Annotated in this window: 52 protein-coding genes; 14 read left to right on the forward strand and 38 right to left on the reverse strand. The window is 70.4% G+C overall.

Going from position 1 to position 57671, the window contains the following annotated elements; genetic code table 11:
* Positions 1-177: 177 nt before the first annotated feature.
* Both ACFCXS_RS22665 and ACFCXS_RS22670 read right to left on the reverse strand, forming a co-directional pair.
* Positions 178-612, reverse strand: a complete 435-nt coding sequence (locus ACFCXS_RS22665) for a hypothetical protein (protein WP_376645142.1) — start codon at positions 610-612, stop codon at positions 178-180.
* A 28-nt stretch (positions 613-640) separates the two neighbouring features.
* The gene (locus ACFCXS_RS22670; RefSeq protein ID WP_376645143.1) at positions 641-1099 is read right to left on the reverse strand and encodes a hypothetical protein; all 459 of its coding nucleotides are present in this window, start codon (positions 1097-1099) and stop codon (positions 641-643) included.
* A gap of 244 nt (positions 1100-1343) precedes the next feature.
* Here ACFCXS_RS22670 and ACFCXS_RS22675 point away from each other — a divergent pair, with 244 nt between their 5' ends.
* Both ACFCXS_RS22675 and ACFCXS_RS22680 read left to right on the forward strand, forming a co-directional pair.
* Entirely contained in the window at positions 1344-2273 is a 930-nt protein-coding gene (locus tag ACFCXS_RS22675; RefSeq protein ID WP_376645289.1) for a 5'-3' exonuclease H3TH domain-containing protein, read from the forward strand.
* A 114-nt stretch (positions 2274-2387) separates the two neighbouring features.
* Positions 2388-3230 carry a siderophore-interacting protein gene (locus ACFCXS_RS22680; RefSeq protein WP_376645144.1) on the forward strand — a complete coding sequence of 281 codons (843 nt, stop codon included), beginning with the start codon at positions 2388-2390 and terminating at the stop codon, positions 3228-3230.
* A 172-nt stretch (positions 3231-3402) separates the two neighbouring features.
* Here ACFCXS_RS22680 and ACFCXS_RS22685 read toward each other — a convergent pair whose 3' ends face one another.
* Positions 3403-3984: a GNAT family N-acetyltransferase gene (locus ACFCXS_RS22685; RefSeq protein WP_376645145.1), complete on the reverse strand. Its 582-nt coding sequence runs from the start codon at positions 3982-3984 to the stop codon at positions 3403-3405.
* Positions 3985-4064: 80 nt separating this feature from the next.
* On the opposite strand from ACFCXS_RS22685, the gene ACFCXS_RS22690 reads away from it, so the two are divergent.
* Entirely contained in the window at positions 4065-5123 is a 1059-nt protein-coding gene (locus tag ACFCXS_RS22690; RefSeq protein ID WP_376645146.1) for an RluA family pseudouridine synthase, read from the forward strand.
* Here ACFCXS_RS22690 and ACFCXS_RS22695 read toward each other — a convergent pair.
* The 17 genes from ACFCXS_RS22695 to ACFCXS_RS22775 all read right to left on the reverse strand — a co-directional run bounded on the left by ACFCXS_RS22695 (position 5117) and on the right by ACFCXS_RS22775 (position 22572).
* Positions 5117-6646: a cytochrome P450 gene (locus ACFCXS_RS22695; protein ID WP_376645147.1), complete on the reverse strand. Its 1530-nt coding sequence runs from the start codon at positions 6644-6646 to the stop codon at positions 5117-5119. The genes ACFCXS_RS22690 and ACFCXS_RS22695 overlap by 7 nt on opposite strands.
* 68 nt (positions 6647-6714) lie before the next feature.
* Positions 6715-7335 carry an ATP/GTP-binding protein gene (locus tag ACFCXS_RS22700; protein ID WP_376645148.1) on the reverse strand — a complete coding sequence of 207 codons (621 nt, stop codon included), beginning with the start codon at positions 7333-7335 and terminating at the stop codon, positions 6715-6717.
* Positions 7316-7714, reverse strand: coding sequence for a DUF742 domain-containing protein (locus tag ACFCXS_RS22705; protein WP_376645149.1), 399 nt, complete (start codon positions 7712-7714; stop codon positions 7316-7318). Before ACFCXS_RS22705 ends, ACFCXS_RS22700 begins: the two co-directional genes overlap by 20 nt.
* Positions 7711-8118: a roadblock/LC7 domain-containing protein gene (locus tag ACFCXS_RS22710; protein ID WP_351633454.1), complete on the reverse strand. Its 408-nt coding sequence runs from the start codon at positions 8116-8118 to the stop codon at positions 7711-7713. The genes ACFCXS_RS22705 and ACFCXS_RS22710 overlap by 4 nt, the downstream gene beginning before the upstream one ends.
* Entirely contained in the window at positions 8115-9758 is a 1644-nt protein-coding gene (locus ACFCXS_RS22715; protein WP_376645150.1) for a sensor histidine kinase, read from the reverse strand. Before ACFCXS_RS22715 ends, ACFCXS_RS22710 begins: the two co-directional genes overlap by 4 nt.
* A gap of 374 nt (positions 9759-10132) precedes the next feature.
* Positions 10133-12982, reverse strand: coding sequence for a DEAD/DEAH box helicase (locus tag ACFCXS_RS22720; RefSeq protein ID WP_376645151.1), 2850 nt, complete (start codon positions 12980-12982; stop codon positions 10133-10135).
* Positions 12983-13022: 40 nt separating this feature from the next.
* Complete coding sequence (locus ACFCXS_RS22725) at positions 13023-13913, reverse strand: diacylglycerol kinase (RefSeq protein ID WP_376645152.1); 891 nt, start codon at positions 13911-13913, stop codon at positions 13023-13025.
* A gap of 31 nt (positions 13914-13944) precedes the next feature.
* Positions 13945-14907 (reverse strand): twin-arginine translocase subunit TatC, encoded by a 963-nt coding sequence (tatC, locus tag ACFCXS_RS22730; RefSeq protein WP_376645153.1) that lies wholly within the window; start codon positions 14905-14907, stop codon positions 13945-13947.
* A gap of 47 nt (positions 14908-14954) precedes the next feature.
* Positions 14955-15236 (reverse strand): Sec-independent protein translocase subunit TatA, encoded by a 282-nt coding sequence (gene tatA / locus ACFCXS_RS22735; protein WP_376645154.1) that lies wholly within the window; start codon positions 15234-15236, stop codon positions 14955-14957.
* Positions 15237-15496: 260 nt separating this feature from the next.
* Entirely contained in the window at positions 15497-15691 is a 195-nt protein-coding gene (locus ACFCXS_RS22740; RefSeq protein ID WP_104778661.1) for a hypothetical protein, read from the reverse strand.
* 58 nt (positions 15692-15749) lie between these two features.
* Positions 15750-16046: a hypothetical protein gene (locus ACFCXS_RS22745; protein WP_376645155.1), complete on the reverse strand. Its 297-nt coding sequence runs from the start codon at positions 16044-16046 to the stop codon at positions 15750-15752.
* A 100-nt stretch (positions 16047-16146) separates the two neighbouring features.
* Positions 16147-17220, reverse strand: coding sequence for a helix-turn-helix transcriptional regulator (locus tag ACFCXS_RS22750; protein WP_376645156.1), 1074 nt, complete (start codon positions 17218-17220; stop codon positions 16147-16149).
* Positions 17221-17237: 17 nt separating this feature from the next.
* Positions 17238-18215 (reverse strand): helix-turn-helix transcriptional regulator, encoded by a 978-nt coding sequence (locus ACFCXS_RS22755; protein ID WP_376645157.1) that lies wholly within the window; start codon positions 18213-18215, stop codon positions 17238-17240.
* A 129-nt stretch (positions 18216-18344) separates the two neighbouring features.
* Positions 18345-18716, reverse strand: coding sequence for an FKBP-type peptidyl-prolyl cis-trans isomerase (locus ACFCXS_RS22760; RefSeq protein WP_376645158.1), 372 nt, complete (start codon positions 18714-18716; stop codon positions 18345-18347).
* 56 nt (positions 18717-18772) lie between these two features.
* A complete protein-coding gene (locus ACFCXS_RS22765; RefSeq protein WP_376645159.1) occupies positions 18773-19753 on the reverse strand; it encodes an FKBP-type peptidyl-prolyl cis-trans isomerase in 981 nt (326 codons plus the stop codon).
* Positions 19754-19941: 188 nt separating this feature from the next.
* Positions 19942-21303: a Pup--protein ligase gene (pafA, locus tag ACFCXS_RS22770; RefSeq protein ID WP_104778656.1), complete on the reverse strand. Its 1362-nt coding sequence runs from the start codon at positions 21301-21303 to the stop codon at positions 19942-19944.
* 9 nt (positions 21304-21312) lie between these two features.
* Entirely contained in the window at positions 21313-22572 is a 1260-nt protein-coding gene (locus ACFCXS_RS22775) for an MFS transporter (RefSeq protein ID WP_376645160.1), read from the reverse strand.
* Between the two features lie 88 nt (positions 22573-22660).
* Between ACFCXS_RS22775 and ACFCXS_RS22780 the strand changes: the two genes are divergently transcribed.
* On the forward strand, positions 22661-23671 hold the full coding sequence (locus ACFCXS_RS22780; protein ID WP_376645161.1) for a LacI family DNA-binding transcriptional regulator: 1011 nt from the start codon (positions 22661-22663) through the stop codon (positions 23669-23671).
* A gap of 402 nt (positions 23672-24073) precedes the next feature.
* On the opposite strand, the gene prcA is transcribed toward ACFCXS_RS22780, so the two are convergent.
* The 6 genes from prcA to arc form a co-directional block, all read right to left on the reverse strand.
* A complete protein-coding gene (gene prcA, locus ACFCXS_RS22785; protein WP_376645162.1) occupies positions 24074-24817 on the reverse strand; it encodes a proteasome subunit alpha in 744 nt (247 codons plus the stop codon).
* 70 nt (positions 24818-24887) lie between these two features.
* Complete coding sequence (prcB, locus tag ACFCXS_RS22790; protein ID WP_376645163.1) at positions 24888-25733, reverse strand: proteasome subunit beta; 846 nt, start codon at positions 25731-25733, stop codon at positions 24888-24890.
* Entirely contained in the window at positions 25685-26275 is a 591-nt protein-coding gene (locus tag ACFCXS_RS22795) for an endonuclease VII domain-containing protein (protein WP_376645164.1), read from the reverse strand. Before ACFCXS_RS22795 ends, prcB begins: the two co-directional genes overlap by 49 nt.
* A 9-nt stretch (positions 26276-26284) precedes the next feature.
* Positions 26285-26503 (reverse strand): ubiquitin-like protein Pup, encoded by a 219-nt coding sequence (locus ACFCXS_RS22800; RefSeq protein ID WP_376645165.1) that lies wholly within the window; start codon positions 26501-26503, stop codon positions 26285-26287.
* Between the two features lie 178 nt (positions 26504-26681).
* Positions 26682-28193, reverse strand: a complete 1512-nt coding sequence (dop, locus tag ACFCXS_RS22805) for a depupylase/deamidase Dop (protein WP_376645166.1) — start codon at positions 28191-28193, stop codon at positions 26682-26684.
* A gap of 234 nt (positions 28194-28427) precedes the next feature.
* Positions 28428-30194 carry a proteasome ATPase gene (gene arc / locus ACFCXS_RS22810; RefSeq protein ID WP_376645167.1) on the reverse strand — a complete coding sequence of 589 codons (1767 nt, stop codon included), beginning with the start codon at positions 30192-30194 and terminating at the stop codon, positions 28428-28430.
* Positions 30195-30439: 245 nt separating this feature from the next.
* On the opposite strand from arc, the gene ACFCXS_RS22815 reads away from it, so the two are divergent.
* Complete coding sequence (locus ACFCXS_RS22815) at positions 30440-30745, forward strand: ferredoxin (RefSeq protein WP_376645168.1); 306 nt, start codon at positions 30440-30442, stop codon at positions 30743-30745.
* A 59-nt stretch (positions 30746-30804) separates the two neighbouring features.
* Here ACFCXS_RS22815 and ACFCXS_RS22820 read toward each other — a convergent pair whose 3' ends face one another.
* From ACFCXS_RS22820 to ACFCXS_RS22830, 3 genes are all read right to left on the reverse strand, one after another.
* Positions 30805-31383, reverse strand: a complete 579-nt coding sequence (locus ACFCXS_RS22820; protein WP_376645169.1) for a hypothetical protein — start codon at positions 31381-31383, stop codon at positions 30805-30807.
* A 316-nt stretch (positions 31384-31699) separates the two neighbouring features.
* Positions 31700-32602 (reverse strand): tRNA (adenine-N1)-methyltransferase, encoded by a 903-nt coding sequence (locus ACFCXS_RS22825; protein WP_376645170.1) that lies wholly within the window; start codon positions 32600-32602, stop codon positions 31700-31702.
* 39 nt (positions 32603-32641) lie between these two features.
* Positions 32642-34501: a site-2 protease family protein gene (locus tag ACFCXS_RS22830; protein ID WP_376645171.1), complete on the reverse strand. Its 1860-nt coding sequence runs from the start codon at positions 34499-34501 to the stop codon at positions 32642-32644.
* A gap of 188 nt (positions 34502-34689) precedes the next feature.
* Here ACFCXS_RS22830 and ACFCXS_RS22835 point away from each other — a divergent pair, with 188 nt between their 5' ends.
* Both ACFCXS_RS22835 and ACFCXS_RS22840 read left to right on the forward strand, forming a co-directional pair.
* Entirely contained in the window at positions 34690-35817 is a 1128-nt protein-coding gene (locus tag ACFCXS_RS22835) for a RecB family exonuclease (protein WP_376645172.1), read from the forward strand.
* A 54-nt stretch (positions 35818-35871) separates the two neighbouring features.
* Positions 35872-36543, forward strand: coding sequence for a response regulator transcription factor (locus ACFCXS_RS22840; protein WP_097215673.1), 672 nt, complete (start codon positions 35872-35874; stop codon positions 36541-36543).
* A 70-nt stretch (positions 36544-36613) separates the two neighbouring features.
* Here ACFCXS_RS22840 and ACFCXS_RS22845 read toward each other — a convergent pair whose 3' ends face one another.
* The 4 genes from ACFCXS_RS22845 to metH all read right to left on the reverse strand — a co-directional run bounded on the left by ACFCXS_RS22845 (position 36614) and on the right by metH (position 44716).
* Positions 36614-38197, reverse strand: coding sequence for an ABC transporter substrate-binding protein (locus tag ACFCXS_RS22845; protein ID WP_376645173.1), 1584 nt, complete (start codon positions 38195-38197; stop codon positions 36614-36616).
* A 107-nt stretch (positions 38198-38304) separates the two neighbouring features.
* A complete protein-coding gene (locus ACFCXS_RS22850; RefSeq protein ID WP_376645174.1) occupies positions 38305-39909 on the reverse strand; it encodes an ABC transporter substrate-binding protein in 1605 nt (534 codons plus the stop codon).
* Positions 39910-40317: 408 nt separating this feature from the next.
* Positions 40318-41058: an HAD family hydrolase gene (locus ACFCXS_RS22855; RefSeq protein ID WP_376645175.1), complete on the reverse strand. Its 741-nt coding sequence runs from the start codon at positions 41056-41058 to the stop codon at positions 40318-40320.
* A 142-nt stretch (positions 41059-41200) separates the two neighbouring features.
* Positions 41201-44716, reverse strand: coding sequence for a methionine synthase (gene metH / locus ACFCXS_RS22860; RefSeq protein ID WP_376645176.1), 3516 nt, complete (start codon positions 44714-44716; stop codon positions 41201-41203).
* Positions 44717-45108: 392 nt separating this feature from the next.
* Here metH and ACFCXS_RS22865 point away from each other — a divergent pair, with 392 nt between their 5' ends.
* From ACFCXS_RS22865 to ACFCXS_RS22890, 6 genes are all read left to right on the forward strand, one after another.
* Positions 45109-45882, forward strand: coding sequence for an IclR family transcriptional regulator (locus ACFCXS_RS22865; protein WP_376645177.1), 774 nt, complete (start codon positions 45109-45111; stop codon positions 45880-45882).
* A gap of 262 nt (positions 45883-46144) precedes the next feature.
* The gene (locus tag ACFCXS_RS22870) at positions 46145-46939 is read left to right on the forward strand and encodes an MIP/aquaporin family protein (protein ID WP_376645178.1); all 795 of its coding nucleotides are present in this window, start codon (positions 46145-46147) and stop codon (positions 46937-46939) included.
* A gap of 85 nt (positions 46940-47024) precedes the next feature.
* Positions 47025-48563, forward strand: coding sequence for a glycerol kinase GlpK (gene glpK / locus ACFCXS_RS22875; protein WP_376645179.1), 1539 nt, complete (start codon positions 47025-47027; stop codon positions 48561-48563).
* An 8-nt stretch (positions 48564-48571) separates the two neighbouring features.
* Positions 48572-50188: an FAD-dependent oxidoreductase gene (locus ACFCXS_RS22880; protein WP_376645180.1), complete on the forward strand. Its 1617-nt coding sequence runs from the start codon at positions 48572-48574 to the stop codon at positions 50186-50188.
* A gap of 126 nt (positions 50189-50314) precedes the next feature.
* Positions 50315-50986: a FadR/GntR family transcriptional regulator gene (locus tag ACFCXS_RS22885; RefSeq protein WP_376645181.1), complete on the forward strand. Its 672-nt coding sequence runs from the start codon at positions 50315-50317 to the stop codon at positions 50984-50986.
* Positions 50987-51146: 160 nt separating this feature from the next.
* Positions 51147-52130 (forward strand): PAC2 family protein, encoded by a 984-nt coding sequence (locus ACFCXS_RS22890; protein ID WP_376645182.1) that lies wholly within the window; start codon positions 51147-51149, stop codon positions 52128-52130.
* Between the two features lie 76 nt (positions 52131-52206).
* Here ACFCXS_RS22890 and mshC read toward each other — a convergent pair whose 3' ends face one another.
* The 4 genes from mshC to ACFCXS_RS22910 form a co-directional block, all read right to left on the reverse strand.
* Entirely contained in the window at positions 52207-53436 is a 1230-nt protein-coding gene (gene mshC / locus ACFCXS_RS22895; RefSeq protein ID WP_376645183.1) for a cysteine--1-D-myo-inosityl 2-amino-2-deoxy-alpha-D-glucopyranoside ligase, read from the reverse strand.
* A gap of 95 nt (positions 53437-53531) precedes the next feature.
* A complete protein-coding gene (locus ACFCXS_RS22900) occupies positions 53532-54362 on the reverse strand; it encodes an SCO1664 family protein (RefSeq protein WP_376645184.1) in 831 nt (276 codons plus the stop codon).
* On the reverse strand, positions 54326-54913 hold the full coding sequence (locus tag ACFCXS_RS22905; RefSeq protein WP_031103749.1) for a DUF3090 domain-containing protein: 588 nt from the start codon (positions 54911-54913) through the stop codon (positions 54326-54328). The genes ACFCXS_RS22900 and ACFCXS_RS22905 overlap by 37 nt, the downstream gene beginning before the upstream one ends.
* 78 nt (positions 54914-54991) lie before the next feature.
* On the reverse strand, positions 54992-55678 hold the full coding sequence (locus tag ACFCXS_RS22910) for a histidine phosphatase family protein (RefSeq protein ID WP_376645185.1): 687 nt from the start codon (positions 55676-55678) through the stop codon (positions 54992-54994).
* Positions 55679-55739: 61 nt separating this feature from the next.
* Between ACFCXS_RS22910 and ACFCXS_RS22915 the strand changes: the two genes are divergently transcribed.
* On the forward strand, positions 55740-56735 hold the full coding sequence (locus ACFCXS_RS22915) for a magnesium and cobalt transport protein CorA (protein WP_376645186.1): 996 nt from the start codon (positions 55740-55742) through the stop codon (positions 56733-56735).
* Between the two features lie 10 nt (positions 56736-56745).
* Here ACFCXS_RS22915 and ACFCXS_RS22920 read toward each other — a convergent pair whose 3' ends face one another.
* Entirely contained in the window at positions 56746-57534 is a 789-nt protein-coding gene (locus tag ACFCXS_RS22920; RefSeq protein ID WP_376645187.1) for a ferritin-like domain-containing protein, read from the reverse strand.
* Positions 57535-57671 lie beyond the last annotated feature (137 nt).

Raw genomic sequence — 57671 nt, forward strand, 5'->3', positions numbered from 1 at the left:
CGGGGGGTGGGGCGGGGCGCCGGCCGGGGGGTCACCCCTTGTTTTTGGCGGTACACTTCTGGTGGGTACCTTTAAAGCATTTTTTTTTTCTGGGGCCCCCCCCCCGGGGGGGGGGCCCCACTTCATCATCGATGTCCCGGCACAGCGCCCGGGACGCGTCTCGTTCTCTGTCGCGCGTCAGGACGCCCTGGAGGACATGGCCGGTCCGGCGTCCCCGTTGAACAGGGGCGTGTCGCCCTCGAACTCGATCCCGCGGAACGTGATCGTGGCGCTCTCCGGGATGGTGTCGGCCCAACTGCACTTGGTCCAGCCGGCGGCCTTGCCCAGGTAGTCGTGGCACTCGTAGTCCCACACGTCGCTGTCACCGTTGCCGAAGCCCCAGCCACCGACGGCGTGGTGGCCGTCGGCCTGCTCGTCCCGAACCCAGATGACGTCACCCGACTTCTGGAAACAGGTGGTGACTCCCTTGCCCACTGAGCAGGGGATGCCGCCCGGCGGAGAAGAAGCGTCCTTGGCCGTCTGCTTGACCGACTCGGTCGCGAGCGCGGGGGTGGTCGCCAGGACGGCCGCGGTCACCACGGCGCCGACCACCGTCCCGATTTTTCGGTACATCACTTGTGCACTCCTCGGGTGGGTCGCGTCAGGACGTGGGAGAAATCGTCTGCGGGCTCGCCCCGCCCGAGACGATGCGGCTGCCTTCCATGGTCATGGGCCAGAAGGTGATGTTGGTGTGTTCCGCGATGACGTCGCTGAGGCCGTCACACACGGTCCATCCGGCCGCCTTGCCCGCATAGTCGTGACAGACATGGTCATCGCTCGCGCTCTGGCCGCTGGTCCACCAATGGACGGCGGCGTGATGTCCGTCGTCGCGAGTGTCCCGGACCCAGATTTCATCACCGTTCTTCACGTAACAGCCTTCGGCCCATCCGCCCAGCGAGCAGGCCGCCCCGGCCGGAGGTCCACCGGCCACGTTCCGGGCCGTGTAGCCGCTTGCACCGAATGCGGTGCCCGCCGTCATCGTCCTGATAACCCGGTCGAGCGGCCGGCCGAGGCGCGCGGGCGCCTTCTCGATTCCGGCACCTTCCCTTTGTGTCGCCACGCAGGGGAAACCCAACAGGGTCCGGTCATCCCGTCTTCGATCTCACCGGGGTCGACGGCGAGAACGGCCCTCGTCACCGTCGCGGTCGTACCCTCGCATCACGGCCCCCCTGATCGGCCTCGCTCCCGTGAGGCACCTCCCCCGGCCCCCCGAAAGCAAACGGAAGAGTGGGACGCCTCACAAAGGACGCGCAGGGCGCAATGCGTTGCGCTGCGCCGAGGGCCTGTCGGTGCCGTACGGCATGATGCGTGGCGTGACCGGACGACTGATGCTCCTCGACACCGCCTCCCTGTACTTCCGCGCCTACTTCGGCGTCCCTGACTCGGTCCGCGCCCCGGACGGCACGCCGGTGAACGCCGTGCGCGGACTGCTCGACTTCATCGACCGTCTGGTCAAGGACCACCGGCCGGACCTTCTGGTGGCGTGCATGGACGCCGACTGGCGGCCGCAGTGGCGGGTGGACCTGATCCCCTCCTACAAGGCCCACCGCGTCGCCGAGGAGCACGCGGTCGGCCCGGACGAGGAGGAGGTGCCCGACACCCTGTCGCCCCAGGTGCCGGTGATCGAGGCGGTGCTGGACGCGGTGGGCATCGCGCGCGTGGGCGTCGCACGCTACGAGGCGGACGACGTGATCGGTACCTTCACCGCGCGGGCGACGGGCCCGGTCGACATCGTCACGGGCGACCGCGACCTGTACCAGCTGGTGGACGACGCACGCGGGGTGCGCGTGCTGTACCCCCTGAAGGGCGTGGGCACGCTGCAGCACACCGATGAGGCGGTGCTGCGTGAGAAGTATGGGGTCGACGGCAGCGGGTACGCGGATCTGGCCCTGCTGCGCGGCGACCCGAGCGACGGCCTGCCGGGCGTGCCGGGCATCGGTGAGAAGACGGCCGCCAAGCTGCTGGCCCAGTTCGGTGACCTGGCCGGGATCATGGCGGCGATCGAGGACCGGGGGTCGAAGCTGACACCGACGCAGCGCAGGCGGCTCGACGAGGCCCGTCCGTACCTCGCGGTCGCCCCGAAGGTGGTCCGGGTCGCGGACGACGTCCCCCTGCCGGACGTCTCCACGGCACTGCCGCGCACACCGCGCGACCCCGCCGCCCTGGAGGCGCTGGCGGCCCGCTGGGGACTGGGCGGGTCCCTGGAGCGACTGCTGACGACGCTCGCGAGCTGATCCTTTCCCCAAGAGTTCGTAAGAGAACGACGGGACCTTCCCGCACGAGAGGTGTGAAGCGAGAACAAGGTGATAACTTAGGTAACCCTAACTATGCGAGACAGGGAGGTCCTCATGGCAGAGCGACCGGCACGCCAGCCGCGCAGGCCCCACTCCGCGCAGGTCGTCCGCACCGAGCGGCTGACCCCGCACATGCAGCGCGTGGTGCTCGGCGGCGAGGGCCTCGCCGACTTCGCGGCGGGTACGTGCACCGACCACTATGTGAAGCTGCTCTTCCCGCCGGTGGGCGTCACCTATCCGGAACCCTTCGACCTGGAGCGCGTGCGGGCCGAGCTGCCGCGCGATCAGTGGCCGGTGACCCGGACCTACACGGTCCGCCAGTGGGACGCCGAGCACCGCGAGCTGACGCTGGACTTCGTCATCCACGGTGACGAGGGTCTGGCCGGTCCGTGGGCGGTGCGCGTCCAGCCGGGCGAGACCGTGCACTTCATGGGACCCGGTGGGGCGTACGCACCCGATCCCACCGCCGACTGGCATCTGCTCGTGGGGGACGAGAGCGCGCTGCCCGCGATCGCCTGCGCTCTGGAGGCGCTGCCGCACGGCGCCCGGGCCTACGCCTTCGTGGAGGTCTCCGGCCCCGAGGAGGAGCAGAAGATCGATGCGGACGTGGAGGTCGTCTGGCTGCACCGCGGGGCCCGGCCCCTCGGCGAGGCGCTCGTCGACGCCGTGCGGAACCTGGAGTTCCCCGAGGGCCGAGTGCACGCCTTCGTCCACGGCGAGGCGCACTTCGTCAAGCAGTTGCGCCATCTGCTCCGCGTCGAGCGCCAGGTCCCGCGCGAGGGCCTCTCGATCTCCGGCTACTGGCGCCGCGGCCACAACGAGGACGGCTGGCAGGCGTCGAAGCGCGAGTGGAACGCCCGGATCGAGGCGGAGCAGGAGAGCGCGCCGGCGGCCTGAGGCCACCCGTCCCACAGGGCGCAAGAGCACTCAGCTCCATCAAGGCTCAGAGGCGCGGACCGGCCCACCAGGGCGCAAGGACACGGACGCCGCCTCTGCCGCCGGGTGTGCCTCTGCCCCACCGGGCGCCGCCTCGGTCCCCGGACGGGCCTCAGCCCCAGCGGGTGCCGCCTCAGTCCCCCCGCAGCCGGGCGTGCAGATGCATGTCGTGCCATCCGTCCGGCTGCATGATCGCACTGCGCTTCGTGCCCTCCAGGCCGAAGCCGGTCCTGTCGGCGACGCGGCAGGACGCCTCGTTGCGCACGGCGTGCAGGAGCTCCAGGCGGTGGAACCCGGCCTCCTCGAAGGCCCAGTGCGTGAGCGCGGTGGTGGCACGGGCGGCCACGCCCCGGCCCCGGGCCTCCGGCACGGTCCAGTACGCCACCTCGGCCGTCCCGTCCTCGAGCCGGAGTTCGCGCAGCGCGACCCGGCCCAGCAGCGCGCCGGTCTCCGCGTCGGCCACGGCCCAGTGCGCCTCCTGCTCCGCCTCCCACGCCTGACGCCACGTGCGGATCCAGTCGGCCACCTCCGCCACGGAGTCGGCGGACCGGGCGTGCCACTGGTGCATCAACGGGTCCTGGAAGACCTCGTACACCGCGGGCGCGTCCCCGTCCCGCCAGGGGCGCAGGACGAGTCCGCCGTCGGCGGGGAGAGTCGGCTGGGGGCGGCCCGCGAGGGCCCCGGCGGTCAGGACAGGGCTGATGAGAAACGGCATGCCCGCATCCTGGCAAGCGCCCGCCGGGTGGTCCCAGTGGTTTTCCGCCCCACCGCGACGGCCTCGTACGCTGGGCCTCGATGAGACGCAAGCCCCGCATCCCGCCCTCTCCCCTGCCGCAGCGCCACGGCGTGGACCCGGTGCGGGTGCGGCTGCCCGCCGCCGGGACCTGGGGGACGGTGCGCGAACACCTGGTGGAGCGGCTCTGTGGGGCCGGCGCCGGAGTCGTCGACGGCATGTTCGACGCGGGCCGGATCGTCGGGGCGGACGGACGGCCCGTCGCGGCGGACGCCCCCTTCGAGCCCGGGATGTTCGTGTGGTTCCACCGGGACCTGCCCGACGAGGTGCCGGTGCCCTTCGCGCTGGAGGTCGTGCACCGGGACGAGCACATCGTCGTGGCCGACAAGCCCCACTTCCTCGCCACCACTCCGCGCGGCGGCCATGTCGCCGAGACCGCGCTGGCCCGGCTCCGCCGCGAGCTGGACCTCCCGGCGCTCAGCGCCGCACACCGGCTGGACCGGCTCACCGCGGGGCTCGTGCTGTTCACCGTGTGCCCCGAGGAACGCGGCGCGTACCAGAAGCTGTTCCGTGACCGCCGGATCCGCAAGGAGTACGAGGCCGTCGCCCCCTTCGACGCCGGCCTCGCCCTGCCCCGGACGGTGCGCAGCCGCATCGTGAAGGAGCGCGGCGTGCTGACAGCCCGGGAGGTCCCGGGCGAGCCCAACGCCGTGAGCCGTGTCGAGCTCGTCGAGCACCGCGCCCGGCCGGGCGTGCAGGGCGGCGGCTCCGGTGGGCAGGGCGGTCCCGGCGGGCAGGGCGGTCCCGGCGGGCAGCGCGACCCCGTCGGGCCGGCCCTGTACCGGCTCGCGCCCGACACCGGCCAGACGCACCAGCTGCGCGTCCACATGACCGCGCTGGGCGTGCCCATCCTCGGCGACCCCCTCTACCCGGAAGTGACCGCCCCCGTACCGGCCGGCGACTTCCGCCGGCCGCTGCAACTGCTGGCCCGGTCACTGGAGTTCACCGACCCGGTCACAGGCGAGGAGCACCGGTTCCGCAGCGGCCGGACGCTCGCGGCCTGGGCGTCGTACGACCGTTGGGCCGCCGGGTCCTACGACGGCCCGTCAGACGGTCAGTAGCCGCGCCACCAGCTCAGGAACCGCTGCCAGACGCCCCTGCGGCGGGGCGCTTCCGCGACCGCCGGCTGCACGGGCACCGGCTGGGGCTGGGGCTGGGGCTGCACCTGGGCCGGCTGTGGCTGCGGCTGCGCGGCGACCGGCTGGGACCGCGCCACGGCCGGTGCGGCGGCCGCCGGCTGCACGATGCCGATCTCCCAGTCCGAGCGCTGCGCGGGGACCGGCTTGTGGTTCGGCACCTCCTGCACGTCCTGCGGCGGCCTGGGCGCGAACTGCACCGGCAGATCCACCAGGTGCCGGGAGGCGATGGACGCCGTCCAGCGCAGCTCCTCCTTGTCGCAGTCGAGTTCGACGTCCGGCAGCCGCATCAGCAGCGCGTCCACGCCCACGTCGGCGATGGAGCGGCCGATGTCCTGCCCGGGGCACTCGTGCGGGCCGCCGCCGAAGGCGAGGTGGGATCGGTTGCCCTGCATGCTGGCCTTCAGGTCCGGCCGCACCCGCGGGTCGACGTTGGCCGGCAGCGGAGCGAAGAGCAGCCCGTCGCCCCGGCGGATGCGCTGCCCGCCCAGCTCGGTCTCCTGCTTGGCGAAGTACGCGAAGACCGTGCTGAACGGCGGCTCGTTCCACAGGGACTGCTCCACCGCCTCCGGCACCGTCATCTGGCCGCCGTTGAGCTGGGCCCGGAAGCGCGGGTCGATCAGCACCGTGAGCAGCACGTTGGACAGCAGGTTGGTGGTGGCCTCGTAGGCCGCGAAGAGCACCAGGCGCAGGTGCTCCCGGACCTCGTCGTCGCTCAGCCGGGCCGGGTGCGTGATCAGGTAGCTGGCGAGGTCCTCCTCCGGCTGCGCGCGGCGGACGGTGGTGAGCCGGCTCAGGGCGTCCATGACGTAGGAATGGCTGGCGAGCGAGGTCTCGGTGCCCTTGAGGGCGTCTCGGGCGGCCTCGACGAGCCGGTCGCTGTACTCGTCGGGCATGCCGAGGATCTCGCACATCACCGCCATCGGCAGGTGCTCGGTGAACTGGCCGACGAGGTCCGCCTCGCCCGCCTCGCAGAACCGGTTGACGATCACCTGGGTACTGCGGTTGATGTAGCGGCGCAGGCTGCGGAAGTCGATGGTGGAGATGGCGCCCATGACCGCGCCGCGCAGCCGCTTGTGCTCGTCGCCCTCGGCGTGCGAGGCGATGGGCTGCCAGGCGATGTGCGGCATCAGCGGGTGGTCGGGCTTGACCAGGCCCTCCCTGAGCGGGGTCCAGATACGGCTGTCCCGGCAGAACTGCGAGGGCGAGCGCACCATGTGCAGGTTCTCGGCGTGGCCGAGGACGATCCACATCGGCACGTCGTCGTGGAGCAGCACGGGCGCCACGGGACCGTGCTGGTCCCGCAGTTGCTCGTACAGCGCTCCCAGGTCCTCCGCCTCGTGCAGCCGGTGCAGTCCCCCGGGCCCGAGGCCGTGGGCGGGGCAGCCGGGGGGCGGGCCGGGCGGGAGGTCGTCCGTGCTGGTCGGGGCGTGGGATTCAGGCGTCACAGTGATCGCTCCGAAACTGAGGTGGTCTCAGGTGTCTTGGGGGGGGAAGTGCGAACGCGTCGCACGGATCAGGCGCGGGAGCCCGTCATGGCGAGCGAGTGCAAAAAGCGCATGAGGGTCATCAGCACGTCGCGGCTGGAGGCCCGGCGCCGCGCGTCGCACTCCATGATCGGGATGTCCGGTGTGAGGTCGAGGGCCGTGCGCAGCTCGTCGAGGGCGTAACGGGGGGCGTCGGGGAAGGAGTTGACGGCGACCACGAACGGCACGCCGCGTTCCTCCAGGCGCCCCATGACGTCGAAGCTGACCTCCAGCCGCCGGGTGTCGACCAGCACCACCGCGCCGAGCGCGCCCTCGAACAGGCCGTTCCACAGGAACCAGAAGCGCTGCTGGCCGGGCGTGCCGAAGAGGTACAGCACGAGCTGTTCGGTGATGCTGATGCGGCCGAAGTCCATGGCGACGGTGGTGGCCGTCTTGGACGCGGAGCCGAAGTTGTCGTCGACACCGATGCCGGCCTGCGTCATGGTCTCCTCGGTGGTCAGCGGTGTGATCTCGCTGACCGAACCGACCATGGTCGTCTTGCCGACGCCGAAGCCGCCCACGATCACGATCTTGGCCGCGGCCTGTGCCGTGTGGGGCAGCTGGTCCTCGGCCCGGGGGCCCGGGATGGTGTCAGAGCCGTTGAAGTCCATTCATCACCGCTTCGAGGAGGGAACGGTCGGAGCGCGCCTTGCGGACGATCGGGGCGCGCGCCTGCACCAGGTCCGCCGTCAGCAGCTCGGTGAGCAGGACGCCCATCGCGCTGAACGGCAGGTGGAGGTAGGCCGACAGCTCGGCCACGGACAGGGGGGCGGCGCAGAGCCGGAGCAGCGCCGCCTGCTCGGGAGAGGCGGAGGGCGGCGGGTCCGTGGCACGCGCCACGATCAACGTCACCAGGTCGAGCTCGGCCCGTTCACCGTCCGGGCCGGCCACCACGTACATCCGCTCCGGGTTCCCGGGTTTGTCCTCGCCCTCCTGGGGCGTGGGCGCCTCCGGGACGGGGTCGCGCCTCTGGCGTTGCGGAGGCGTCATACGATCTGCCCGTTCCGCCGGGGCGGACTGGTGAGGTGGCCACCGATCCGGACGACCAGGTCGCGCATCATGGCGCTCATCCGGCCGGGTTCGCACCGGACGTCGGAGAGCACCGCGAGGAAGGCGTTGGCGCCCGCGTCCATCAGGTAGAAGTAACCCTGGTCGATCTCGATCATGACGAGCTTCATCTCGCCGTCGCCCACGCTGAGTTCCTGACACACGCTGCCCGCGAGGGACTGCAGTCCGGCGCAGGCCGCGGCGACCCGGTCGGCCGCGTCCGGCTCGCCGCCGTAGCGGGCGATGCGCAGACCGTCGGCCGAGAGCACCACGATCATCTCGATGCCCGGCACTCCGTCGGCGAGTTGCTTGAGCATCCAGTCGAAGTTGCCTCGCTGCTGGATCACTTGAGGTCCCCCTCGTCGTCGGCCTCGGTGGGTGCCGGGTCGTTGATCAGGTGCAGGTACTTGTGCGGGTTCCGGATGAAGTCGGTCGGGTGGGTGCCGGGTTCGATGCCCTGCTTGAGCCCCTCCCAGAAGGCCTCCAGGCCCTTGCCGGGGGCGTCGGGCGCCGACATGTCGCGCAAGGGCTTGGTCTCGGGCTCGTGCATGGCCGCCCAGGGGTTGTACTCGCCCCGCTCGGCGGCCTCCCGGTCGGCCTTCTCGTTGGCGGCCTGCTGGGCGAGGCGCTCGGCGAGGGGCATCTTCACCTTGCTGCGGCGCTGCGGCAGGCCGTTCGCGGTCCACTCGGTGACCTCGGGGACGTCGTCGTCCTCCAGGGAGACCGTGGCGGGGATCTTCGGGCTGGTGGGGCGTCGCCTCTTGGGCGCGCGCTTGGGGCCCTCGGGGATGCCGACCGTCATGGGGATGCCGGTGGCGCCGATGCCGTGGGCGAGTCCGACACCGGGCTCGTGGGTGATCATCTCGCTCGGCACGATGAGGATGGCGCGGACACCGCCGTACGCGGACGCGCGCAGCGAGACCTGCATGTTGTAGGCGGTGCACAGCCGGCCCACGACCGCGAGGCCGAGACGCGGGTGCTCGCCGATGTCCTGGAGGTCGACGCCCGCCTTGGCGGCCTCCAGCATGCCCTCGATGCGGGCGCGTGCCTCCTCGTTGAGGTTGACACCGCCGTCCTCGATCTCGATGCAGACGCCGGTCTGCACCTCGGTGGCGGTGACGTGCACCTTGGTCTGCGGCGGCGAGTAGCGCGTGGCGTTGTCGAGGAGCTCGGCGGCGGCGTGGATGACCGGCTCGACGTAGATGCCCTTGACGCTGATCTTGGCGATGGAGGACAGCTGGATGCGCCGGTACTCGAGGATGCGGGACATGGCGCCGCGCAGGGTGCTGTACAGGGACACCGGCGCGGGCCACTGCCGACCGGGGCGGCCGCCGCCGAGGACGGAGACGGAGTCGGCCAGGCGGCCGATCAGGGCGTTGCCGTGGTCGATGCGCAGCAGGTCGTCGAAGACCTCGGGGTTGCGTCCGTGGTCCTCCTCCATCTCCCGGAGTTCCTCGGCCTGCTGGTGGATGATCGCCTGGACGCGGCGGGCGACGCTGACGAAGGAGCGCGCGGCGGCGTCGCGCATCGTCACTTCGTAGTCGACGATCTTGAGCACCCTCAGCAGGGTCTCCGCCTGCGGTGCGGGCAGGTCACGGAAGGCCGGGTTGGCGAGGCCGAGCTTGCGGATCACCTCCCTGGGGGATTCTCCGGTCCGCAGCAGGTCGAGCGCGGCGGGGATGATCTCCCGCGAGAAGCGGACCAGCTCGTTCTCGTGGGCCGCGATCCGCTGTTCCAGATGTGCGCTGTACCGGGCGTGCTCGGCACTGCGGTTGCGCAGCACACGGCCGCGGCGCATCGCCTCGGCCGCGGTCGCGAGCACCAGCGCGGTGGCGATTCCGCCGCACCAGCCGACGGCACCCCTGGCCGGCTCCGTCACCAGCGCGACGGCGGCCCCGGTTGCCGCGGCCATGACTATGGCAGGGAGCAACAGCAGGCGCGCGTAGGGGAGTTCACGGCGACCGGGCGGGGATTGAACACTCACCATGTGGGCCTTCTGACAGGAGTCGACTGAGGTTCGGGGGGACTTGGTGGGGGGTATGTCATGAAGAGGTCGGGATCTTCCACACATTGGGGAACAAGCGCACGAATTCATCTCAAGCCGGTGCGCTGCGGGCGAGCTTAGTCCGACCGGATCATCGCTGTGTCATATTCAGCAACTGCCGGAAACCGGACGCGAAGGGATAGTACGCTCGGCCGTTTGCACGCTGCGACATCGTTCGAATACCGTGCGTAGCGACAAACGGACGTACGAGAGCCCATTCACCGCGAGGGGTGAATGGGCTTCAGTGCAACGCCGTTTCAGGGGCTCGGGGAACTGCGCGAGCGACCACCGACAACCGGCGCCCGCGCATCAAACGATCACCCCACCGACGAGTAGGCGACAACACCCCGCAGCAACAGATCCACGGCCTTACGGGCGTTCTTCACCACGGAAGACCCCTGCGGAGCAGCCGCCGCGATCTGCCCCAGCACGTCGATGACCTGCTTGCACCACCGCACGAAGTCCCCAGCCGGCATCTCCGCCTCACGCAGCACCTCGTCGAGGCCCTTCCCGGAGGCCCACTCGTACGCGGCCCAGGCGAAGCCCAGATCGGGCTCGCGCTGCCCGACCCCCTCGGTCTGGGTGATCCGGAACTCCTCCTCCAGCGCGTCCAGCCGCCCCCAGATCCGCACCGTCTCGCCCAGCGCGGCCTTGGCCTTGCCGGACGGCACCTTCGGTGCCATCGCGTCATCGGCGACACGTGACTCGTACACCAACGCCGATACGCAGGCGGCCAGTTCGGCCGGGCCGAGACCCTCCCAGACACCCTCGCGCAGGCACTCACTGGCGAGCAGGTCCAGTTCGCCGTACAGCCGCGCGAGCCGCCTGCCGTGCTCGGTGACCTCGTCGGCGCGCAGATAGTCCAGCTCGGTCAGCAGCGCCACGATGCGGTCGAACGTCCGGGCGATCGTGTTCGTCCGGCCCTCGATCCGCCGCTCCAGCTGCGAGGTGTCGCGCAGCAGCCGGTGGTACCGCTCGGCCCAGCGGGCGTGATCCTCACGGTCGTTGCAGCCGTGGCAGGGGTGCGCGCGCAGCGCGGTCCGCAGCCGGGAGATCTCGCGGTCGTCGGCCGCCTGGGAGCGCCGCTTGCGGTGCCGCTCGGCCGGGATGTGCCCCGCCTTGGTGCGCAGCGCGGACGCGAGGTCCCGACGGGACTGCGGGGAGCGGGGGTTGAAGGACTTCGGGATCCGCATCCGCTCCAGCGGCTCGACCGGTACCGGGAAGTCCATCGACGCCAGCCGCTTCACCTGCCGCTCGGCGGTCAGCACCAGCGGGCGCGGCCCGTCGTGGTGGTCGAAGCCACGGTGCCCGTTCGAACGGCCCGCCGGCAGGCCCGGGTCCAGCACCAGCGCCAGGCCCGCGTACTTGCCGGTGGGGACGTGGATGACGTCTCCGGGCTTGAGCTTCTCCAGCGCGACGGCGGCCTCCGCACGCCGCTGCGCCACGCCCTGCCGGGCGATCTCGTTCTCCCGGTCCTTCAGTTCGCGGCGCAGCCGCGCGTACTCCTCGAAGTCGCCGAGGTGACAGGTCATGGAGGCCTTGTAGCCCTCGAGACCCTCCTCGTTGCGCTGCACCTGCCGGGAGATGCCGACCACCGACTTGTCCGCCTGGAACTGCGCGAACGACGTCTCCAGTAGCTCGCGCGAGCGGTGCCGCCCGAACTGCTCGACCAGGTTGACCGCCATGTTGTACGACGGCTTGAAGCTGGAGCGCAGCGGATACGTGCGCGTGCCGGCCAGACCCGCGAGGTGTTCGGGGCTCATGCCACGCTGCCAGAGCACCACCGCGTGGCCCTCGACGTCGATGCCACGCCGTCCGGCCCGGCCCGTCAGCTGGGTGAACTCGCCCGCGGTGATGTCCGCGTGCTGCTCGCCGTTCCACTTGACGAGCTTCTCCAGCACCACCGAGCGCGCGGGCATGTTGATGCCGAGGGCGAGGGTCTCGGTGGCGAACACGGCCTTGACCAGGCCCCGCACGAACAGTTCCTCGACGACCTCCTTGAAGGTCGGCAGCATGCCCGCGTGGTGGGCCGCGATGCCGCGCTCCAGGCCCTCCAGCCACTCGTAGTAGCCGAGGACGTGCAGGTCCTCCGTCGGGATGGACGCCGTGCGCTCCTCGACCAGGGCGCGGACCCGCTCGCGCGCCTCGTCGTCGTTGAGCCTGAGCCCCGCGTACAGGCACTGCTGGACGGCGGCCTCGCACGCGGCGCGGCTGAAGATGAAGGTGATGGCGGGCAGCAGCCCCTCGGCGTCGAGCCGCTCGATGACCTCGGGCCGGCTCGGTGTCCAGATCCGGGACCGCTGGCGGCGCTCGCGCTCACGGTCGGCTTCGCGCATGGACCGGCCGCGCCGGCGGTCCTGGAACGACGGCCGGCTCGCCTCCATGCGCGCCATGCGCGTGAGATCGGGGTTGACGGCCTTCCTGTTGCCCTCGCCCTCCTCGAACAGGTCGTACATCCGCCGACCGGCCAGCACGTGCTGGAACAGCGGGACGGGCCGGTGCTCGGAGACGATCACCTCGGTGTCCCCGCGGACCGTGTCCAGCCAGTCGCCGAACTCCTCGGCGTTGGACACCGTCGCCGAGAGCGAGACGAGCGTGACCGACTCGGGGAGGTGAATGATCACTTCCTCCCACACGGCCCCGCGGAACCGGTCGGAGAGGTAGTGCACCTCGTCCATCACCACGTAGCCGAGGCCGAGGAGGGTCTGGGACCCGGCATACAGCATGTTTCTCAGCACCTCGGTGGTCATCACCACCACCGGCGCCTCGGAGTTGACGCTGTTGTCGCCGGTCAGCAGGCCCACCTTGTCCGTGCCGTAGCGGCGGCACAGGTCGGCGTACTTCTGGTTCGACAGGGCCTTGATGGGTGTCGTGTAGAAGCACTTCTTGCCCTGCTGGAGGGCGAGGTGGACGGCGAACTCGCCGACGATCGTCTTGCCGGAGCCGGTGGGCGCAGCGACGAGCACGCCCTTTCCCGCCTCGAGCGCCTGGCAGGACTCGATCTGGAAGGGGTCGAGGCCGAAGTCGTACATCTCGCGGAAGGTAGCGAGCGCGGTGGCCTGCTCGGCAGCGCGCTTGCGGGCTGCCGCGTACCGCTCGGCCGGGGAGAGGTCCTCTGTCATCGTGCTTTCGAGCGTACCGGGCCGCACTGACAACAGGACGATCATTATCCGGATCCGTTGCTGTGAAACCTCGGATCCGCGCAGCTCAGGGGCCGACGACCCGTACGCCCCCGCGCACGCAGCGCGCGCTCAGCGGCAGCGGGCCGAGCGGCTCCCCGTCGGCGTAGCCGGTGACTCCCGCGGCGGCGATCTCGACCCGCGCCGCCCGCAGCACCGTCACCTTCGGGTGCTCGACGTGCGTGCCCCGGTACACCCGCGGGAACACCCGCAGCAGCGTGCTGCGGCTGCAGTCACCGACCACCGTGACGTCGAACAGCCCGTCGGTCAGGTCGGCATCGGGGCAGATCCGCATGCCGCCGCCGTACGAGGAGCCGTTTCCGACGGCCACCAGGGTCGCCTCCACCTCACGGACCTCGCCGTCGTCGAGCCGGATCCGGTACGGGACGGGCCGGAGCCCGGCGAGTTCCGCGATCATCGCCAGGTCGTACTTCAGGCGCCCGGTGGGCCATCGCATGCGGTTGCCGCGGTCGTTGACGCGGGAGTCGAAGCCGGAGGCGAGGACCGTGCCGAACCAGCGGTCGCCGACCTGCCCGAGGTCGATGTCGCGGATCCGGCCGCACTTGAGGGCGTCGGCGATCATGCGGCCCGCGGCGGCGGGCTCCCGGACGGGCATGCCGAGGGCGCGTGCGAAGTCGTTGCCGGTGCCGACCGCGACCAGGCCGAGCGGGGTGCGGGTGCCGGCGAGTGCCTGGAGCGCGAGGCCCGCCATCCCGTCACCGCCGACGGCGATCAACGCGCCCGTGCCGGACTCGACGGCCGCACGGGCACGGACGAGGGCGTCCTCGGCGTCCTCCCCGAGGACGGTCCGGACGGAGAAGCCGGCCGCCCGCAACGCGGAAGCGGCCGGCTGCGCCGCGCGGGCGCCCCGGCCGCGGCCCGCGGTGGGGTTGACGAAGAGGGTGATCTCGCTGGTCACGGGACCGACCCTACGAGCTGTCCGCCGATGTTCAGGTCACGTCGTCATAACCGTTGACCCGGTCCGTGCGCTCCGAGCTCGCCTGCTCCGGCAGCGCCGCGCGGCTGGTCGTCACGGGCTCGATCTCGCCGATGTCCTCGGGGGTGAGATCCAATTCGGACGCCTCGTCGTCGGCGGGGCCCAGGGCCTCTCGGCGGGCCTTGCGGCGGTCGTTCAACAGGGAGAAGGCCACAGCCGCGAAGTACAGGATCCAGATGGGCGCGGCGAGCGCCAGCATGGTCAGCGGGTCGGTGCTGGGCGTGGCGACGGCCGCGAACACCGTGATGGCCATGATCATGCCGCGCCACCAGCCGAGCATGCGCTGGCCGGTGAGCACCCCGGTGAGGTTGAGCATGACCAGCAGCAGGGGCAGCTCGAAGGAGAGGCCGAAGACCAGCACCATCCGCATGACCAGGTCGAGCAGGTCGTCCAGCGGCAGGAGGTTGGACGTGCCACCCGGGGTGAACTCGAGGAGCACCTTCGCCGTGGTGGGCAGGACCGTGTACGCGAAGTAGGCGCCGACGAGGAACAGCGGGGCGCCGGTGCCGACGAAGGCGTAGGCGTACTTCCGCTCGTGCCGGTGCAGGCCCGGCGCGACGAAGGCCCACAACTGGTAGAGCCAGATCGGCGAGGCGAAGACGACACCGGCCATCAGGGACACCTTCAGCGCGAGCGTGAAGGGGGTGAGCAGGCCGTTGATGGTGATCTGCGCACAGGGCTTCGTGCCCGCCTGCGACCTGGCCAGCTCCTCGAAGGTCTTGTCACAGCCGACCGAGTCGAGGATCGGCTTGGTGATCAAGTTGATGATGTCGTTGTAGAAGAAGGCGGCGACGACCGTGACGACGACGATCGCCAGCATCGCCTTGGCGAGCCGGTTGCGGAGCTCGCGAAGGTGCTCCGCGAGGGGCATGCGCCCCTCGGGATCCCTCTCCTGCTTGCGGGCAGACTTCAGCAACCCACGTTCCCATCTCGTGCGGCGGGCCGGAGGTCACCGGCCCTGCGTCAGCGCTTGCTCGTGTCCGTGGGCTCGTTGACCGGGCGCGAGCTGGTCACATCACCGGGCGCTGCCTGGATGGTGCGCTGCGAGGGCTCGTCGTTGCTGGGCGGGCCCGCCGGGGTCGTGGACGACTTGTTCTCGTCCTTCATCGCCTTGGCCTCGCTCTTGAGGATGCGGGCCGACTTGCCGAGCGACCGAGCCATGTCCGGAAGCTTCTTCGCGCCGAACAGCAGGATGATGACGACGAGGATGAGAATGATCTCGGGGGCTCCGAGCCTTCCGAACATAAGTCTTTACCTTCTCACCGAGGCGGCTGTGGTGGGGGTGCTGTCCGACCGGTCGGACACTTGTCCGAACAGTCGTGCTGGCAGCGATCGTAACGCTCGGGGGTAAACATGGGGCAATCCCTGTGCATCCCTTGCGCGCACTCCCGTCCGCGACCAGTGCCTCGTTAACCGGGCCGCGACCAGCAGAGTACCTGTACGAACCGCCGACGTGACAGGGCGAAGTGTCCCGAAACGCAACTCACAGCCGCCCGCCGGACACCTCACAGAGCGTCGACGGAGCGGGCCGCGCTCTGCGCGGACCGCTCCAGGTCCTCGGCGGCCCGGTTGATACGGCGTGCCGAGTCCGTGACCTGCCTGCCCAGGCGCTGCGCCTCCACGAAGACCCGCACTCCGAGCACGCCGAGCACGACGAGACCCACGAAACCCACCGCAACCGCGAACATCGGCCAGAACATGACGCCGAGCCTAGACCTTTCCGGACGGCCGAGATTCCCGCCCCCGCCGGACGGCCCGCTAGACGGTGGAGTGCAGCCGCAGGGTCCGCACACCGCCACCGGTGAGCAGCTCCACGATCCGCTCCCCCGCGGGTTTGCGGACGGACGCACCGCACTGCGGACAGGTGAAGGAGTAGAAGGTGGTACGGCTCGTGGCGCCGATGGCCAGCCGCAGCGCGCCCGCGGCGAGCTCGCTGCGCTCCCGGCAGTCGGGGCAGCCCGCCCGGAACACGACCGGGGTCACGCTTCTCATCCCGGCGAACGCGGACTCCACCGTCATGCCCCCGACACCACCGGACGTCACCGACTCGCTCAAGCCCTCGCTCCTCTTCCTCGGGTCGTACGCCTCCGGGGTGCACGACCGGTGTCGCGGTCCGGCCGTGGAGCCGCCGTGGACCCCGGAGGGCGACCGTGACTCACGCCGGTCCGTCGCCCGGCCCGTCCGGAACCGTCCGCACCGCGTGCGGCCCGCGTACGTCCTGCGCACCGCCGGCCGTCCGCGCCGCCTCGATCCCGTCGTACGCCGCCAACGCCTCCCGGGCCGCCCGCCGGGCACTGCCGGCGAGCTCCGGCGGCGAGACGATCCGGCCGTCCCGCCCGAGCCGCAGCGCCAGGCGCCGCAGCGACGCCGGGTCGGGGGTCCGCAGAGTGATACGCAGCCCACCGTCCGGGAGCTCATCCGCACTGTCGTGCGGGTAGTACTCCGCGACCCAGCGGCCGCCGGGCCCGACCTCGATCACGACCTCCGGGTCCTCGGCCGCCGGCTGCACCAGCGCCTCCGAGAGGTCGCGCAGCTCGATCTCGGGCGGCGCCGACGGCTCGTCGAGGATCTTGATCTCGGCGACCCGGTCGAGCCGGAAGGTGCGGCGCGCCTCCGAGCGGCGGCACCAGGCCTCGACATAGGTGTGGCCGACGCTGACCAGCCGGATGGGATCGATCTCCCGCTCGGTGACCTCGTCACGCGCGGGCGAGTAGTAGCGGATCCACAAGCGGCGGCGCTCGGCGATCGCGCGGTCGACGTCGGCGAAGACACCGCCCTCGGACTCGAAGGTCACCGACAGGCGCGAGCTGGCACCCGCCGCCTCACCGGCCGCGGTCTCCACCTTGGCCGTCGCCCGCAGCAGCGCCTGCCGGTCACTCTCGCGCAGGCCGGGCAGCGTGGACACCGCCCGGGCTGCGACGAGCAGGGCGGTGGCCTCGTCGGCGGCGAGTCTGAGCGGCTCGGCGGCTTCCGCGGCGAGCGCCGCCGGGTTGTGCCACCAGATGCGCTCGCCGTCGGTGTCGATGTCGAGCAGATCGCCGCCGCGGAAGCTGGTGCCGCACATGGGCAGCACGTCCAGGTCGGAGACCAGCTCGTCCTCGCTGATGCCGAAGGCACGCGCGACGTCCTCGACCCGGGCCCCGGGACGCTCCTTCAGATACGTCACCAGCGAGAGCATCCGCCGGGTCTGGTCGATGGCGTTCACGGGCCTGACCGGTTTGCCTGCCACTGTCTTTCCGCTCCCCCTCAGCCCTTGGCCACGGCCCGCAGCCGGTCCACCACGTCGGCCCGCAGCTCGGCGGGCTCCAGGACGACCACGTCCGGCCCGAACTCCACCAGCCAGGCATCCAGCCCGTGGCCGTACGGAATCTCCAACTCGTCCCAGCCGTCGCCGAGTTCCCGCACGGAGGTGGCCTTCGCCCGAAGGGGGTACCCCGCCCCCGCCCGCAGCCGGATCCGCGCCGAACGGTCGGCGACCTCCCCGGCCCAGCTCGCGACGGTCTCCCGGACGGTGACGACGTCCGGCACCTCGGCGGTGTAGCGGCCACCGCGCGAGCGGACCTTGCCGGTGATCCGGGACAGCCGGAAGACCCGCTCGGCGCCCCGGTCGCGGTCCCAGCCCGCCAGGTACCAGTGACCCCGCCAGCACTCCAGCGCCCACGGCTCCACGTGCCGCTGCTCGGGGTGGGCTGCGGTGGCCTTGCGGTAGTCGAAGGCGACGGGCCTGCGGTCCCGGCAGGCCAGCATCAGCGGCTCGAACGCGGCCTCGTGCACCGGGATGCGCGGCTCCAGGGCGCCGTGCGACCCATAGGGGTCGACGTCCTCGGGGAGCCCGGCCGCGCGCAGCTTCTGCAGGGCACCGCTGGCCGCTCCGGCGAGCCGGGCCTGCTGCCACACCTTGGCGGCCAGCCCGAGGGCTGCGGCCTCCTCGGCGTCCAGGGTGATGGGCGGGAGGCGGTTGCTGTCGCGGCGGGCCATGTAGCCGATCTCGCCGTCGAGGCTCTCGACGGTCTCGATGACCAGCCCCAGTTCGCGCAGGTCGTCCTTGTCACGCTCGAACATGCGGTTGAAGGAGTCATCGGAACCGGTCGTGCGGTTGCCCGGCCCGAAGGCCTCGACATAGGCCTCGATGGAGTCGCGCAGCTCACGCTTGCTGAGCGGGCGCCGCGTCCCGAGCAGACACAGCGCCAGATTCATCAGCCGCTCCGCCTTGGCAATGGCCATCGACGCGCTTCGCCTCCCTATGGTGCTTACGAGCGATGACCGTACCGCCACACGGTGGCACGGCAAAAGCCGAGGGCCCATGCCCGAACAGGCATGGGCCCCACGTGATCGAGTCTGTCCGGAGCTTGCTCAGACTCCGAGCAGGTCGACCACGAAGATCAGCGTCTCGCCGGGCTTGATCAGAGGGGACGGGCTCTGGTTGCCGTAGGCGAGGTGGGCGGGAATGGTCAGCTGGCGACGGCCGCCGACCTTCATGCCCTGCACACCCTGGTCCCAGCCCTTGATGACCCGGCCGCCGCCCAGCGGGAAGCGGAACGGGGTGCCGCGGTTCCAGCTCGCGTCGAACTCCTCGCCGGTGCTGAAGGAGACACCCACGTAGTGCACGGTGACGGTCTGGCCGGCTTCGGCGACCGGGCCGTCGCCCTCCCAGATGTCCTTGATCTCGAGGTTCGCCGGGGGCTCGCCGCCCGGGAAGTCGATCTCGGGCTTGTCGATGCTCACTTCATCTCTCCTTGTTACGTGACCTTCGTCGGGAACAGTCTCACAGACCGGCCGGGTCAGACCGTGCCGAGGATGTCCACCGTGAAGACCAGCGTGTTCTTGGACAGCTCGCTCTGCGGGCTCGCGCCGTAGCCGAGCGAGGGCGGGATCACCAGCAGCACCCGGTCGCCCACATGCTTGCCGACGAGGGCCTTGTCCCAGCCTGCCACCACGGAGCCGTTGCCGATCTGGAAGGCGGTGGCGCCACCGTGGTCCCAGGAGGAGTCGAACTTCTTGCCGTCCTCCCACTTGACCCCGGTGTACTGGGCGATGAGGCCCTGGCCGGCCTCGACCTTCTTGCCGTCGCCCTTGATCAGCACCTGTTCCTTGAGGTCCTTGGGAGCCTTCTCGCCCTTGGGGACGGTGATGACCGCGGCCTTCTGCGAGGGCGACTTCACCTCGGGCATGCCCGGCTCGGAGGGCGCCTGCTCGCCCTTGGCCTCGGCCTTGGCGTCGACGCTCGCGGCACCGACCGGGTCGACCACCCAGATCAGCACGTCCTTCGCGGAGATCCCGGAGGAGGTGTTCAGGCTCTGGCCGATCAGATCACCCGCGGTGCCCTGCACCAGGACACGGCTGCCGGGCTTCTTGCCCTTCACCGCGTCGAGGACCTTCTCGGGGAGCTGCTGGCTCGGCTTGCCGATCTGCTCGATGGACTGCCGCCGGGGCGCCTTGCCACCCGTCGACCCCGCGGCCCAGGTGCCGCCGAGCTCCTGGCCGCCGCCCCACTTCTCGACGGTCCAGTCCAGACGGACGAAGTCCGAGCCCTTGATCGGGGTTCCGGTGCCCGCCGAGAGCGTCTTCACCACGGTCTTGTCGGAGGGCTTGCCATCCTTGGGAACGGAGATCTCGGGCTTCGCCCCGACTTTCCCCTTGACCTCGGCGACGCCGCCCGCCGTATCGCCGTTGTTCCCGTCGTCCGATCCGCACGCGGCGGTGAACAACAGGGCGGGAACGGCCAGCAGCGCGGCCACGAGTCGTTTCGTGTTGTAGTTCATCAGTCCAACTGGGATCGGAGGTGGGGGGCAATGCCAGCCACTCTACGGCGTAGCCGCGCCGCACTCCTCACACCGCGCGACACGACACCGCCCCGGCCGCTCCTTCACGGGCGAAACGAGCGGAAAAAGCCGGTGCGCGAAGGCACGAAAACCTTCGGGCACCGGCTTCCGGGACAGCCGGATGCGGCTCACATTCCGGCGATCAGCTTTTCCACCCGGTCGTCCACGGAACGGAACGGGTCCTTGCACAGCACGGTCCGCTGAGCCTGGTCGTTGAGCTTGAGGTGGACCCAGTCGACCGTGAAGTCACGGCGCTGTTCCTGGGCCCGCCGGATGAAGTCGCCGCGCAGCCGGGCGCGCGTGGTCTGCGGCGGGACGGACTTGCCCTCGAAGATCTTCAGGTCGTTGCAGATACGGGCCGCCTGGCCCTTCTTCTCGAGCAGGTAGTACAGACCACGACGGCGGTGGATGTCGTGGTAGGCGAGGTCTATCTGCGCGACCCTCGGGTGCGACATGGTCATGTTGTGCTTGGCGCGGTACCGCTCGATGAGCTTGTACTTCATGACCCAGTCGATCTCGGTGCCGATGCGGTCGAGGTCCTCGGACTCGATCGCGTCCAGCGTGCGGCCCCACAGCTCCAGGACCTGCTCGACGGTGCCGGTGCGGATGCCCCGGCGCTCGCAGAAGTCCAGGGCCTTCTCGTAGTACTCGCGCTGCACCTCCAGGGCGGAGGCCTCGCGTCCGCTGGCCAGGCGTACCTTGCGGCGGCCGGTGATGTCGTGGCTGACCTCGCGGATCGCCCGGATCGGGTTCTCCAGGGTGAGGTCCCGCATCACCGTGCCCGCCTCGATCATGCGCAGCACCAGGTCGGTGGCACCGACCTTGAGCAGCATGGTCGTCTCGGACATGTTGGAGTCGCCCACGATGACGTGCAGGCGACGGTAGCGCTCGGCGTCCGCGTGCGGCTCGTCACGCGTGTTGATGATGGGCCGGGAACGGGTCGTCGCCGAGGAGACGCCCTCCCAGATGTGCTCGGCGCGCTGGCTGACGCAGTACACGGCGCCGCGCGGTGTCTGCAGCACCTTGCCCGCGCCGCACAGCAGCTGGCGGGTGACCAGGAACGGAATGAGAATGTCCGCGAGCCGGGAGAACTCCCCGTGCCGGGCTACCAGATAGTTCTCGTGGCAGCCGTAGGAGTTGCCCGCCGAGTCGGTGTTGTTCTTGAAGAGGTAGACGTCGCCCGCGATTCCCTCCTCGTGCAGGCGTCGTTCGGCGTCCACCAGGAGTCCTTCGAGAATGCGCTCGCCCGCTTTGTCGTGGGTGACCAGTTCGGTCACGTTGTCGCATTCCGGTGTCGCGTATTCCGGATGCGATCCCACGTCGAGATAGAGGCGGGCGCCGTTTCGCAGAAAGACGTTGCTGCTTCGGCCCCATGACACGACACGGCGGAAGAGGTACCGCGCCACCTCGTCAGGAGACAGGCGGCGCTGTCCCCTGAACGTGCACGTGACGCCGTACTCGTTCTCCAGCCCGAAAATGCGGCGGTCCATGAGGGAACATTACGCCCGATCCCCTGAACTGAAACGGGGTTCGACGGCACGGTTCGGATCATTTTCCGAACCGGTCGCAACAACCGCTCCCTGGCCGGGAGCTGCGACTACCCGTCCTGTGGCCGTCAAAACCAGCAGGGACACGCCACCTGCGACGGCCGGTACGGCGAAGCCCCACAGGGCCCCGCCCGCCTCGACGACGGGGCCCGCGACGCCTGTTCCGACCGAGTGGCCCACGGTGAACGTCGTCACCAGCCAGGAGAACGCCTCGGTGACCGTGCCGCGCGGGGCGTGCCGGTCGACGAGGACGAACGCACAGGCGATGGCGGGGGCGAGGAAGACCCCGGCGAGCGCGGTCAGCGCGACCATCGCGACCGCGTCCGGCATCAGCATCAGCGGCAGGTAACACACCACCAGAAGTGCCACCAGGACCCGCAGTCGCCGAGCGGGCTCACCGGCCCACTGCCGGGCGCCGTACACCGCGCCGCCGACCAGCGCGCCGAAGCCCAGGGCCGCCATCAGCCAGCCGTACACGGCGTCCCCGCCGTGCCCGTCCGCGTAGGGCACGGCGGCAACGGTGATGGACCCGAGGGCCATGCCGATGAACAGGAAGGCCGCCAGCAGCGCGAGCAGCCCGGGCGAGCGCAGCGCGCCGAGCCAGTGCGCCTCGCGCGGCGCGGACCGCCAGGTGCGCGAGGGCTCGGAGACCACCACGGACAGCGCCCCGAGGACGCCGACGGCATTGATCACGAGCAACGCGGCCTGGGTCGACCACAGGGACACGCACAGCGTCACGAGCAGCGGCCCGACGGTGAACATCACCTCCTGGGCCACGGCGTCCATGGCGTACGCCGTGTGCACCTGGTCCTCCCTGCGCAGCACGGAGGGCCACAACGCCCGCAGCCCGCCCTCCAGGGGCGGCGTGAAGAGCCCGGCACCGGCCACGGCGGCGTACGCGAGCGGCAGCGACCCGATGCCGGAGAAGGCGAAGAGGGCCATCGCGAGCGCGGAGAGGACGGCCGCGGGCAGCTGCACACGCGGCTGCCCGCGCAGGTCCACGATCCTGCCCAGCACGGGCTGCCCGACGGCGTTGGCGACGCCGTAGACGGCCGCCAGCGCCCCCGCCAGGCTGTAGGTGCCACCCTCCGCCCGGACGAACAGCACGATCGCGATGGGGGCCGTGGCGCAGGGCAGACGGCCCACCAGCGTGCCGACGAGCAGCCGGGCGGCATGTCGCGCCCGGAGGATCTCCAGATATCCCGTGGCCATGTCCCGCCCCTAGGTTTTACGTATAACGTCTGCGTCCATACGTACCATGGCCGCTGTTCGCGGGTCCAGACGAAGGAGCAGGCCGACGGTGGTACGAGGCAGCACCCGACCCACGAGCCGGGACGTCGCCCAGGCCGCCGGCGTCTCCCAGGCGGCCGTTTCCCTGGTCCTCGGCGACAAATGGCGCGGCCGGGTCTCCCAGGCCACGGCGGAACGCGTCCGGGAGGCCGCCCGCGACCTGGGCTACCGCCCGAACCTCGCCGCCCGCAACCTGCGCCTGGGCCGCACCCGCACCGTCCTGCTGGTCGTCCCCGCCCTCACCACCGAGTTCTTCGCCGGCGTCTACACGGGCGCCGCCCGCATCGCCGCCGAGCACGGCTTCGGCGTGGTCCTCTACCCCTCCCCCGAGGGCATCGGCCCGGCCCGCGACCCCTTCGCCTCCGCACAGTCCGCGCTGGACGGCGTGATCGCCTCGTCCATGGCCGCGGACGCCCTCACCGCCATCCGTGGCGAGGCACTGCCGCTGGTGATGCTGGACAGCGACCCGGACGGCAGCCTGGGAGCGGCGACGGTCAACCTGGACATCGCCGACGGCGTCCGCCAGGCCGCCGAGCACCTGCTGTCCCTGGGCCACCGCCACTTCCTCCACCTGGCGGCGGACGTCCCCTCGTGGACCTTCGAGGTACGCGCCCGGGAACTGGCGGCCCGGCTGTCGGCGGTACCGGGCACGTCGATGCGCACGGCCCGGGCCCCCATCTCCATCGAGGGCGCCCAAGCCGCGACGCAAGCCGCCCTCTCGGAGCCGGACGTCCGACCCACCGCCGTCATCTGCGACGACGACAAACTCGCCGCCGGGGCCTACAAGGCGGCCCGCCGCCTGGGGCTGCACATCCCCGACGACCTGTCGGTCACGGGCCTGGACGATCTCGCCCTGGCCACGGCCATCGACCCGGAGCTGACGACGGTCCGCCTGGACGCGGAGCTGTTCGGCGAGCGGGGCATGCGGGCCCTCCTGGCCGTGCTGGAGGGCCACGAGCCCGAGAGCGGGGACATCCCGGTCCAGCTGGTGGTACGAAGCTCTACGGCACCGCCTCGCTAGCCGTGACGGGCGTCGGCCGGGTGGGTGCGCAACCCGGCGCAGCGGGGTGCCGCTGCGCCCACCCGTGCCGCCCTTGGCGGCACGATTGCCCGCAGCTGGGGCGCCCAGGATGGCCGCGCGAGACGGGCGCCCGAACGGCGAGCCTGCGGCACGAGCCACGACGCGCCCGCGCCCGCGTACGGCGAGAAGGGGACGTGTCGGGGGGTGTCCGCCCGCAGCGGTTGTCGCGTCAACAAAGAGTCAGTCGGCGTCAGACCCCATCGCGGCGTTCCGAGGACGGACACCCCCCCCGGCGCGGCCCCGACCCCCACCCGGCGCAAGGCGAACCGGCCACACACCCGCACACGGCAACGCGCCCCGGCCACGATCACGCCGGCCGGGGCGCGCCACATCACATCAGAACTACTCGGCCTCGTCCTCCGACGCCGCCTCCTGCGCGGCGTCTGCGTCCGCACCCAGCAGCCGCGACAACTGCCGTCCACTGATCCTCTTGAACTTGCGCTTCTGCGGCCGCGTACGGTCCAGCACGGCGACCTCCAGCCGCTCCGCGGGGATCTCCCGCTCGCTGCCGTTGGTGTCGCGGGACAGCGCCTGGACCGCCAGCTTCAGCGCTTCCGCGAGGGTCATGCCCTCCCGGTGACGCTGGTCCAGATAGCTGCTGATCTGCTCGGCGTTACCACCCACCGCGACCGAGCCGTGCTCGTCCACGATCGAGCCGTCGTGCGGCAGCCGGTAGATCTGGTCACCGTCAGGGGTCTCCCCCACCTCGGCAACCACCAGCTCCACCTCGTAGGGCTTCTCGGCGGCGCTGGAGAAGATCGTGCCCAGCGTCTGCGCGTACACGTTCGCCAGACCCCGGGCCGTCACGTCGTCCCGGTCGTAGGTGTAACCCCGCAGGTCGGCATAGCGCACACCACCGATCCGCAGGTTCTCGTACTCGTTGTACTTGCCGGCGGCCGCGAAGCCGATCCGGTCGTAGATCTCGCTGAACTTGTGCAGCGCACGGGACGGGTTCTCACCGACGAACACGATGCCGTCGGCGAACTGCAGCACGACCAGGCTGCGACCACGGGCGATGCCCTTGCGGGCGTACTCCGCCCGGTCGGCCATGGCCTGCTGGGGGGAGACATAGAACGGCGTCGACACCGGTTATCCGTCCCTCTCTGGAAGATTCCGTCGGTTCACTGGACCACCCTCACGAAGACGATCGCCGCCGCTACAGCAGCGCGGCCCGCGGCCCGTCGGGCTGCTCCAGCCGCCGCTCCAGGACCGAACGCGCGATCTCGGACGCCTCGGTCTCGGTGAGCCGGCGGAAGCCGTCGTCGGTGATCACGGTGACGATGGGATAGATCCGGCGGGCGACATCGGGACCACCGGTCGCCGAGTCGTCGTCTGCCGCGTCGTAGAGCGCCTGGACCACGAGCGTCGTGGCCTCGGCCTCGCTGAGGTCGTCCCGGAACAGCTTCTTCATCGCACCACGGGCGAAGATCGACCCGGAACCGGTCGCCGCGTAGTTGTGCTCCTCGGAGCGGCCACCGGTGACGTCGTAGGAGAAGATCCGGCCCCTGTCGCGGTCCACGTCGTACCCGGCGAACAACGGCACCACGGCCAGGCCCTGCATGGCCATGCCGAGGTTGGAGCGGATCATCGTCGACAGCCGGTTCGCCTTGCCCTCCAGGGACAGCTGCGCGCCCTCGACCTTCTCGAAGTGCTCCAGCTCCAGCTGGAACAGCTTCACCATCTCCACGGCCAGGCCCGCCGTGCCGGCGATGCCCACCGCCGAGTACTCGTCGGCCGGGAAGACCTTCTCGATGTCCCGCTGCGCGATGACGTTGCCCATGGTGGCCCGCCGGTCACCGGCGAGGACCACACCGCCCGGGAACGTCACGGCGACGATCGTCGTGCCGTGCGGAGCCTCGATCACGCCCTGGGTGGGAGGCAGTTGCCGGTTGCCCGGCAGGATCTCCGGCTGGTGTTCCGACAGGAAGTCCATGAAGGAGGAAGACCCTGGCGTCAGGAAGGCAGCTGGTAGACGCCCGGTGCTACGAGTGTTGGCTTCCACGCGATTCCTTCCACGTATGCGGCAGCCCGCCTTATGGCATCGGGCCGATCCTTGAACTGCCCCAGCGCTGCGTTGCAGCTGAAGCACAGTACGCCTCGGACCCTACCCGTCTTGTGGCAGTGATCCACATGCTCGGGCACGGACGCCAAACAGATGCAGCAGACGCCCCCTTGAGTGACGATCAACTCGTCGCGCTCGGCCTCGGTGATGCCGTATTGACGCTTCAGATGGTCCCGCCGACTCTGGGCCGCCCTGCATGCCTTGCAGCGCGTCGACAGCCCGTCCGAGGCTCTCGCGTTGCGATGCCACTCGTTGTGGGGTTTGATCTCGCCGCACGTCCGGCAGAGCTTATGCCCCTCGGGCACCTCAACCTTCTCCCGGACCGTCTTACCTCTGGCCTCCTGGCGCCGTCGGTAGTACTCGGCCGCGCATTCACGGCAATTGACCTGCAGCCCATCAGGCCGCGATCTGTTCGCCGCGAATGCGCCGACCGGGAGCGACTCCTGGCACGCCGAGCACTTCTTCGATCCCCCGTCGTTCATGGATGTGACTTACTGTCCACCCTTTTGAACGAAGGAGCGCACGAAATCCTCTGCGTTCTCCTCCAAGACGTCGTCGATCTCGTCCAGAACCGAGTCCACGTCGTCGCTCAGCTTCTCCTGACGCTCCTTGAGGTCCTCGGAGCCCTGCGCGTCCTGCGCCTGCTCCTCGACCTCCTCGGTGGACTTCGTGGCCTTCTGCTGTCCGCCGCCGGTGTCCTTGGTCGCCATATCCCTCACCCCGCTCGGTTCGCCCGACACAGTTGCTCGGTCAAGATCAGACCCTACTCGCCGGGTCTGACAATGGCCCCGCAGTTGCTCCAACGTACGGGGACCACCTCGATGATTCCCGGACCAGGGCTTTTCCACCCTGTCCGGCCGGTTCGGAACGAGTACCCGCTCAGCACGGTCACCCGCCCGACAGGACCCTGACCAGGTCTTCCGCGGTACGGCAGCGGTCCAGGAGTTCCTTGACGTGATTACGCGTTCCGCGAAGCGGTTCCAGGGTTGGGACCCGCTGCAGCGAATCCCGGCCCGGAAGATCGAAGATCACCGAGTCCCAGGAGGCCGCCGCCACGTCGTCCGCGTACTGCTCCAGGCAGCGGCCGCGGAAGTACGCCCGGGTGTCCTCCGGCGGCACCGTACGGGCCCGCTCCACGTCCGCGTCGGTCAGCAGCCGCTTCATGCGTCCGCGGGCCACCAGACGGTTGTACAGGCCCTTCTCGGGCCGTACGTCGGCGTACTGGAGGTCGACCAGGTGCAGCCGCGCGGCGTCCCAGTCGAGGCTGTCCCGGCGCCGGTAGCCCTCCATGAGCTCCCGCTTGGCGACCCAGTCCAGCTCCCCGGCCAGACTCATCGGGTCGTGCTCCAGTCGGGTGAGGGTGTCCTCCCAGCGCGACAGGACGTCCTTGGTCTGGTCGTCGGCGTCGGCCCCGAACCGCTCCTCCACGTACTTGCGCGCCAGCTCGTAGTACTCCATCTGCAGCTGGACCGCCGTGAGTGTGCGGCCGCTGCGGAGCGTGACCAGACGCTTCAGCGACGGGTCGTGCGAGACCTGGTGGAGGGTGCGGACGGGCTGGTCGACGGCGAGGTCGACGGCGATGAAACCGTCCTCGATCATCGACAGCACCAGCGAGGTCGTGCCCAGCTTGAGGTAGGTCGAGATCTCGGAGAGGTTCGCGTCGCCGATGATCACGTGCAGGCGCCGGTACTTCTCGGCGTCCGCGTGCGGCTCGTCGCGGGTGTTGATGATCGGGCGCTTGAGCGTCGTCTCGAGGCCGACCTCGACCTCGAAGTAGTCGGCCCGCTGGCTGAGCTGGAAGCCGTGCTCGTGCCCGTCCTGGCCGATGCCGACGCGGCCGGCTCCGGTGAAGACCTGGCGGGAGACGAAGAACGGCGTCAGGTGGCGCACGATGTCCGAGAAGGGGGTCTCCCGCTTCATCAGGTAGTTCTCGTGCGTGCCGTAGGACGCGCCCTTGTTGTCGGTGTTGTTCTTGTACAGGTGGATCGGCTGGGCACCGGGCAGCTGCGCGGCCCGTTCCGCGGCCTCGGCCATGATCCGCTCGCCGGCCTTGTCCCAGAGGACGGCGTCCCGGGGGTTGGTCACCTCCGGGGAGCTGTACTCGGGGTGCGCGTGGTCGACGTAGAGCCGTGCACCGTTGGTGAGGATGACGTTGGCCAGGCCGATGTCCTCGTCGGTGAGCTGGCTGGAGTCGGCGGCCTCGCGGGCGAGGTCGAAGCCTCGCGCGTCCCGCAGCGGGTTCTCCTCCTCGAAGTCCCAGCGAGCCCGGCGGGCCCGGTGCATCGCCGCCGCATAGGCGTTCACGATCTGGGACGAGGTGAGCATGGCATTGGCGTTGGGGTGGCCGGGGACGGAGATCCCGTACTCCGTCTCGATGCCCATTACTCGCCGTACGGTCATGCGGCCCTCCTTGCCCGGCGGCACCCTCGGTCGTGGGCGCCACTCAGATACCGCTGGCGCTCGGTTGCGTGTGCGGTGCCCGTCCCCGCACTGCGCGACTCGGCGGTACGCAAGAGCCTAGAACGCCTTTGCGCTGGTGGGGAGATCATTTGCGTCATTGCGTTGCTCCAGCCGTGGCCTGAAAAACAGTCGGCTGCGGGTACCCGTCGAGGGCACCCGCAGCCGCCCTGCGTTTTACAGGTACTGACCGGTATTCGCCACCGTGTCGATGGAGCGTCCGGTGTCCGCGCCCTGCTTTCCGGTGATGAGCGTACGGATGTACACGATCCGTTCGCCCTTCTTTCCGGAGATCCGGGCCCAGTCGTCCGGGTTGGTGGTGTTCGGCAGGTCCTCGTTCTCCTTGAACTCGTCCACGCAGGCCTGGAGGAGGTGGGAGACGCGGAGGCCCTTCTGGTTCTTCTCGAGGAAGTCCTTGATCGCCATCTTCTTGGCACGGCCCACGATGTTCTCGATCATGGCGCCGGAATTGAAGTCCTTGAAATAGAGGACTTCCTTGTCACCATTGGCGTAGGTGACCTCCAGGAAGCGGTTCTCCTCGGATTCGGCGTACATCTGTTCCACGGCCGTCTGGATCATGCTCTGGACGGTGGTGGCCTTGGAGCCGCTGTGCTCGGCGAGGTCGTCGCCGTGCAGCGGGAGGCGCTCGGTGAGGTACTTGCCGAAGATGTCCTTGGCCGCCTCGGCGTCCGGACGCTCGATCTTGATCTTCACGTCGAGCCGGCCGGGCCGCAGGATGGCGGGGTCGATCATGTCCTCACGGTTGGAGGCGCCGATCACGACCACGTTCTGCAGGCCTTCCACACCGTCGATCTCGGCGAGCAGCTGGGGGACGATGGTGTTCTCCACGTCCGAGCTGACACCGGAGCCACGGGTGCGGAAGAGGGACTCCATCTCGTCGAAGAAGACGATGACGGGGGTGCCCTCGCTGGCCTTCTCACGGGCCCGCTGGAAGACGAGGCGGATCTGCCGCTCCGTCTCACCGACGTACTTGTTCAGGAGCTCGGGGCCCTTGATGTTGAGGAAGAAGCTCTTGCCCTGGGCCTGGCCGGTCACCTCGGCGACCTTCTTGGCCAGCGAGTTGGCCACGGCCTTGGCGATGAGCGTCTTGCCGCATCCGGGGGGCCCGTACAGCAGGACACCCTTCGGCGGCCGCAGTTCGTGCTCCTTGAACAGGTCCGGGTAGAGGTACGGGAGCTCGACCGCGTCGCGGATGGCCTCGATCTGGCCGCCGAGACCGCCGATCTGCTCGTAGCCGATGTCGGGGACCTCTTCGAGGACGAGTTCCTCGACCTCGCTCTTCGGAACGATCTCGTAGACGTAGCCCGAGCGGGGTTCGAGCAGCAGGGCGTCACCGGGCCGGATGTTCACGTCCAGCAGCGGCTCGGCGAGCCTTACCACCCGTTCCTCGTCGGTGTGCCCGAGCACGAGGGCCCGCTCGCCGTCCTCGAGGATCTCCTTGAGGGTGACGATGTCACCGACGCGCTCGTACTCCATGGCCTCGACCACGTTGAGCGCTTCGTTGAGCATTACTTCCTGGCCGCGCCGGAGCTCCTCGAGCTCGACGCTGGGGCTGACGTTCACCCTGAGCTTGCGGCCGCCGGTGAAGATGTCGGCGGTGCCGTCCTCGTTCGCCGTCAGGAAGACCCCGAAGCCGGCCGGCGGCTGCGCGAGCCGGTCGACTTCCTCCTTGAGGGCCACGATCTGGTCACGGGCCTCGCGGAGCGTGTTGGCGAGTCGCTCGTTCTGCGCGGACACGCCGGCCAGATTGGTCTGCAGCTCGACGATCCGCTCTTCGAGAATCCTCGTGTGTCGCGGAGAGTCGGCGAGCTTGCGCCGCAGGACGGCGATTTCCTGCTCAAGGTAAGCGATCTGCCCGGCCGGGTCGTCGGACCCGCGTCCCGGGCGGATGCCGCGGTTCATGTCGTCGTCGTGGGCTGCCACGGTCCTCACCTCCTCCAAGGGGAGCTGGACGCTTCCAGACCCTACCTGGGCGGGTGTCGATTGAAACCCCTAGATCACAAAGACGGTCGGGGTGTGTCCGATCTTCACCCTTGCGCTCTCCCTCACGCCAGGGGAATACCCAGCGAACATGATTGGAACCCAGGCGAAGGTAGGGTCGAACTGTTCAACACCCGCCGGAGCTGGCCGGATTCCCGACCCGGCTCGGCGGAGAAACGGCAGGAGAGATGAGCGTGCAGCAGGTGGCCGGGGCGGAAGGCGAGGAGCTGGAGGTCTGGATCGACCAGGACCTGTGTACCGGCGACGGCATCTGCGCCCAGTACGCGCCCGAGGTGTTCGAGCTGGACATCGACGGTCTGGCCTATGTGAAGAGTGCCGAGGACGAGTTGCTCCAGGACAAGGGAGCGACAACGCCCGTTCCGCTGCCGCTCCTCACGGACGTGATCGACTCCGCGAAGGAGTGTCCGGGCGAGTGCATCCACGTGCGTCGGGTTTCGGACAGGGCCGAGGTCTACGGTCCGGACACAGAGTGACTGTTTCTCTACTTTCCGTGACGGCTGTCTGATATCTCACACGGGCCGTCGCACGTGCCTCACACGCTGTGGGCCCCGGCCGGCTGCGAGCGGACGAACGAGCCGCCCTGCCAACGCCATTTCGCGTCGCTCTTCACGTCGGGGCAGCAACGCGGCACGTCGGTCGACGAGTAGCCGAGGAGTGTGGCCGTCACGGCGCCGTCGCGCACGGCGAAGTCGGTGACGGTGGTGCCGTCCTTCGGGTCGAGCAGGGTGGCCACGACGCGTGGTCTGCCGCCGTCGGCGCCGCGCGTCAGGACGTAGACGCCGTCCGGCGGGGTGCCCATCGGGGAGTCGCAGTGGACCACGGCCACCGTCTCGGGCCGGCCGTCGCCGTCGAGGTCCCCCGAAGCCCGTTTCTGCACCACGGCCTTCACCGGGCCGCACTGGATCGGGAACGTCACCGCGGCGGGGTCGGGCGCGGTCAGGTGTGCCGGGGTGCTCTTGGTCTCGGGAGCGGCCGGCTGGGCCGCCGTCGCCGCGCCGGGCTGCAGGATCGAGGAGAAGGCCACGACGCCGGCGACGGCCGTGGCGGTGGCGAGCCAGTGGATGGGGCGGGTGTGGGTGTGGGCGAGCTCCGGGACGGCGGAAGACTGCACTAGGAGGGTCTCCTGAGGCTGTGCCGGTGGGGTGGCCAGCATGGTGCCACACGTCACACCGCGAGGGAACGGCGGGGTGTGCACGTCCTGCGCCGGGGAAGTCTGAAGGGTTACGGTTCCTGCCGCTGTGTCAGCAGGTCTGCGCGGGCCCGGCTCTCCCCCGCCGATCCGGCGGTGTGCGCGGCCCGCGCGGCAGGTCAACGGCGTCGGTCGAGGGTTCACCCCGGGCGTTAACGAAAGTGCGCCGTGGTGGAGTTCCGGTACGGATCCGGGAACTCCGCCACGGCGCCTATGCGTTGCGTCGCGACGGGCCGCTTCAGCGGGCGCTGCCGCCGTCGGCGTTGGGCCCCGCGTAGTCCTCGCCGTAGGCGCCCTTGGCGGGGCGGCGGCGGCGCATGGGCGGCTCGACGCCGTCGGCGAGGCGGCGGGCGGTGAGCAGGAAGCCGGTGTGGCCGATCATCCGGTGGTCCGGGCGGACGGCCAGGCCCTCGATGTGCCAGTTGCGGATCATCGTCTCCCAGGAGGTCGGCTCGTTGAAGCAGCCGATCTCGCGGATGGACTCGACGGTCCGGGCGAGCTGGGTGGTGGTCGCCACGTAGCAGCACAGGATGCCGCCGGGGACGAGCGCCTTGGAGACGGCCTCCAGGCACTCCCAGGGGGCGAGCATGTCGAGGATGACGCGGTCGACGTCGGCGTCGGACAGGTTGTCCTGGAGGTCGCCGACGGTGAGCTGCCAGGCGGGGTGCGGACCGCCGAAGTAGCGCTCGACGTTCGCCTGGGCGATCTCGGCGAAGTCGGCGCGGCGCTCGTAGCTGTGCAGCATGCCCTGGTCTCCGATGGCCCGCAGCAGGAAGCTGCTGAGCGAGCCGGAGCCGACACCCGCCTCCACGACGCGCGCGCCGGGGAAGATGTCGGCGAAGGCGAGGATCTGCCCCGCGTCCTTGGGGTAGACCACGGCGGCGCCGCGGGGCATGGACAGGACGTAGTCGGGGAGCAGGGGGCGCAGCGCGAGGTAGGCGACGTTCCCCGTGGTGCGGACAACGCTGCCCTCGGGAGCGCCGATCAGTTCGTCGTGGGGGAAGGAACCCTTGTGGGTGTGGAAGTTCTTCCCGGCCTCGAGCGTGAACGTGTAGTGGCGGCCCTTGGGGTCGGTCAGCTGAACCTGGTCCCCGACCTTGAAGGGCCCGCGCCTGCGGGCGGCACCGGTCGGTTCGGACATGTGACCAGCCTACCGGTCCCCGAGGAGGGCTCCGACCACTCAGCTGGGCCTCGCCATCGCCTTCACGAAGGCCCGTTCCACGTCGGCGGCCGACAGCACGCCGTAGATCTCGCCCGTCTCCTCCACGACCAGGTACTCGGTCGCGGGGGTCGCCCGGAGGGCGTCCAGGAGTTCCTCGCCCGACAGTTCCGCCGAGACCCGCATGCCGTCGGTGAGGTCCTGGGCGAGGCCGCTGACGGCGACCCAGGGGCGGCGGTGCTCGGGTACGCCGACGATGGCGGCCTCGCGGACGAGGGAGAGGGGCTTGCCGTCGGCGTCGACGACGACCAGGGCTCGGGCCCCGGCGGCGTTGGCTCGGCGCAGGGCCTCCGAGAGCGGGGTGTCGGTCTCGACGGGGACCGCGCGCCGGGTGAGGGCGCGGGCGCGCAGTTCGGGGAGGTGCTCGCGCAGGCGGGCCATGCGCAGGCTGTTGCCGGCGCCGGTCCAGATGATCGCGGCGAGGATGGCGGCGAGCAGGGCGTCGAGGACGGTGTCCATGCCGACGTTGTCGACGGCGTCGGTGCCGAGGGCGCCGGACTGGGTCAGCAGCGGCAGCCCGATGAGGACGCAGACGGCGAGGGCGCGGCCGACCCAGGCGGCGGCGATGGTGCCCGTCATCGGCTTGCCGGTGATCTTCCAGACCACGGCCCGGAGCATGCGGCCGCCGTCGAGGGGCAGGCCGGGCAGGAGGTTGAACGCGGCCACGATGAGGTTGGAGATCATCAGGCCGGCGAGCAGGACGCCCGGGACGGTGCCGGGTTCCACGGTCAGCAGGGCGGCGTAGAAGGCGCCGGCGAGGACGAGGGAGAGCAGGGGCCCGACGAAGGCCAGCACGAACTCCCGGCCCGGGGTCTCGGCCTCCTTCTCGATCTCGGAGACCCCGCCGAAGAACTGGAGCTGGATGCGGCGGACCGGGAGTTTGAAGCGGAGGGCGGCGACCGTGTGGGCCAGTTCGTGGACGAGCACGGAGGCGTAGAAGGCGACCGCGAAGAAGAGGGAGACCAGGTAGCGGGCGGCTCCGAGCTCGGGCAGCACGCGCTCCAGCTGGCCGCCGAACACCCAGGTGATCAGTGCGGCGACGAGGAACCAGCTCGGCGCGACGTACACGGGCACCCCGAAGGGCCGCCCCATGAGCAGTCCGCCCCGGGGCTCCGGCCGCTGGGGGGCGGGGCCCTTGCCGTCGGCGGAGTGCGCGAGGGGGCGGTCGCCGTGGGCGGGCGGGGCGGGGTGGTGGTTCGGGTGGGCGGGGCCCGGGGTGGGGGCCGAGGGCTGCTGCGGGCGGTTCCGGTCGCCGGAGCCGGGGGCCGGGGCGTGTGCCTTGTGCAGCCGGTCCGTCTCGGGCCGGCGGGCGGCGGGTGCCGAGTGCGGGGCGCTGGCGTAGGCGCGGTCGGGGTGGGTGTCGCCCTCCGGCGCGTCGCCTCCGGCGCGCTCGGCTCCGTCGCGCTCGCCTCGGGCGGTGGCCGCCTGTGGTGCGGCGGCGTCGGCGGGGGGCGTGTGCGGGTTCTCCGTGTCGGCGGGGGCCGTGTGTGGGTTCTCCGTGTCGGCCTGGCCGGGGTGCGGGCCGTCCTCCGGCGGGCGGTTCGCCTCGGGTTCGGCGGGCGTTGCGTCACCCGGCGTCGGGCGGTCCGCCGCCGAGTCGTCCCGTACGGCGTCCGCGGGGGTCACCGGGGTGTCGGTGGGCGTGGCCGGGCCGGTCGGCTCCGGCGCCGGGGTGGGCTGTTCAGGGGTGGAGGGGTGCTCGTCCGTGGGCCGTTCGTCGGCGGGGGTCGGGTCGGTGGCCCGGACCGGAGGCCCCGCGTGGTGCTCGGCCGGCTCGTCGTTGCCGGACCGCGGCCGCCCGCGCCCGCCGCTCTCGTTCACCGGTGTCCCCTCGATCGAAGCGTCTCCCGCGCCTGCCGGACGGGAGGGTCTCGAGTCGATGGTATGCGTCCGTCGTGGTGCGTTTCGCCCCGGCACCCCTGTGTTTCCCGTACGTCGACCTCCTCTCCCGGCTTCCCCCACGGAACACGGCCGGGTCACTGTCAGTGGCGGGCCGTAAGGTCTGGGGCATGGAGACGAGCACCGAGGGCGCGGCGCAGCCCGACAGCAGCCCGGCCGCGGCGGTGGATCCGCCGGTCCCGGCCGGGCCCGCGGAGACGGCAGCGGGGACGGCGGCAGCAGCGCGGACGGCGGAGGAAGCCCACCCGGTGGAGGCGTCAGAGACACGGCCGGAGGCCGAGGCCCGGCCGGTGACGGCGCCGGACGCACAGGCGGAAGCCGAGGCCCGGCCGGTGGCTGAGGCAGCGGCCGAGACCGCCGCCGTGAGCGCCCTCGTGACCGGCTCCACCGCCATACCGCCCGCCTCGCTGTCCCCCTCACGTGCCAGTGACTTCATGCAGTGCCCGCTGCTCTACCGCTTCCGGGTGATCGACCGGCTGCCGGAGAAGCCGAGCGAGGCCGCGACCAGGGGCACTCTGGTGCACGCGGTCCTGGAGCGCCTCTTCGACGCCCCGGCGGCCGAGCGCACGGCGCCCCGGGCGAAGTCGCTGATCCCCGGTCAGTGGGACCGGCTGCGCGAGACGCGGCCGGAGGTCGTGGAGCTGTTCGCCGACGACCCGCAGGGTGAGCGGCTGGCGCGCTGGCTGGGCGAAGCGGAGCAGCTCGTCGAGCGCTGGTTCACCCTGGAGGACCCCAGCCGTCTGGAGCCGGCCGAGCGGGAGCTGTTCGTCGAGACGGAGCTGGAGTCCGGGCTGCGGCTGCGCGGCATCATCGACCGGGTCGACGTGGCTCCCACGGGCGAGGTGCGGATCGTCGACTACAAGACGGGCAAGGCCCCCAGGCCCGAGTACTCCGAGGGCGCCCTGTTCCAGATGAAGTTCTACGCCCTGGTGGTGTGGCGGCTGAAGAACGTGATCCCCCGGCGGCTCCAGCTGGTCTACCTCGGCAGCGGCCAGGTGCTGACGTACGACCCGGTCCTCGCCGACCTGGAGCGGGTCGAGCGCAAGCTGCTGGCGCTGTGGGAGGCGATCCGGCTGGCCACCGAGACGGGCGACTGGCGGCCGCGCCCCACGAAGCTGTGCGGCTGGTGCGACCACCAGGCCCACTGCCCGGAGTTCGGGGGCACTCCCCCGCCGTATCCGCTGCCGGTGCGCGCGGCGGAGCTGCCGGCGCAGCCGGCGCCCGGTGAGGGCGGCTGAGTCCGGCGGGCCCGCGCAGGGCAGAATGGGGCCGGACTAGCGAAGGAGACTTACGTGGCCATCCGCGTCCTACTGGTCGACGACCAGCCGCTGCTCCGTACCGGCTTCCGGATGATCCTGGAGGCCGAGCAGGACATCGCGGTCGTCGGGGAGGCCGGTGACGGACTGCAGGCACTCGACCAGGTGCGTGCGCTACAGCCCGATGTGGTTCTGATGGACATCCGCATGCCGCGGATGGACGGTGTGGAGGCGACCCGGCAGATCACCGGTCCCGGGCGGGACGGCCCGGCGAAGGTACTGGTGCTGACCACCTTCGACCTCGACGAGTACGTGGTGGAGGCGCTGCGCGCCGGGGCCAGCGGGTTCCTGCTCAAGGACGCCCCGGCCAACGAGCTGGTGCAGGCGATCCGGGTCGTGGCCTCGGGCGAGGCGATGCTCGCGCCGAGCATCACGCGCCGGCTGCTCGACAAGTACGCCACGCATCTGCCCTCCGGTGAGGAGCCGGTGCCGGACACGCTGCACACGCTCACCGACCGCGAGGTCGAGGTGCTGAAGCTGGTGGCGCGCGGGCTGTCCAACGCGGAGATCGCCGCCGACCTGTTCGTCAGCGAGACCACCGTCAAGACGCACGTCGGGCATGTGCTGACGAAGCTGGGCCTGCGCGACCGGGTGCAGGCAGCGGTGTACGCGTACGAGAGCGGGCTGGTGCGCCCGGGCGCGCAGTAGCGAACGCGAGCCGACCAGCGAGGAAGGGCGCCCCCGCCGTGCGGGTGGCGCCCTTCCTCGCATCGGTGCGTCAGGCGTCCTTGCTGAGCTCCCAGAAGCGGAACACCGTCGACGCGTCGAGGCAGTACTCCAGACCGTAGACGCCCTCGCGGACGACCGCGTACTGCTTGGCCTGCCACACCGGCAGGACGGGGAGTTCGTCGGCGACGATGTCCTGCAGCTCCCCGAATTCCTTGTCCGTGCCGGCCCTGTTGGTCATGGCGGCGGTGCGCGGGATGAGCGAACCGGTGATCGTGCGGTTGTCGTAGTTGTTGCTCAGCACGTTGCCCTCGCCGAAGAAGGGGGCCGTGAAGTTGTCGGCGTCCGGGTAGTCCGGCACCCAGCCCTTGACGTAGACGCCGTACTTGCCGGCGGCGATGTCCTTCTCGTACTGGCCGAAGGGGACCGACTTGACGCTCGCGTCGAACAGGCCGCTGGTGTTGAGCTGGCCGGCGATGGCCTCCAGCTCCTGGTCGGTGGCGGGGCCGTAGCGGGACGGGGTCGACCAGAGGGTGAGCTTCACCCGGTCCGTGATGCCGTCCTCGCGCAGCGCGGCCTGGGCCTTGGCCTTGGAGGGGCGGGCGCCGTAGGTGTCGAAGAAGGCCGTGTTGTGGCCCGCGATACCGGCCGGGATGATCGAGTACAGCGGGGTGGCGGTGCCCTGGTAGACGTCCTTGATGAGGGCTTCGCGGTCGAGCAGGTGGGCGATGGCCTTGCGGACGCCGAGCTTTCCGGCGACCGGGTCGTCCATGTTGAACACCAGGTGCTGGACCTCGGCGCTGCTGCCCTCGACGACCTCGGTGCCGGTGCCGTCGTCGGCCTTCTCCATGTCGGCGACGTCGCCCGCGGTGAGGCCGCGGTAGGCGATGTCGACCTCCTCGTTCTGGATGGCCTGCTTCAGGGCGGTCTGGTCACCGTCGAAGAACTTCAGCGTCACGCCGGAGTTCTTCACCTTGGCGGTGCCCTTGTAGTTCTCGTTGACCGAGAAGACCGCCTGGTCGCCGTCGATCGAGTCGAGCTTGTACGGGCCGGAGCCGACGGCCTTGCGGTCCTTGCGCAGCTTCCCCGCGTCGTACTCGTTGTGGTCGACGATGGAGCCGGCGCCGGATGCGATCTTGCTGGGGAAGGTGGCGTCGGACGTGTTGAGGTGGAACACGACCGTCGTCTCGTCCGGTGTCTCGACCTTGTCGAGCGTGGGGAACATGATCGCGGGCCCGTCGGGGTCGTTGATCTTCAGCATCCGCTCGAAGGAGAACTTCACGTCCTCGGAGGTGAGCGCGTCACCGTTGCTGAACTTGAGGCCGTCCTTCAGCGTGCACCTGTAGACCGAGCTCTGCGTGTCCGTGAAGGAGCAGCTCTCGGCGGCCTCCGGCTGGGGCTCCGTGGCGCCCTTGGGGAAGCTCAGCAGGGACTGGAAGACGTTGTTGAACAACAGCCAGGAGCCGGGGTCGTAGCCGGAGGCCGGGTCCGTGGCCAGGACGTCGTCGGACATCCCCACCACGACGTTGGAGCCGTCCCCCGCGGAGTCTCCGCTCTCCGTGCCACAGCCGGTCAGCAGTCCGGAGGCGAGTCCCGCCACGATGGGCAGGACCGGCCACTGGTTGCGTAGGTTCACGTGTGTGCCTTGTCGTCGGTTCTCGAGAACTCCCGGAGCCTGTCCCCGGCTCCGGGGCACGGCTCCCCGGGGCCGCGGTCAGGGGCCCCGGGGGTCCAGCGGGTCCGTCAGCCGCTCACGCCCCGCCCGAGCTCCCACAGCTGGAGCGTCGAGGCGGAGTTGAGCGCGTACGCGGTACCCGTGACGTCGTCGCGGGCGGCGACGTACTGCTTGCCCTGCCACAGCGGCAGCACCGGCACGTCGCCGGCGACGATGTCCTGAATGTCCGTCAGGCTGGTGGAGGCGGACAGCCGGTCCGCCTCGCGGCGGGACTCCGGGATCAGGGTGTTGCGGATCTGGCTGTTGTCGTATGGCGAGCCGAGGGTGTTGTCGGCGTCGAGGAACGGCGCGAGGAAGTTGTCTGCGTCGGGGAAGTCCGGGAACCAGCCCATGCCGTAGACGTCGTAGTCGCCCTTCTTCTCGGCCGGGCGGAACGTGTCCCAGGGGGTGCCCTTGATGCCGACGTCGAACAGGCCGCTGGAGTTCAGCTGGTCGCGCAGGACCTCGAACTCCTTCTTGGTGGCCGGGCCGTAGTGGTCGGTCGTGTAGTGCAGCGTCAGCTTCACCGGGGTGGTGATGTTCGCCTGGTTGAGCAGGGAACGTGCCTTGGTGACGTTCGGCTCGCCGTACTTGTTGAAGAACGAGTTGGAGTGGCCGGTGACGCTGGCCGGGACCAGCGAGTACAGCGGCTCGGCCTGGGAGCCGTAGACCTTGGAGACCAGCGCGCTGCGGTTGACGATCTGGGCCATCGCCTGGCGGACGGCCTTGGATTTCACCGTCGGGGCGTCGGTGTTGAAGCCCAGGTAGCGGATTTCCAGGCCGGGCATCTCGACGAGGTCGATGTCGGTGTCGGCGTCGCCCGAGAGCTTGCGGATCTGATCCGGCGACATGGCGCGGGTCATCAGGTCGATGTCGCCCTTGTCGAGAGCCTCGCCCATGGCGTCGGCGTCCTTGAAGGACACCATGTCGACCTTGTCGTTGTTCACCTTGAGGGTCCCCTTGTAGTCGGGGTTCTTGGTGAACTCGGCCTTGACCAGCTCGTTGTTCTCGACGTCGGCCTTGAGGGTGTACGGGCCGGAGCCCGCCAGGTCGAAGCCGTCGCGCAGCCTGTCCTTCGGGTAGTCGTCGGGGTCGACGATGCCGGCGACCGGGGTCGACAGCTTGTACGGGAAGGTCGCGTCGGCGGTCTTGAGGTGGAAGATGACCTCGCGGTCGCCCTGGGTCTCGACGGTGTCGATGGTGGACAGCAGCGCGAACACGCCGCTGTCGGCCTTGAGGGAGCGGGCGCGGTCGATGGAGTACTTCACGTCGGCCGCGGTGACAGCGTTGCCGTTGGAGAACTTCAGGCCGTCGCGCAGGGTGCAGGCGTAGCGCTCGTTGCCGGTGTCGGTGAAACCGCACCGCTCGGCGGCCTCCGGTACCGGTTCGCCCTCGCCGCGCGGCTGGATCATCAGGGTCTGCACGGTCTGGCGCAGGATGTTCCAGGTGCCGACATCGTAGGCGTAGGCCGGGTCGAGAGGCGCCGGGGCCTCCTTCGAGGCGGTGAACCGGTCCGTGGTGCCGACGACGATCGCGTCGCTGTCGCCGCTCCCGCTGTCGGACCCGCCGCAGGCGGCGAGCACCGGCGCGAGCAGGCCGATCACGGCCGGCAGCACCAAAGTCTTGCGGTTCATGCTCGAGTTTCTCCAGGACTGTCGACTCCGTGTACCCGGCATGCAGGGGTGGCGCAGCGGATCACGGGGGTGGGGCGATGTTCTCGCGACGAGGTTAGTCCGCGTCGGCAGGAAGGTTCGCAGTCACCGGAGTTGAGGACTCATCACGCTGTGGAACCGGCCGCGGACAGACCGAATACCCGACAGCGGAAGCTTTGGTGCAGCGTTCCATCAATCAGGACACAAGGGCACGTCGGCAGCCCCCGGGAGGGGGCGCGCAGCACACGCCGGATCGGCTGTCGACCCCGGAATGCGTGGGGAACGTCACACCCGTAAACGGGTTCGAAGGTACGGGAATTCGATCACCGGAGGATGTCGAATTCGCCTTCGGAATTGCCGTCCTAACGCCGCTGCACGCTGGGTGAACGCTTAGCGCATTTCCGTCATCAAGCCGTGCAGAAATGTCAGGTCGACCTCTTCCAGGGAGGTGACGACCGTACGGCGCAGGGCGGGGGCGATGGGGGCCACGGAGGGCACGGCCACGACCTGGCAGCCCGCGGCCTCGGCGGCGGCGACCCCGGTCGCGGTGTCCTCGATGACGGCGCACCGGGCCGGGTCCGCGCCCAGCCCTGCGGCGGCGGCGAGGTACGGATCGGGGTGGGGCTTGGTGCGCGGCACCTCGTCACCGGCCACCGTCAGGCGGAAGTGGTGGGCGCCGAGCGAGGTGAGCACCCGGTCGATGATGCGCCGGTGCGAGGCGGAGACCAGGGCGGTGGGGATCTCGTACTCGTACAGCTCGGCGAGCAGCCGGCCGGCTCCCGGCATCAGCGGCAAGGCGCGGCCGATGCGGTCCTCGAAGCCGTCGTTCAGGAGCACGGTGAGCTCGTCGAGGGGGATGTCGGCGCCGGTGGCCTCGATGAGGAACCCCGCGCTGCGGGTCATGGGGCCGCCGACCACGACGTGCCGCCAGGAGTCGTCGAGGGTGTGGCCGAGGGAGGCGAAGACCTCGACCTCGACGTCCCACCAGAAGCCCTCGGTGTCCACCAGGGTGCCGTCCATGTCGAGGAGCACGGCTTGGAGGGCCGATCCTTCGGCTGTTGGGGTACCCCCTGCTCGAGCGGAGCCGAGAGCTTGGGGAAGGGTTCCGAGCGCGGGGACCGTACTGGTCATCCACGTACCTCCTTGAGGGACGTTCAGGCCGGCTCCCACGAGGGGAACCGGCCTGCGGTGGACCGACCAGTCTACGTCGTGCGCGGACGAAGCGCCTCTCTTGGCCCGTGTGCCCGGTGGGAGGCCCGGCGGGCGGTGAGGCTCAGCGGGCGTTGAAGTACTTCGCCTCCGGGTGGTGGATCACGATGGCGTCCGTGGACTGCTCGGGGTGCAGCTGGAACTCCTCGGACAGCTGGACGCCGATGCGCTCCGGCTGGAGCAGGTCGGCGATCTTGGCCCGGTCCTCCAGGTCGGGGCAGGCGCCGTAGCCGAGGGAGAAGCGGGCGCCCCGGTACTTCAGCTCGAACATGCCCTGCATCTCGTCCGGATCTTCGCCGGCGAAGCCGAGCTCGGAGCGCACGCGCGCGTGCCAGTACTCGGCGAGCGCCTCGGCCAGCTGCACCGACAGACCGTGCAGTTCGAGGTAGTCCCGGTAGGCGTTGGCCTCGAAGAGCCGCGCGGTCTCCTCGCCGATGCGCGAGCCGACGGTGACGACCTGGAGGCCGACGACGTCGGTCTCGCCGGACTCCTCCGGGCGGAAGAAGTCGGCCAGGCACAGGCGGCGGCCCCGGCGCTGGCGCGGGAAGGTGAAGCGGGTGCGCTCGTTGCCCTGCTCGTCCAGGATGATCAGGTCGTCGTCCTTGGAGACGCACGGGAAGTAGCCGTAGACCACGGCCGCCTCCAGCAGGTTCTCCGTCTGGAGCCGGTCCAGCAGGCCGCGCAGCCGGGGCCGGCCCTCGTTCTCGACGAGCTCCTCGTACGACGGGCCCTCGCCGGTGCGGGCCTGCTTCAGGCCCCACTGGCCCTTGAAGAGGGCGCCCTCGTCGAGCCAGCTCGCGTACTCCTTGAGCTGGATGCCCTTGATCACGCGGGTGCCGCGGAAGGGCGGGGTGGGCACGGGGTTGTCGGTGGCTACGTCGGAGCGGACGTGCCCCTCCTCGGGGCGCTCCTCGACGGCGGCTGGGGCGGCGGCCCGCACCCGGCGCTGCTTGAGCTCGGGCAGCTTGGCGCCGGGCACGCCCCGCTTGACGCCGATGAGGGCGTCCATCAGGCGCAGGCCCTCGAAGGCGTCGCGGGCGTAGCGGACCTCGCCCTCGTAGATCTCGTGCAGGTCCTGCTCGACGTAGGCGCGGGTGAGTGCGGCGCCTCCCAGGATCACCGGGTAGCCGGAGGCCAGGCCGCGCTGGTTCAGCTCCTCCAGGTTCTCCTTCATGATCACCGTGGACTTCACCAGCAGTCCGGACATGCCGATGACGTCGGCCCTGTGCTCCTCGGCTGCTTCCAGGATCGCGGAGACCGGCTGCTTGATGCCGAGGTTGACGACGTTGTAGCCGTTGTTGGACAGGATGATGTCGACGAGGTTCTTGCCGATGTCGTGCACGTCGCCGCGCACCGTGGCGAGGACGATGGTGCCCTTGCCGGCCTCGTCGGTCTTCTCCATGTGCGGTTCGAGGTGGGCGACGGCCGTCTTCATGACCTCGGCGGACTGCAGGACGAACGGCAGCTGCATCTGGCCGGAGCCGAACAGCTCGCCGACGACCTTCATGCCGTCCAGCAGGGTCTCGTTGACGATGTCGAGGGCGGGGCGCTCCTGGAGGGCCTCGTCGAGGTCCGCTTCGAGGCCGTTGCGCTCGCCGTCGATGATGCGTCGCTTGAGGCGCTCGTCCAGCGGCAGGGCGGCCAGTTCCTCGGCCTTGCCGGCCTTGAGGGACTTGGCGGTGGCGCCCTCGAAGAGCTGCATGAGCTTCTGGAGCGGGTCGTAGCCCTCGGCGCGGCGGTCGTGGATGAGGTCCAGGGCCGTCTGCACCTCCTCCTCGCTGAAGCGGGCGATCGGCAGGATCTTGCTGGCGTGCACGATCGCCGAGTCCAGGCCCGCCTTGACGCACTCGTCGAGGAAGACGGAGTTCAGCAGGATGCGGGCGGCCGGGTTGAGGCCGAAGGAGATGTTGGACAGGCCGAGCGTGGTCTGCACCTTCGGGTGGCGCCGCTTGAGCTCGCGGATGCCCTCGATGGTGGCGATGCCGTCCTTGCGGGACTCCTCCTGGCCGGTGCAGATGGTGAAGGTCAGGCAGTCGACGAGGATGTCCTCCTCGCGGATGCCCCAGTTGCCGGTCAGGTCGTCGATGAGCCGTTCGGCGATCTCGACCTTCTTCTCGGCGGTGCGGGCCTGGCCCTCCTCGTCGATGGTGAGCGCGATCAGGGCGGCGCCGTGCTCCTGGGCGAGGGCGGTGACCTTGGCGAAGCGGGACTCGGGGCCGTCGCCGTCCTCGTAGTTCACCGAGTTGATCACCGCGCGGCCGCCGAGCTTCTCCAGGCCGGCCCGGACGACGTCGACCTCGGTGGAGTCCAGGACGATCGGCAGCGTGGAGGCGGTGGCGAAGCGGCCCGCCAGCTCCTTCATGTCGGCGACTCCGTCGCGGCCGACGTAGTCCACGCACAGGTCGAGCATGTGCGCGCCCTCGCGGATCTGGTCGCGGGCCATCTCCACGCAGTCGTCCCAGCGGCCCTCCAGCATGGCCTCGCGGAACTTCTTCGAGCCGTTGGCGTTGGTGCGCTCGCCGATGGCCAGGTAGGAGGTGTCCTGCCGGAACGGCACGGACTGGTAGAGGGAGGCCGCGCCCGGCTCGGGCTGCGGGCTGCGCTCGGTGGGGGCGACCTCCCGGACGCGCTCGACCAGCTGACGCAGGTGCTCGGGGGTGGTGCCACAGCAGCCGCCGACCAGGGAGAGGCCGTAGTCCCGGACGAAGGTGTTCTGCGCCTCGGCCAGCTCGGGCGCGGTCAGCGGGTAGTGCGCGCCGTCCTTGGTCAGCACCGGCAGGCCCGCGTTGGGCATGCAGGACAGCGGGATGCGCGAGTGCCGGGACAGGAAGCGCAGGTGCTCGCTCATCTCGGCCGGGCCGGTGGCGCAGTTCAGGCCGATCATGTCGATGCCGAGCGGCTCCAGCGCGGTCAGGGCCGCGCCGATCTCGGAGCCGAGGAGCATGGTGCCGGTCGTCTCGACGGTGACGGAGACGATCAGCGGTACGGACTGGCCGGTGGCCTCCATGGCCCGGCGGGCGGCGATGACGGAGGCCTTGGTCTGGAGGAGGTCCTGGGTGGTCTCCACGAGCAGCGCGTCCGCGCCGCCGGCGAGCAGGCCCTCGGCGTTCTGCTGGTAAGCGTCCCGGATGGCGCCGAAAGTGGTGTGGCCGAGGGTGGGCAGCTTGGTGCCCGGTCCCATCGAGCCGAGCACCCAGCGCTGCTGTCCGGTGCTGCGGGTGAACTCGTCGGCCACCTCGCGGGCGATCCGGGCGCCGGCCTCGGACAGCTCGGTGACGCGCTCGGGGATGTCGTATTCGCCGAGGGCGGTGAGGTTGGCGCCGAAGGTGTTGGTCTCGACGCAGTCCACACCGGCGTCGAAGTACTCGGCGTGGACCGAACGGACGATGTCCGGCCGTGTCAGGTTGAGGATCTCGTTGCAGCCCTCGAGGTTCTCGAAGTCCTCGAGCGTGGGGTCCTGCGCCTGGAGCATGGTGCCCATGGCACCGTCGGCCACGACCACTCGGGTGGCCAGGGCTTCTCGGAACGCGGACACACGGGCCCGGCTGTCTGCGGAAGGGGTCGGCGGCAACGCGGCCATGAAAGAGGCTCCCTCGAATGCGACGGCTGTCGGCTTTGCGGCTTCCCGGACAGCCTGGGGGCATCCGGGGAAGGGCGCACCGCGCCAGCGTAACCGGGAGTGGGCTTGGATGGGCAGCGCGTCCACGAGGCGGACTCCGGTGGCATCGGAAGGGCGGTCCGGTGACGTGCGGGCCGAACTCCGGGGGCATCGGAAGGGCCGTCCGGGTGACGTGCGGGCCGAACTCCGGGGCATCGGAAGGGCCGTCCGGGTGACGTGACGGTCGATGCGGCGCAACAAATGGCGCCCAGCCATTAGCGGGAGGTCGACATCGACCGGTAGTGTTCGACATTGCCGAACGAGGGCTGTGGTGACGCTCGTCGGCGGTCGAAGGGGACGGAGGCAGTACGGCGATGGCACGGAACATCCAGTCGCTCGAACGGGCGGCCGCGATGCTGCGGCTGCTCGCGGGCGGCGAGCGACGGCTCGGCCTGTCGGACATCGCCTCGTCGCTGGGCCTGGCCAAAGGCACCGCCCACGGCATCCTGCGCACCCTCCAGCAGGAGGGCTTCGTGGAGCAGGACGACGCCTCCGGGCGCTATCAGCTGGGCGCGGAGCTGCTGCGCCTGGGCACCACCTACCTGGATGTGCACGAGCTGCGGGCGCGCGCCCTGGTGTGGGCGGACGACCTGGCCCGGTCCAGTGGCGAGAGCGTCTACCTGGGGGTTCTGCACCAGCAGGGCGTGCTGATCGTGCACCACGTCTTCCGGCCCGACGACAGCCGCCAGGTCCTGGAGATCGGGGCCATGCAGCCCCTGCACTCCACGGCTCTGGGCAAGGTGCTGTCCGCCTACGACCCGGTGGCGCACAGCGAGGCCCTGGAGGCCGACCGCAAGGCGTTCACCGACCGGACGGTGTGCGAGCCGGAGGGCTTCGAGCACATCCTCGACGTCACACGCGCGCGTGGGTACGCGGCGGACGTGGAGGAGACCTGGGAGGGGGTGGCCTCCATCGCCGCCCCCATCCACGACCGGCGGCGCATGCCGGTCGGCTCGGTGGGCATCACGGGCGCCGTGGAGCGCCTGTGCCGTCCCGGCGACGAGGGAGCACTGCGGCCCGAGCTCATCGCGGCCGTACGGGACTGCGCCCGCGCGGTCTCGCGGGACCTGGGCGCCGGGCGCTTCTGAGGGCACACGAGCGGACCGGGGCGTCGTACGGCGTTCCGGCTCTCGGCATGTCCGCGCTCACCTGCGGCAAGGATCACTGGGTCGGCGGCGATCAGTAACGATCAGATTTTCGAGTCCACAGCCCTTGACGTGCTCGTAACGCCGAAGCAAGACTCCCGTCCATCGGTCGACATTGTCGAACAGCTACCGGCAATACGCGCTAGAGTGTGACAACGCCAGGCCGGTATCGAACTTCCCTGGACGTATGACAAAGGAGTCGCGGGTGTCCAGCTCCGACATCTTCATCGGCGAGACCATCGGTACCGCCATACTCATCCTCCTCGGCGGCGGCGTCTGTGCCGCCGTCACGCTGAAGGCCTCCAAGGCTCGTAACGCCGGCTGGCTCGCCATCACCTTCGGGTGGGGCTTCGCGGTGCTCACCGCCGTCTACACCTCGGCGCCGCTGTCCGGCGCCCATCTCAACCCGGCCGTCACCCTCGCCCTCGCGATCAAGGACGGCGACTGGAAGAACGTCCCGGTCTACTGGGCCGGCCAGATCCTCGGCGCCATGATCGGTGCGGCCCTGGTCTGGATCGCTTACTACGGTCAGTTCCACGCCCACCTCACCGACCGCGAGATAGTCGGCGGTCCGGGTGCGCAGGACACCACGGCCAAGGCCGTCGAGGCCCAGGAGAAGGGCGCCGGCCCCGTGCTGGGCGTCTTCTCCACCGGCCCCGAGGTCCGTGTCGCCTGGCAGAACATCGCGACGGAGGTCATCGGCACCGTCGTGCTGGTGCTCGCCGTGCTCACCCAGGGCCTGAACGACAAGGGCAACGGCCTGGGCAACCTGGGCGCCCTGATCACCGCGCTGGTCGTGGTCTCCATCGGTCTGTCTCTCGGCGGTCCGACGGGGTACGCGATCAACCCGGCCCGTGACCTCGGTCCGCGCATCGTGCACGCCCTGCTGCCGCTGCCCAACAAGGGCGGCTCCGACTGGGGCTACGCCTGGGTTCCGGTGGTCGGCCCGCTCATCGGCGGGGCCATCGCCGCAGGCATCTACAACGTCGCGTTCGCCTAGGAGCGGCATTCACCGCCGCTTCGCGAAACTCTCGGCACGCGCCGTACGTAAAGCCCCATAAACACGGAACTTTCCAGGAGACACAGTGACCGACGCGCACACCGCCGGCCCCTTCATCGCCGCCATCGACCAGGGCACGACCTCCAGCCGCTGCATCGTCTTCGACCGGGACGGCCGGATCGTCTCCGTCGACCAGAAGGAGCACGAGCAGATCTTCCCGAAGCCGGGCTGGGTCGAGCACAACGCCACCGAGATCTGGACGAACGTCCAGGAGGTCGTCGCAGGGGCCATCGAGAAGGCCGGCATCACCCGCGACGACATCAAGGCCATCGGCATCACCAACCAGCGCGAGACGACCGTGCTGTGGGACAAGAACACCGGTGAGCCGGTCCACAACGCCATCGTCTGGCAGGACACCCGTACCGACGCCCTCTGCCGCGAGCTCGGCCGCAACGTCGGCCAGGACCGCTTCCGCCGCGAGACGGGCCTGCCGCTCGCCTCCTACTTCGCCGGCCCCAAGGCCCGCTGGCTGCTCGACAACGTCGACGGCCTGAAGGAGCGCGCCGAGGCGGGCGACATCCTCTTCGGCACCATGGACACCTGGGTCATCTGGAACCTGACCGGTGGTGTCAACGGCGGCAAGCACGTCACGGACGTCACCAACGCCTCCCGCACGATGCTCATGAACCTGCACACCATGCAGTGGGACGAGAAGATCTGCGAGTCCATCGGCGTGCCGCAGCAGATCCTGCCCGAGATCCGCTCCTCCGCCGAGGTCTACGGCGAGATCACCGGCGGGAAGCTGGGCGACCTGCTCGGCGGCATCCCGGTCGCCTCCGCGCTCGGCGACCAGCAGGCGGCCCTGTTCGGCCAGACCTGTTTCGCCGAGGGCGAGACCAAGTCGACCTACGGCACCGGCACCTTCATGGTCATGAACACCGGTGACAAGATCATCAACTCCTACAGCGGCCTGCTGACGACCGTCGGCTACAAGATCGGCGACCAGAAGACGGTCTACGCCCTGGAGGGCTCGATCGCGGTCACCGGTTCGCTGGTGCAGTGGATGCGCGACCAGATGGGCCTGATCTCCACCGCCGCCGAGATCGAGACCCTCGCCCTGTCGGTCGAGGACAACGGCGGCGCCTACTTCGTTCCGGCCTTCTCCGGCCTGTTCGCCCCGTACTGGCGCTCCGACGCCCGCGGTGTGATCGCCGGCCTGACCCGGTACGTCACCAAGGCGCACCTCGCGCGCGCCGTCCTGGAGGCCACCGCCTGGCAGACGCGGGAGATCGCCGACGCCATGACGAAGGACTCCGGCGTGGAGCTGGCCGCCCTGAAGGTCGACGGCGGCATGACCTCCAACAACCTGCTGATGCAGACCCTCGCCGACTTCGTGGACGCCCCCGTGGTGCGCCCGATGGTCGCCGAGACCACCTGCCTCGGCGCCGCCTACGCCGCCGGCCTCGCCGTCGGCTTTTGGAACAGCACCGACGACCTGCGCGCCAACTGGCGCCGGGCCGCCGAGTGGACCCCCCGCATGGACGCGGAAAAGCGCGCCCATGAGTACAAGAACTGGCTCAAGGCCGTCGAGCGGACCATGGGCTGGCTCGAGGACGAGGAGTAAGAAACAGCATGACCACCAAGTCCACCCTGCAGTCCGTGCCTGCCCTGGGGACGCACCCGGCCTCCGGCTCGAACCCGAGCCGAGCCGAGACCAGGGAGCAGCTCTCCAAGGCGTCGTACGACCTTCTCGTGATCGGCGGCGGCATCCTGGGCATCTCCACCGCCTGGCACGCCGCGCAGTCCGGCCTCAGGGTGGCTCTGGTGGACGCCGGCGACTTCGCCGGCGCCACGTCCTCCGCCTCCTCCAAGCTGCTCCACGGCGGTCTGCGCTACCTGCAGACCGGCGCGGTGAAGCTGGTGGCGGAGAACCACTTCGAGCGCCGTGCGGTCTCCCGCCAGGTGGCTCCCCACCTGGCGAACCCGCTCACGTTCTACCTCCCCGTGTACAAGGGCGGGCCGCACGGCGCCGCGAAGCTCGGGGCGGGCGTCTTCGCCTACTCCGCGCTCTCCGCGTTCGGTGACGGCGTCGGGCACCTGCTGTCCCCGGCCAAGGCCGCGCAGGACGTGCCCGAGCTGCGCACCGACAACCTCAAGGCCGTGGCCGTCTACGGCGACGACCAGATGAACGACGCGCGCATGGCGCTGATGACGGTCCGCGGGGCCGTCGAGGCGGGCGCGGTCGTCCTCAACCACGCCGAGGTCACGGGCCTGCGCTTCACCCAGGGCCGGGTCACGGGCGCCGAGCTGAAGGACCGCCTGTCCGGTGACGAGTTCGGTGTCAGCGCCCGGCTGGTGCTGAACGCGACCGGCCCCTGGGTCGACCACCTGCGCAAGATGGAGGACCCGAACGCGGCGCCCTCCATCCGCCTGTCGAAGGGCGCGCACCTGGTCCTCAAGCGCACCTCCCCCTGGAAGGCCGCGCTCGCGACCCCGATCGACAAGTACCGCATCACCTTCGCCCTCCCCTGGGAGGACATGCTGCTGCTCGGCACGACCGACGAGGAGTTCGAGGGCGACCCGGCGGACGTCTCGGTCACCGAGAAGGACATAGCCCAGATTCTCGACGAGGCCGCCTTCTCGGTCCGTGACCAGCAGCTGGACCGCGATCTGATCACCTACGCCTTCGCGGGCCTGCGGGTGCTGCCGGGCGGCCCCGGTGACACCTCCAAGGCCAAGCGCGAGACGGTCGTCACCGAGGGCAGGGGCGGCATGCTGTCCGTCGCGGGCGGCAAGTGGACCACCTTCCGCCACATCGGCCGGACGATCATGAAGAAGCTGGAGGCGCTGCCGGGCCACCCGCTGGGCGACGACTTCGAGCCGATCAGCGCGCTGCCGAAGAAGCTGCCGCTGCCCGGCATCGCCAACCCGCGCGCGGTCGCCCACCGGCTGCTCACCGACCGGCCGGCGCCGGGCCCGCGCATGGCGGCGGACACGGCCAGGCACCTGGCAACGCACTACGGCTCGCTGGCCTTCGACATCGCCCGCCTGGCCAACGAGAGCCCCGAGCTCGCCGAGCGCGTCCACCCCGACGCCCCGGAGATCTGGGCGCAGGTCGTCTGGGCCCGGGACCACGAGTGGGCCGAGACGCAGGACGACGTGCTGCGCCGCCGCACGACGCTGACGATCCGCGGCCTCGCCACGGACGACGTCCGCGCCAAGGTGCAGGACGTGCTCGACAAGAAGTAGGCACGGGTACCGGGGGACCCCATCCCGGCAGGGGCGGCTCCACGCCGACGGAGCCGTCCCTGCCGCTTTCCCGTACCGCCATAATGGCCTGATACGTCGGAGGTCTTGAGCGCAAGGGAGGCCGCCATGGCAGTCACCGACGAGGCGATCGAGAAGATCAAGGGGATGATCGTCTCCGGCGCGCTGCGCCCGGGCGACCGGCTGCCCAAGGAGAGCGAACTCGCCGCCGACCTGGGGTTGTCGCGCAACTCCCTGCGGGAGGCCGTGCGCGCCCTGTCGCTGATCCGGATCCTCGACGTACGGCAGGGCGACGGCACGTACGTCACCAGCCTGGACCCGCAACTCCTGCTGGAGGCGATGAGCTTCGTCGTCGACTTCCACCGCGACGACACGGTCCTGGAGTTCCTGGCCGTACGCCGCATCCTGGAGCCGGCGGCGACCGCGATGGCGGCGCTGAGGATCAGCGAGCAGCAACTGGACGCGCTCGCGGCCCGGCTGGACAAGCTCGGCGACACCCCGTCCGTGGAGGATCTCGTCGCGAGCGACCTGGAGTTCCACCGGGGCATCGTGCAGAGCTCGGGCAACTCCGTGCTGTGCTCGCTGCTCGACGGCCTGTCAGGTCCCACGACCCGGGCCAGGATCTGGCGCGGTCTCACCCAGGAGGACGCCGTCGCCCGCACCCTGCGCGAGCACCGCGCGATCCTGGCCGCCCTGCGCGACCGGGACCCCGAGGCGGCTCGCTCGTGGGCGACCGTTCACATCGCCAGCGTGGAGCAGTGGCTGCGCTCCACGCTGTGACCAGGGCCTCACGGACTGCTCGGATGCGTCCGGGGTGTTCAGCGGGGCGGATCACGGGGCAGTGATGGGGTCACTCCCCCTGCAAGGGGGCTGCGGTCGCCCCCGCGGCACGCCGTAAGGTTGGGTGGTCAAGCGAGGGCACGTCGGAAGGAGGCGCTGGGTGATCGAGCTCGAGGGGGTTCCCGAGCTGGTCGACCCGGTCATGGTGGCCGCGTTCGAGGGCTGGAACGATGCGGGCGACGCCGCCTCCACCGCGGTCGCGCATCTGAACCGGGAATGGAAGGGCGAGGTGTTCGCGGCGCTCGACGCCGAGGACTACTACGACTTCCAGGTCAACCGCCCCACGGTGTTCATGGAAGCGGGCGTCCGCAAGATCACCTGGCCCACGACCAGGCTGTCGGTGGTCCGGGTCGGCGGCGAGAAGCCGCGCGATCTCGTCCTCGTCCGGGGCATCGAACCGTCCATGCGGTGGCGTTCGTTCTGCAACGAACTGCTGGGCTTCGCGCACGAACTGGGGGTGGAGCTGGTGGTCGTCCTGGGCGCTCTGCTCGGCGACACCCCGCACACCCGTCCGGTTCCGATCAGTGGCACGACGTCCGACCCGGACCTGGCCCGCCGTATGGACCTGGAGGAGACCAAGTACGAGGGTCCCACGGGTATCGTCGGCGTCCTCCAGGAGGCCTGCACGCACGCGGGAGTCCCGGCCGTCTCGCTGTGGGCCGCGGTGCCGCACTACGTGTCGCAGCCGCCGAACCCCAAGGCCACCCTGGCGCTGCTGAACCGCCTGGAGGACCTGATCGACGTGCGCATCCCGCTGGGCGAGCTGCCCGAGGACGCGCGCGCCTGGCAGGTGGGTGTGGACCAGCTGGCCGCCGAGGACAGCGAGGTCGCCGAGTACGTCCAGTCGCTGGAGGAGGCCCGGGACACCGCCGAGCTGCCGGAGGCGTCCGGCGAGGCGATCGCCCGGGAGTTCGAACGCTATCTGCGGCGTCATGACGGCGGCGGACCGCCCGCGCCCGGCGGCCACGCCACGGCCGACGGCAGCGACAGCAGCTCGTATCTGCGGGACAACCCCAGCGGCCGCACCCGCCCGCCGAAGCCGCCGAAGCCGGGCACGGACGACGACGAGTCGTCGGAGGACTGAGGCACCGCACCGCACATGTCACAGGGGCGTCTCCCGGCCGGGAGACGCCCCTGTCGTCCGTTCGGCGGCGACAGCGCTACAGCGCCACGCCCAGCAGCGCGTCCACCGCCCGGGAGACCACCCCGGGCGCGCCGATGTCGGTGCCGCCGCCGCGCTCCTGGAGCTCCACCCAGCGGTCGACCGCGGTCAGTGCGGCCGGGGCGTCCAGGTCGTTGGCGAGGGCCTCGCGGATCTCGTCGACGAGCGCCTCCGCCGGCGGCCCGTCGGGCCGGGACACGGCGGCCCGCCAGCGTCCCAGCCGTGCGACGGCGTCCTGGAGGACCTGGTCGGTGTACTCCCAGTCGGAGCGGTAGTGGTGGGCGAGCAGCGTGAGCCGGATGGCGGCCGGGTCGACGCCGTCGTGCCGGAGCTTGGAGACGAAGACCAGGTTGCCCTTGGACTTGGACATCTTCTCGCCGTCCAGGGCCACCATGCCGGCGTGCACGTACGCCTTGGCCATGGGGAACTCGCCGGTGAGGGCCTGGGCGTGCGAGGCGCCCATCTCGTGGTGCGGGAAGGCCAGGTCGGAGCCGCCGCCCTGGATGTCGAAGCCCATGCCGAGGTGGTCGAGGGCGATGGCCACGCACTCGATGTGCCAGCCGGGACGTCCGCGCCCGAGCGATCCGCCGTCCCAGCTGGGTTCGCCCTCGCGGGCCGCCATCCACAGCATCGGGTCGAGCGGGTTCTTCTTGCCGGGGCGGTCGGGGTCGCCGCCGCGCTCGGCGGACAGCAGCCGCATCGCCGCGGCGTCGAGGCCCGAGACCTTGCCGAAGTGCGGGTCGGACTCGACGGAGAAGTAGACGTCCCCCTCCAGCTCGTAGGCCGCGCCGGCGTCCCGGAGCCGCTCGACGAGCGGGACGATCCCGGGTATGGCCTCGACGGCGCCTATGTACTGCCGCGGCGGGAGCATCCGCAGCGCCGTCATGTCCTCGCGGAAGAGGACCGTCTCCTTCTCGGCGAGCGCGGCCCAGTCGATGCCGTCGCGCTGCGCCCGCTCCAGGAGCGGATCGTCGACGTCGGTGACGTTCTGGACGTAGTGAACCTGGCGCTTGGTGTCGAGCCACACGCGCTGTACGAGGTCGAACGCGTTGTAGGTCGCCGCGTGTCCCAGGTGCGTGGCGTCGTACGGGGTGATGCCACAGACGTAGATACGGGCGACGGGACCGGGGTCGAGGGTGACGAGGCCGCCGGTCGCGGTGTCGTGGATCCTCAGGTCGCGGCCCTGACCAGGCAGGGCGGGGACCTCGGAAGCGGGCCAGGCATGCATGCCATGAGCCTAACCGGACTGAAGTTCCATATACGAATGGGAGCGGGCCACACGGCCGAGAAGGCGCTCTTGCGGTGTTCCGGGTGCCTGTGCTGCTACACGGGTGGCCAGGGGATCGCCGGCCACTCGCCGCTCGGCTCGGGATGGGTTCCCGAGGCGAGCAGGGCGCCGACGCGGGCACGGGTGGCGTCGATCTCGGCGCCGGTGATCAGCGGTTCGAGCCGCGCGGCCAGCGTCCCGCCGTCCGCCAGATCCTTCCTGAGACCTTCGAGGACGGCTGTGGCCTCCTGGGTGAGGGGCTCCCCCGCCCAGCCCCACAGCAGGGTCCGCAGCTTGTTCTCGGCGTTGAACGTGACCCCGTGGTCGATGCCGTAGAGCCGTCCCTCGCCGGTGGGCAGCAGGTGACCGCCCTTGCGGTCGGCGTTGTTGATGACCGCGTCGAGGACGGCGAGCCGCCGCAGACGTTCGTCGTCGGCGTGCACGAGCAGCGCGGTGCGCCCCTCGCCGACCTCGGCGAAGCCGATCGCCTTCCAGCCCGCCTCGGGTTCCTCGCCGTCGACCAGGGCGAGCAGTTCGGCCTCGGGCGTCACCTCGACCCACAGCTGGCACATGCCCTCGCCGTAGGGGCCGTCGCGCAGCACGGTGGGCGGCACGAGGCTCCAGCCGGTCGCCTCGGAGACCTCGTACGCGGCGACCTCACGCTGGGCCAGCGTCCCGTCGGGGAAGTCCCACAGGGGGCGCTCCCCCGCGACCGGCTTGTAGATGCAGGCCGCGTCCTCGCCGTCGTGGGACACCGTGCAGTACAGGGCCGCGTTGGAGGCCTCGCGGATGCGTCCGCGTACGGTCAGTTCGCCCCGGGCGAGCAGCTCGGCGGCGTCGGCGGGGGGCGTCACGCTCCGCGGCGGTATCCGTTCTGGCGCGGACATACGTGTCCTTCCGGGTCGAGCGGGAGGCTGCACAGCGGGCACGGCGGCCGCCCGGCGTTGACGACGTCGAGAGCGCGCTTGGCGAAGGCCCTGGCCTGCGTGCCGGTGAGGCGGACCCGCAGCATCGGCGGGCCGTTCTCCTCGTCCTGGAGCAGCCGCTCCTCGGCCTCGGCGAGGTCCTCCTCGGATTCCGCGTCGAGCTCCACGAGCGCCTGCGCCTCGACGATCATGAGCTGCTCGTCGCCGTCCCAGGCGAGCGCCATGGTGCCGACCCGGAACTCCTCCTCGATGGGGGTGTCCAGCGGGGCGGTGTCGGTGTCCGAGGGGGCGACGGCGGGCACGTGGGCGCTGCCGCCGCTACGGCGTACGACCTCGTCGAGCAGCTCGTCCATGCGTTCGGCGAGCGCTGCGACCTGCGTCTTCTCCAGCGCCACGCTGGTCACCCGGGAACCTGCGGTGGCCTGGAGGAAGAACGAACGGCGCCCGGGCAGTCCGACCGTACCGGCCACGAAACGCTCCGGATGGTCGTAGAGGAACACCTGACGGGACACGTCCTGTCTCCATTGGAATCGTGGGAACCGTGTGACCACGGCACTGCTGCGACCGCTTCACCCTACTGCGGCGAACGATCACGGTGCGCCCGCACCACCTCCGACTTCGGCCTCGCCGCCGGGCGGTTCCTCGCGCGGCGCCAGGGACGTGAAGTCGCCCGTGTCACCGAGGCGGACGAGAAACGGCCGCAGTCTTGTGTAGCGGATCGCGGTGATGGAGCACGGTTCAACGGAAATCCGCTGGAAGAGGTCCAAGTGAAGTCCGAGTGCGTCGGCGACGAGCGACTTGATGATGTCGCCGTGCGAGCACATGAGGTAGACGGCGTCGGCGCCGTGGTCGCGCTCCACGCGCGCGTTCCACTCGCGTACGGCTTCGGCGGCGCGCGTCTGCATGGCCCGCATGGACTCCCCGCCGGGGAAAGCCGCCGCGGACGGATGGGCCTGCACCACCTCCATCAGGGGCTCGTCCCCCAGCTCGGCGAGCTTGCGTCCGGACCAGTCGCCGTAGTGGCATTCTCCGATGCGCTCGTCGGTGTGCGGGCTCAAATCCGGCCGGGCCTGAAGCAGCGGCCGGAGCGTTTCCTGGCAGCGCTGGAGCGGGCTGGTGACGATTTCGGCGAGGGGCAGTTCGGCGAGCCGCCCGGGGAGTGCGGCGGCCTGGGCGGCGCCGCGCTCGTCGAGGGCGACGCCTGGTGTCCAGCCGGCGAGCAGTCCCTCGGTGTTGGCGGTGGAGCGTCCGTGCCTGACCAGGATCAGCGTGGGCATGCGCTCCAGCGTAGGCGCACGCGCGCGTGTGGTGTCGTTCGAGTGACGGGAGACTCGTTTCGTGATCGTCGACTGTGCCATCTATCGCGACGGACAACGGACGGAAGGCCCCGAGGACCTCTCCGACGCCCTGGGGGACGCCCGCACGGGGGGCGGCTTCGTCTGGATCGGGCTGCACGAGCCGACGGAGGACGAGTTCGACCATGTGACCCGGGAGTTCGGGCTGCACCCGCTGGCCGTCGAGGACGCCCTCAAGGCCCATCAGCGGCCCAAGCTGGAGGTGTACGACGACTCGCTCTTCGTGGTGCTGAAGCCGGTGGCGTACGAGCCGCGGAGCGACACCGTCTCCTCCGGCGAGATCATGATCTTCCTGGGCGACTCGTTCGTGGTGACCGTCCGGCACGGCGAGGGCTCCCCGCTCAAGGCCGTACGCCACCGTCTGGAGCAGGAGCCGGAGCTGCTGGGCAAGGGCCCCACGGCCGTGCTGTACGCGGTCGCCGACGCCACCGTGGACCACTACCTGGACGTGGCGACCGAGTTGCAGACGGACCTGGAGGGTCTGGAGGCGGAGGTCTTCTCGCCGGACGGCGGGGGCTCCCGCAACACGGCCTCGCGGATCTACGACTTCAAGCGGCAGGTCCTTGAGTTCCGCCGGGCGACCGGGCCGCTGGCCCCGCCGATGAGCCGGCTGGCGGGGACGGCGTCGTCCGGTGTGGCCGTGCCGTTCGTGGACGACCGGGCCCGGCCGTTCTTCCGTGACGTAAGCGACCACCTCACGCGCGTGAACGATTCCGTGGAGAACCTGGACCGGCTGGTGTCGGACATCCTCTCGGCGCATCTGGCGCAGATGAGCGTCCGGCAGAACGACGACATGCGGAAGATCTCCGCGTGGGCGGCCATGGCCGCGATCCCCACGATGTTCGCGGGGATCTACGGCATGAACTTCGAGCACATGCCCGAACTGCACTACATCTGGTCCTACCCGGCACTGATGGCCCTGATGGCCGCCTTGGAGGTCATGGTCTTCCGGCTGTTCAAGCGCCGGGGATGGCTGTAGCCGGACCGGCTCAGGCGAACTCGGGCTCCGGGGTCGCGGGGCCGCCCAGGGCGTTGCGGCACTCGGGCGGCGTCAGTGACACCATCCGGCGCCAGCCGCCCAGGCGTTCGTACGCGTACATCGCGTGGATGCCGGCCACGAGCACCGCCGACTTGGTCTTGGACCAGCCGAGGATGCGGCCCATGTGCGCCATCACGGCGAGGCTCACGTCGCGGTAGACGCGGATCTCGGCGAGCGCGCACGCGCGCAGGGTGCGCTGGATGACCCGGCCGTGGCCCGCGTAGGCGAAGCGCAGCAGTTCCTCGTGGCAGTAGGCGAGGTGGTTGTCCTCGTCACCCGAGATCTGCTTGACCGCGCGGCCGATGTCCGGGTGGCCGGCGAAGTGCTTGCGGAGCAGGTCCATCTGCTCGGACGCGCGCTGCTCGGTGACCCTGCTGTGCGAGAGGTAGGTGACGATGTCCCGGACCGTGAGCGGCTCGTCGCGCCTCAGCTGGTCGTGCGCGAGGCCGATGCCGTTCTTCTCCAGGAGCATGGTGTAGTCGGTCTCGGGCGGGACCGGGACGGGGTCGAGGCCGCGCTTCTTCATCAGGGCGTTGAAGATCCGGCCGTGTTTGTCCTCGTCGGCGCCGTGCCGGCTGATCTTGGGGGCGAGGTCCTGCTCGGTCCCGGGCACGAGCGCGGCGATACGGGCGTTCTCCCAGCCGCCCTGGGACTCGCCGCTCGCGGCGATGGAGCAGAACAGGGCGAAGGACTCGTCGTTGTCGAGGATCTCCTGGAACAGACTCTTGGCCGAAAGCATCGTGGGCACCTCTCCCGCGCGCGTGGGCGTACTGCGACATTCCGCAGGGGTTCCGCGAACAACGAGTCAAGTGCGGGGTGGAGGGCGCTGCAACAGGTGTGAGGGACAACTCCGCCGAATGGAGGACGCGGGGGGCG

The organism is Streptomyces sp. NPDC056373 (assembly GCF_042262425.1).
GTDB lineage: Bacteria > Actinomycetota > Actinomycetes > Streptomycetales > Streptomycetaceae > Streptomyces.

Excerpts from the sequence above, each read along its gene's own strand:
- ACFCXS_RS22665 (WP_376645142.1), bottom strand. The coding sequence starts at position 612 with ATGTACCGAAAAATCGGGACGGTGGTCGGCGCCGTGGTGACCGCGGCC.
- ACFCXS_RS22675 (WP_376645289.1), top strand. The coding sequence starts at position 1,344 with ATGCGTGGCGTGACCGGACGACTGATGCTCCTCGACACCGCCTCCCTG.
- ACFCXS_RS22680 (WP_376645144.1), top strand. The coding sequence starts at position 2,388 with ATGGCAGAGCGACCGGCACGCCAGCCGCGCAGGCCCCACTCCGCGCAG.
- ACFCXS_RS22685 (WP_376645145.1), bottom strand. The coding sequence starts at position 3,984 with ATGCCGTTTCTCATCAGCCCTGTCCTGACCGCCGGGGCCCTCGCGGGC.
- ACFCXS_RS22690 (WP_376645146.1), top strand. The coding sequence starts at position 4,065 with ATGAGACGCAAGCCCCGCATCCCGCCCTCTCCCCTGCCGCAGCGCCAC.
- ACFCXS_RS22700 (WP_376645148.1), bottom strand. The coding sequence starts at position 7,335 with ATGGACTTCAACGGCTCTGACACCATCCCGGGCCCCCGGGCCGAGGAC.
- ACFCXS_RS22705 (WP_376645149.1), bottom strand. The coding sequence starts at position 7,714 with ATGACGCCTCCGCAACGCCAGAGGCGCGACCCCGTCCCGGAGGCGCCC.
- ACFCXS_RS22715 (WP_376645150.1), bottom strand. The coding sequence starts at position 9,758 with ATGGTGAGTGTTCAATCCCCGCCCGGTCGCCGTGAACTCCCCTACGCG.
- ACFCXS_RS22720 (WP_376645151.1), bottom strand. The coding sequence starts at position 12,982 with ATGATCGTCCTGTTGTCAGTGCGGCCCGGTACGCTCGAAAGCACGATG.
- tatA (WP_376645154.1), bottom strand. The coding sequence starts at position 15,236 with ATGTTCGGAAGGCTCGGAGCCCCCGAGATCATTCTCATCCTCGTCGTC.
- ACFCXS_RS22740 (WP_104778661.1), bottom strand. The coding sequence starts at position 15,691 with ATGTTCTGGCCGATGTTCGCGGTTGCGGTGGGTTTCGTGGGTCTCGTC.
- ACFCXS_RS22755 (WP_376645157.1), bottom strand. The coding sequence starts at position 18,215 with ATGGCCATTGCCAAGGCGGAGCGGCTGATGAATCTGGCGCTGTGTCTG.
- ACFCXS_RS22765 (WP_376645159.1), bottom strand. The coding sequence starts at position 19,753 with ATGAACTACAACACGAAACGACTCGTGGCCGCGCTGCTGGCCGTTCCC.
- pafA (WP_104778656.1), bottom strand. The coding sequence starts at position 21,303 with ATGGACCGCCGCATTTTCGGGCTGGAGAACGAGTACGGCGTCACGTGC.
- ACFCXS_RS22775 (WP_376645160.1), bottom strand. The coding sequence starts at position 22,572 with ATGGCCACGGGATATCTGGAGATCCTCCGGGCGCGACATGCCGCCCGG.
- ACFCXS_RS22795 (WP_376645164.1), bottom strand. The coding sequence starts at position 26,275 with ATGAACGACGGGGGATCGAAGAAGTGCTCGGCGTGCCAGGAGTCGCTC.
- ACFCXS_RS22800 (WP_376645165.1), bottom strand. The coding sequence starts at position 26,503 with ATGGCGACCAAGGACACCGGCGGCGGACAGCAGAAGGCCACGAAGTCC.
- dop (WP_376645166.1), bottom strand. The coding sequence starts at position 28,193 with ATGACCGTACGGCGAGTAATGGGCATCGAGACGGAGTACGGGATCTCC.
- ACFCXS_RS22815 (WP_376645168.1), top strand. The coding sequence starts at position 30,440 with ATGAGCGTGCAGCAGGTGGCCGGGGCGGAAGGCGAGGAGCTGGAGGTC.
- ACFCXS_RS22825 (WP_376645170.1), bottom strand. The coding sequence starts at position 32,602 with ATGTCCGAACCGACCGGTGCCGCCCGCAGGCGCGGGCCCTTCAAGGTC.
- ACFCXS_RS22835 (WP_376645172.1), top strand. The coding sequence starts at position 34,690 with ATGGAGACGAGCACCGAGGGCGCGGCGCAGCCCGACAGCAGCCCGGCC.
- ACFCXS_RS22850 (WP_376645174.1), bottom strand. The coding sequence starts at position 39,909 with ATGAACCGCAAGACTTTGGTGCTGCCGGCCGTGATCGGCCTGCTCGCG.
- ACFCXS_RS22855 (WP_376645175.1), bottom strand. The coding sequence starts at position 41,058 with ATGACCAGTACGGTCCCCGCGCTCGGAACCCTTCCCCAAGCTCTCGGC.
- metH (WP_376645176.1), bottom strand. The coding sequence starts at position 44,716 with ATGGCCGCGTTGCCGCCGACCCCTTCCGCAGACAGCCGGGCCCGTGTG.
- ACFCXS_RS22865 (WP_376645177.1), top strand. The coding sequence starts at position 45,109 with ATGGCACGGAACATCCAGTCGCTCGAACGGGCGGCCGCGATGCTGCGG.
- ACFCXS_RS22880 (WP_376645180.1), top strand. The coding sequence starts at position 48,572 with ATGACCACCAAGTCCACCCTGCAGTCCGTGCCTGCCCTGGGGACGCAC.
- ACFCXS_RS22885 (WP_376645181.1), top strand. The coding sequence starts at position 50,315 with ATGGCAGTCACCGACGAGGCGATCGAGAAGATCAAGGGGATGATCGTC.
- mshC (WP_376645183.1), bottom strand. The coding sequence starts at position 53,436 with ATGCATGCCTGGCCCGCTTCCGAGGTCCCCGCCCTGCCTGGTCAGGGC.
- ACFCXS_RS22900 (WP_376645184.1), bottom strand. The coding sequence starts at position 54,362 with ATGTCCGCGCCAGAACGGATACCGCCGCGGAGCGTGACGCCCCCCGCC.
- ACFCXS_RS22910 (WP_376645185.1), bottom strand. The coding sequence starts at position 55,678 with ATGCCCACGCTGATCCTGGTCAGGCACGGACGCTCCACCGCCAACACC.
- ACFCXS_RS22920 (WP_376645187.1), bottom strand. The coding sequence starts at position 57,534 with ATGCTTTCGGCCAAGAGTCTGTTCCAGGAGATCCTCGACAACGACGAG.